Source organism: Enterococcus sp. BWB1-3 (assembly GCF_016745275.1).
In the GTDB taxonomy this organism is placed as follows: Bacteria; Bacillota; Bacilli; order Lactobacillales; family Enterococcaceae; genus Enterococcus_L.
This window is the reverse complement of the sequence record NZ_JADOEP010000023.1, coordinates 1-57,671: the sequence shown is the minus strand read 5'-3', so window position 1 is coordinate 57,671 and position 57,671 is coordinate 1. Positions and strand designations below refer to the sequence as shown.

Here is a 57,671-nt window from a genome sequence, read left to right as displayed (position 1 = left end):
GATTAACGAACTATTTTGAATTAAATTTAGTTCTAAATCAATTTGAGGTTTAAAATAGCTATTCATTATTTTAGGCATTAATTTAAATTCCTCCTATACTTGGTTAATATAAATAAAAATAGTTAAAATCGAGAAATTCACTATGGCATTGGGATTGTAGAATAACCACCTTGATTATTTAACATTTGTTTTACAGCATTTAAATCCGGTAGTGTATTACCCACACCATTGTTTGAGTTTCCTCCAATAACCGATACTACTCCTTTTCCATTTTTATCTATTATTACAACGTCGTAACCATATGTTTGTCTCTTTACGTATACGGTTCTACCATTTGGTTGATAAAATTTATTCGACCAATTATCAATTATCTTATCAACATCCGAAGCTGAGTATCCTCTTTTCACTGCTTGATCAGCTCCATGTTCTGTAAATTCTTTATCAGAGGGTGTTTTACTTCCTTCACTCGGTTCCACTTCATTAATATTGTTTCCATCTCCACCAACAATGTTTTGAATGACATTTTGTCCGGCTTCAATGGCATTTACTCCTGCACCAATAGAGATTGAACCTCCTGCAATAACCAGTGTAGCTCCTGCTGCCATTCCCGGTACAGTCACCGGTGATGATGAACCCCCTGATAGAACAGTTCCTGCTCCACTTCCTGTAAATAAGGCTCCTCCGCCTGTCACAAGTAAGGTGCCACCTACACCAGTCACCAATGAAGAAGTGAATTCTCCTACATTGTAAGCTAAACTATTGTTGCCTCCGCTTAAATCTGCATGGATAGCTTTCCCTGTAATTGCTTCTGCTATTGCTTTGCCAGGATTGGAATTAGCCAGTGCGTTGATGACTCCTGCTACTGCACCCTTACCGAAATCTGTAATCACTCCACCTGCTGATTTACCTATATTGGATGCTGTTTTACTCGCACCTTTCCACAATGTACTCGCACCTTCACACATTTTACGAATCCGTGCTTCTGCTTTCACACGTGTTTCTTGGGCAACTTGAATCGCATACTCTCGTGCCTGTCGGTGATGGGATATAATACTGAGCTTGACTATTTGGTTTCCCAAAATATTTCTCTAAGTTCTCTTTTGGTTGTTGTGTTCCTGTTTTTATCGGAGGGGCTTCAATACACTATATGTACTTCAAGAAACTCAACTAAAGGTATAATTATTACTCCTAGCTGAGCTTCTTGATTTTTCACACGACTATTTCTTTTCCTTTGCTAGAAAATCCCGAATTTCCATCAGTAATTTACCCAACATATTTTTACCCGTGCCATCCGTTCCACAACCCCAGTAATAATCGTTGCTTGTTTTTTCTACAAGCTCTTCTTCACCCGTATCCAAAAGCTGTTGGCGGATTTCGGCGTTTTGCTGAAACTTTGACAGTAAGGCTTTTTTCATGACCTCATCTTTTATTTCTTCCCAATCTTCACGTATAGGATATGCTCTGCTTCTACCTAGCTTGGCTACTTTCATGGGATTCTTTTCCTGTTGTATCTTCTTTCGGTACTCCTTATCCGCAAACTTTGCAGCTTGAAAATAATGCTCACTTGTAGGTCAGTGCTCTTCATCTAACTCAAACTCATAATGAGCAAAGTTTGACATATATCCATATTCTTCTGTTCGTTTATAAAAGTAAATCGTCATTATAAAGTTATCCTTTCTTACTCACTAAAATGCATTTTTCACGCCAAATATCTTATCTAAATCTTCTTCAAACTCAGCTACTTGAACAAAAAATCTACTTCACATCAACAAACTTTGCTTCATCCGATAATGATACATAAAAAATAATATACCCGATAGTTTTCTCGAAATAACTGGAGCATCACTTAATCGTATTTTCAAATCATTTAATATTCCTTTTAATTTTTCAAAATCTTTTTCACCAATTTTTTTCTCTGCTCTAGCTGGTAATAAGATATCCAAAATCATTTTATCGATTTCTTCAGCTAATCTATCCATTTCTTCTATACTCATCTCATACTCCTCCTTTCAAATTATAAACCTATTATTTTACAAAACCGTTTATTGCTTCTGGTGGAATCTGCTGATAAATAGATGTTTCTTGTTGCCATACTGAGTAATGATATGGCAACCCCTCTTGCCCACTTACTCTTGGAAAATTCTCGTAACCCTTCAATTGATTAGCTGGAACCTTGCTTAGATCAATTTCAACTACACCAAGTTGACTTCCAGATTGGTTAAATCCTTTAGCTACATCCAAATCACTTGTCGTTGAAATATAAGGATCATTCTGCCCACTCTTTGTACAGCCAGTTTTTCTAAACAGATATTAAAGTCTTCATTAATTTAAAGTGAATAAGCATAAATATCTACGTCAACAGCGATATTTAGCTCCCCTAAAATTAAACTTTGATTAGGTTCAATTACAACACTGGGAACTATTCCTTCCTCTATTCCTAACACTATTTCCATAGTAACTTCACAATCATATTTTTCTGCTACCTTAGAAAGACCTACTTTTTTTTCAGAAATGAATTTTATGGCTTTGTCCAATAAATCAGAACTATCATACGTATATTCCTTACCAATTTCTTTAGACCACAAGCTGAAACTTCTAACTTTTGAAACAGGCATTGTTTTCTTTTGATAGTATTCACCTTTTGTAAATTGATAAGTTGGAGTAACTCCCAAATATTCGGAAATCACTTTAGTGTCTAATATATCACCTACAATTTTTACTTCTATAACCACTGAAGATTTTTCCATGCACTATCTATCTCCTTTATTTAATATATTCTCCTGTAGGAATCCCTTCACCTTGTCCACCTTTCCTATATACCCACAATTGTCCAGTATCTTTTTCAATATAGATGTCATATTAAGCAAGATTTTTAGTTGTTCCTAAAGCGTCTGCTTTTACTTCATGGGCATCAAATCCATTTCTTTTCAAGTAATTGTCTTTAGCCATTTTTATATTGGTAGGCTCTTCGAAATCCCTACAACCATCGTGGCACCTTCTGCCATTCCTCGTACAGTCACTGGTGTAGCGGAGCCTCCTGAAAAAATAGTTCCCGCTCCACTTCTTGTAAATACAGTTCCTCCAGTTGCTGCTAGGGTAACGCTACCTATCTACCTCATTTTCATCAGTTAAATCGTACAACTTTCTATTTAGAAATCTTTTTTTAGTAGTAATTTAGACTATTTGTCGATTTCAATTTTCTACAATAAAAAGAAAATAGATTATTTTCATCTTCTATAACCTTATACTTTATCCTCTCCATCTGGTTTTCAGAGATATCTTTAATAAGGAATACCAATCTAAATAACCCGTCTAAACTATTTATTTTGATATTTTTCACATCATAGAAAGTTATTAATAATTTATCAGCTCCTTCGACATAAGGAAAGTTAAATAGAGACATATCAATGTTGTAGTTCAAACTTTCATCTTCCATATTACGATAAATATTTAATGAGTCTAAATAGCCATATTTTTTTGTTCTTGGTAAAAGTTAGTTATTAATTCATTTTCTTTCATGGTATATATTCTCCTTGTATGTGACTTCCTGATTCAAACAGAGATTTCCCAAGTCCCCATTCATACGTATGATAGTAGCTATTAGGTATATCTTGAGCAATGTTTCCTGCGTTATAATCAGTTCTTCCAACTAATCTTCCATATTCATCATAATGCGCTACCCAAGGTTGAACCCTTCCCAAATCATCAACGTATTGTCCTTGTAACACTCTTGTTCCAGCAGTTACCTGATTAGGTGCTTTAGTCGCTAAATAGTTTCCTACATCTTTCGCCACATCATCTCCTTTATCCGCAAAATATTGAAGATCCATCTTCAATGGTGGTTTTGTACCTGTAGTTGTTTTTCCACTATCGACAGCTGCTTTCACAACATCATCTGCTACAGAAGCACTTGGAGTGACTAGCTTCACTACCTCGTCTACCAATCCAGTTCCTACTGCTTATTTCACTACTGATCCTAAGTCTAGAACAGCACCAATCGTACCGAATACCCCTTCTACTACTCGTTCAGTCGTACTTAATTCCCGTCAACCAGTCTTCACCTGTTACTGCATTACTCACACTACCACCTACCAACGTTGTTCCTAGAGCAACGCCTATATGTAGATTGAGAAGCTGGATAGAACCAACTCCTCAATTTCTGTTACAATCGCATTACTTAAAAATATTTCAAATTTTTCGTCTCCAAAATAAATTTTCATTTCCAATCCACGGTAAACAATACTTCGTTGATTACCATCTAAACCCAATGTTTCAAAACTAACATCTGCCATATTAGTATCTGATAAATCAATATCAACTAACCACCAGGATGATCGAAAGCACGGTTTTCTCTCTCTTTTTTGTATTACTAACTGCAAATTCAAATTTCTTTACACCATTAACCTCACTTTCAGTGAAGATTTATATTCCACAATGAATAATTTTTTTATCCGCATGAACTGCTATTTCAATTATTTTTTTTAATTCTATAAGTTGGTTTAAAACATCTTTCTTTTTGAACTCATTTTTCTCATATATTTCCTCATTGGCCAGAAAATCTCCAGTTAATTCAAAAGTTTCTGGAGATAACTTAAAAAGATTATATAAATCTGTTATTAAGCTTACAAATCCATCTAAGTCATCCCCATCTATACTGGATACACCATACGGGTCCAAACCATCTCCAATGGTTCCATTAGCTCTTGTAAATCTTATCCATAATAAATAGTCTGATAACTGTAAAATCAGCTTTTCTGATAGTTTTACAAATTGAGAATTACTCGGTATATCTCTCCACTCAACTTCTTTATCTACCAAATAGAAACGATGTTGTGTTCCCATGAATCATACCTACCTTTCTAATCCAAATGATAAAATCTTTCCATCTGGCCCTACAATGACATACTTACCATTCTTAGTGAATCTTATTGCTCCAGGAGTTCCATTTGTTGGATATGACTTTTCGTTCAGTCGTACTTAGTTCCCGTCCCGTCAACCAGTCTTCGCCCGTTATTGCATTGCTCACACTACCAACTATGTTTACCGATAATATGTACTTTCAAGAACTTCGGATAATTATTGACAATCCGAAGTTCTTGAAAAATTCACCCATTAAATAACTGTTTTCAGCTATTCTCAACCCATTGTTTGAAAATAGTTAAAATTTCTACTAGTTTAGATGGATCTCCAGCCCCTTCAAATTTATTATTTTTAATCTGACATATTAACCAATTATCATCTCCATAGTCATATCGGATTTTATCAAATTCTTTATTGATTAGAGAAGTATCTACTAAATCAATTGACACTGACCATCCTGGATTGTCTATATTATCAATTTTAACACCATATAAGTGTTCCCAGTCACCATCGCATTGATCTTGATACCATTTTTGAAGCCATAGAAGTATATCCATTATCACCATTCCTTTTAAATAGTTTATGGGGTTTTTGGAATTTCATCCGGTCTAGGGACACGAACCCCTCCTGGTACTGTTTTATCATGTACATGTGGCATTAATTTCTCACCAGTAGTTTTATTTGTATGAGGCTTTCCAACACCATCATATCCCTTTACTTCATCAAAACCTGAAGGATTTTTAGGATTTGGTTTATATTCTTTATAATTTGTAATCTCACCCGTATCTGGATCGCATTTAAATACATCGTGTTCTCCTGTCGCATCAGGATCGGGCTTTATTTTATTAGCGTGTCTTGAATCTCCGCCACCATCTCCTCGCGCTGCCATAACAATTTGCGTACCAGTTTGGGCTCCTGTAGATGTAATAGCACCAGCTTGAGAATTGGCTCCATTAGCAATAACTGTCACTGCATCATCGAGTATCCCGCCTCCAGCCATGGCCAGATTGCCACCATTCATATTATTAGTAACGTTTTGTACCCCTTGTTTGATGCTATTAACTAATGTGCTTTTCCCAGCTTCTGCAGTCCCCTTCAAAGCGCTAGATGCACCAGGTATTAAAGTTAAAAGAGAACCGGCTCCCTCTACTACTTTTTCAGTGGTACTCAATTCTCTTCCTGTTAGCCAATCTTTTCCTGTTATAGCATTGGATGCACTCCCTACTCCCAGTGCTAAATTCATCCCTACACCAATAACGGAAGTTGCAGGAATGATAGTTAGAATACCCGCTGTAACAGATAAAGCAACTTTAATCTTACCTTCATTTTCTTTCACGAAATCCCCAACGGCTTTGGTTGCACCTTTCCACAACGTACTTGCACCTTCACACATTTTACGAATGCGTGCTTCTGCTTTCACACGTGTTTCTTGGGCAACTTGAATCGCATACTCACGTGCCTGTTGATAGGCGATTTGGGCTTGTTGGGCTTTCGTTGCGACCCACTGTGTGGCTTGTCCAGCATAGTGATTGACTTGATTGCTGACGTAGCGAACACTCTGTGAAATATAGGTTTTTGCCGTGCTGCAAGCTCATCGTGCGTATTGAACAAGATTGCTGATGAATTGCTGCACTTATTTCGTTGTTCCCCTGACCAACTTAGTACTTATCTGGATCAAAATTATTACTACCGCCATTATTTGCCATAACAATCTGCGTACCTGTTTAGGTTCCAGCAGATATAATAGCGCCAGTTTGAGAGGTTGCTCTGTTCGTAACAGTGGATACATCATCATTCAGCATACTTACAGATTATGTATACCAAGCAGTTCGGATTTAAATTCCTGTCCAAACTGCTCGGGTTCTTAATACTTTCACTAGTAACTCGATAATGAACTAGTCTACTGATTACAATTGTATAAGTTTATTTTCATTTAAAGCGTAAATTTATTATTTAGAGTTCAAATAAATAAATTGTAAAAAATTCTTATGATCCTCTATTTTTTTTCTAAGAGTCTCTCCATATACAAAAATTTGCTGTTTTTGAGGATCAGTTAAATAACCCCAACTAAAATCTTGTGCTATAAATAAATAGTAATCTCCATCTGGATAAAAACTTGGAAAATATACATTGTACCCTCCCCCCATGAAACTTTCATCTGAAATGAAAATTGGATTTTTCTTTTCTTTTGTATTTGTAGGATCATATTTGAAGCTATTATGTTGCCAATCTAAAACAAACATATAGGGTTTGTTACCCAATACTTGTGAAAAAATATTACGTAATGTTTCTGACCAATTGGGATCAGTTTCAGCTTTGTAAATTGCTTCTTTACAGCTATATACATCATGGGGTTCTCTAATTTTAAAAGTTTCTGTGTTTGAATTTGGTGAAAAAGAATAACTTTCATAAACTTTAGCCCATATTTTGTTCTCATCTTCCTCTGGTAAAACAATCCATTGTTCGTCTAATTTAGCCATTTTTGTCCCCCTATCTATTTTACTTTTTGAAAACTTTTGTAATGGTCATCTGTATAGTATGTTGATCCATCACTTCCTTTAATAAACCTTTCTGAATCTCTATTTTGACCAGGGATTTTATTATTAACATCAAATTCTTTATATTTAATTGGATTACCATTAGCATCTATTTCTGGTAGAATTTGACTTCCTTCGCTTCCGTCATTCTTATAAGACCTTCCTGCTTTAGTTCCCTGACTCTGTCCTGAGACATTTCCGTTCCAACCATTTTTATCATATTTATTATAGATATCTTGTGCATCATCAGGTAAGTCATCTAAGGATATTTCTGAAATATTATTACTTCCATTCCCACCAACAATATTCTGGATCACTTTTTGTCCGGCTTCAATGGCATTTACTCCTGCACCAATAGAGATTGAACCTCCTGCTACAACCATTGTAGCACCTGCTGCCATTCCTGGTACAGTCACTGGTGTAGCGGAACCTCCTGAAAAAACAGTTCCTGCTCCACTTCCAGTAAATACGGTTCCCCCAGTTGCCGCTAGGGTAACGCCACCTACTCCAATAACTAAAGAAGAGGTTAATTCACCTACATTATAAGCTAAACTGTTGTTGCCTCCGCTTAAATCTGCATGGATAGCTTCTGCCATTACTTTGCCGAAATCTATAATCACTCTACCTGCTGATGATACGGTTTTGCTTCTCCTCCTCCACACCTTATTCACTAAGAAAACTAGCTTTACAAATTATGTACTCCAAGAAGTTCTGATTTTTAGACACCTAACCGAACTTCTCAGAATTATGATTTTTTAACTTGTGATCTTTATTGGCGATTATTTCATATTTTTTCTAGTTTCTCTTGAAAATAACCACAATACAAAGCAACTTTATATCAAAAATGAAATATTAGGACATCCATTATTATAAATAATACATATCTCAAAAGCTTCTTCTCCTAAAATACAAGAAATTAATTTTAAAATTTTGTTTATATTTTTTTGGTCTGTACGATCTTCAGGTCTGAGATAGAGACCAAAACTTGAAGATGATACGTCTATTACTGATTTTGTCATCATATTATTTATCATATCTACAATGAAAACTCTCAACATTTCAATGATCGTAGTAGGTTGTATACATTTTTGATCAAAGATTTCATTAATCTGTTGCAAACACAAACATACTTTCTGTTTATGGTAATCATTCGAATTTTTTAAAATGGACTCTTTTATTTTTGAGATTTTCGAGATTTCTTCTTTTGAGAGAAATTTTTCTAAATACCTTTGGAGAATTCTTATTGAACCATAAAAAGAAATGTCCTTCTCACCATTAATAATAGAATATATATCCCAGATTTCTTCCTCAGTAGCAGGATATTCATCTTTTCTATCATCTTCTTTAATATGAAACTCTGAGATTTTTTTCAAGAATTTATGGATTACAAGTTTATCAATATAAAGATACTCACCTGTTAAAACTTTATAATACTCTTCTTTTGCCCATATCCCAAGCTGCTCCTTAGTTATATTATTTGAAAAATAACTATCTAATTTTTCTTTCAACAAATCAACACTAACTGTTATTTTAATCACCTTCTTCTATATTAATGTGGAAAGAACTCTTCTATCCCTGGTCTATGATAGTAGTAATTTTTTCCATCTGTCCAATAATTCCTTTGAAGTATTATTCCATCAGGGGATGCCTATTTTTCTACTACTTTTCTCCACTTGCTAGAATTATGTCCTTCACTTTCCAAAAAATTTTTAAAAGACTCACTTTTTATTTTAAACTCTTCTGGCGCTGCCACTTCAATCCAATCTTCAGGAACCTCTTTCAACCCCTTCTTGTAATAATCTTGGTTTGATTCAGAACCACCATCTCTACCAACAATATTCTGAATCACTTTTTGTCCGGCTTCGATGGCATTTGAGCCCGCACCTACAGCTATTGCACCACCTGCAACAACCAGTGTAGCACCTGCTGCCATTCCTGGTACAGTCACCGGTGATGATGAACCCCCTGATAGAACAGTTCCTGCTCCACTTCCAGTAAATACGGTTCCCCCAGTTGCCGCTAGGGTAACGCCACCTACTCCAATAACTAAAGAAGAGGTTAATTCACCTAGATTGTAAGCAAGGCTATTATTCCCACCGCTAAGATTGGCATGGATATCTTCCCCTGTAATTGCTTCTGCTATTGCTTTGCCAGGATTGGAATTAGCCAGTGAGTTGATGACTCCTGCTACTGCACCCTTACCGAAATCTGAAATAACTCCGCCAACTGTTTTGCCTACATTAGAAATCACTGTACTTGCACCTTTCCACAACGTACTTGCACCTTCACACATTTTACGAATCCGTGCTTCTGCTTTCACACGTGTTTCTTGGGCAACTTGAATTGCGTACTCCCGTGCTTGTTGGTAAGCAATTTGTGCTTGCTGGGCTTTGGTTGCGACCCACTGTGTGGCTTGTCCAGCATAGTGATTGACTTGATTGCTGACATAGCGAACACCCTGCAAGGCGTAGCTGACTGCCGCATTATAGGTTTGCTGAACCGTTCGAACCGCACTGCTGCCATAGCTGACTGCCTGACTTACAGCTCGCGAAACTGTATTGGCAACTCGTTGAACCATGTTAATGACGTTCTTACTGCATTAGCGGTTTTACCCATTCAGCACCAGCATCATCTCGATGCATGATGCATGATGCATGAATGAAGTGTAATCCTTATATTTGCCACATCCAAAATACTATATGTAATTAACCCATGATTACAAAAATGTATCATGAGTCAAAATATAAAAACAATAAAAAACATTAAATACCGAAATGAATAATATATACACCTTTTGTTATACCTTTATTTAATAACATTTTTAGTGTCTCATAATCATCTCCTATAAAATATTCCGCGGCTTCGCTCCTATTACCTTCTAAATATTCTGTCATCCTAAATAGCAATTGTTTTGCTATATCAGGACTAATAATTGTTATGCCATAATAATTAAATCCTTGATCTAAATTTTCCACAGTATCCCAATACATATTAACATCTTTAAAAACATCGTAGTATTCACCAATAAATTGATCTTGGATTTTGATTGTATTGTTTCTGAAGTTTCTAGGATCAAGATTTTCCGGAACCTTATCGCATAAAAGAAACCTGTGCACCAACCCCACTGTTGAGGGACTTCCATCTACATGTAATACTTGCTTTCCGATAGAAATACAGTCTTCTAAAAAAAACAAGAATTTTACAATCTCTTTCTCTTTTAAAGTGTTCTCAACTGAAATCAAACACTTCTTAATATATAAAATATCATTATTAGTTAACAAAGTAGCGCTATCACTAAGACCATGAACTTTTTTCTCTGAATAGTAGTCAGTAAATAGATGTTCATTTAGTCTATCTTTTAGACTCTCTATCAACAGATTAGATATTCTAATAAAGTCTGTTTCTTGTACGAACTGTATATTAAAATTCTCATCATAGGCATAAAATTTATGATTTAACATCTTGATTTCCTCCAAAAATATTTTGAAAATTAATATGATTTTCAAAATATATTCTTCTACTAACTTATTTACTTGATTGTTCCATACGAAATAATTTTATAATCAATAATTTTAGGCAAACCAAATACATCTATTCCCATGATATGTTCTAAATCAATATATTTTCCATTATAGTTATATCGAAAAACATTTGGAGTTTTTCCAAAAACTTCTTTTGTAGGTGATTTTCCTTTATTTTGCACAATGTCTTTGAAAGCATTTGCCTTCCTCGTATAATCATTAAAATCTTTTGCACCTACTTCATCTCCATGTTGATTGTAATGGTATTCAGCATCTGACTGCTTATTCTTTCCACCCCAATCTTCAAAATCTGAACCACCATCTCCACCAACAATGTTTTGAATGACATTTTGTCCGGCTTCGATGGCATTTGAGCTCGCACCTACAGCTATTGCACCACCTGCAACAACCAGTGTAGCTCCTGCTGCCATTCCCGGTACAGTCACCGGTGTAGCGGAACCTCCTGAAAAAACAGTTCCTGCTCCACTTCCAGTAAATACGGTTCCCCCAGTTGCCGCTAGGGTAACGCCACCTACTCCAATAACTAAAGAAGAGGTTAATTCACCTAGATTGTAAGCAAGGCTATTATTCCCACCGCTAAGATTGGCATGGATTTTTTCTCCGGTTACCGCTTCTGCTATTGCTTTGCCAGGATTGGAATTAGCCAGTGAGTTGATGACTCCTGCTACTGCACCCTTACCGAAATCTGTAATCACTCCACCTGCTGATTTGCCTATATTGGATGCTGTTTTACTCGCACCTTTCCACAACGTGCTTGCACCTTCACACATTTTACGAATGCGTGCTTCTGCTTTCACACGTGTTTCTTGGGCAACTTGAATCGCATACTCACGTGCCTGTTGATAGGCGATTTGGGCTTGTTAAATTTTTTCTAACTAAATACTTTACATGCTTATTAAAATAAGCTTTCTATCTAGACATTCTTTCATATATTGAGTTTATCAATATAAGTTGATATTTACATAACGAGTTTATTTCTCAAAAATCATATGGATCAGAACTTTTAAAATCTTCCATATTCCATTCTTCTTTCGGCTTTCGACTTGTCCGCTCAAAAAAACACTGAATCGTTTTTTCTAGAGCATCAGATATTGTCTTACCATTTCCTACAAAAACAGAAAAATCACCATCTCCATCTTTAATTTGTAAATTTGATACTCCAGTATACATGCCACTTTGACTTTCATAGACTTTAATTTTAAATGTTTGCCATGGGCTAATATAATATTCTGAAATTTCAAACTCACCTACACATTTTTCTATTTTTGCAATTCCTTCAATTTTTATCTGTTTCCATTCATCCATTATAGTTTTACCTCTCCAATCCAAATGAAAGAATTTTTCCATCTGGTCCTAATATTACATACTTGCCATTTTTAGTATACTTAACAGCTCCAGGTGTTCCCCCAGTTGGGTTTGATTTTTTAGCAGTTCTAGCGAATTCTTGCGCCTTTCTAACATACTGATTTATATCTTTTACTCCAACTTCCGCTCCATGCTCCCCATAATGATAATTCAAAGATTTTTCGGGTGAATCAAAAGTACCTTCATACTCTTTCTTTTCCTTTATTCTTTACCATTTTTTTGGAATTAAGCGATGAAATTCTTGTCCAAAATTATAGAATGTATTTTTTCGCATGATTAAATCATCTCATCCTAAATCTAGCATTGATCAAACAGTATAGTTTTCTTCAACAATAATCAATATTATATCAATGAATACACTTCATCTTCAATCAAGGCATTATCCATTTTTTCAGCTAACCTAACAATTTCTCGTGCTTTATTAATACCCTCAATATCAATAATGTACTCTATCCACTCCTTCTCAACATATACTTCTTTTATTTTTTTTACTACCCCTACTTCATAAAATCTATCAACAACAAAATATACCTTAATTCCAATTGCTATCTTATCAAGCGCCGTCTCTCCACGAAGAATACAGATATCTACAATTGTACTTTTTCCTACAGAAAAATCTTCTCCACTTAGACTCTTTAACTGAGAAATAAATCCTTCTCCATCTATCCCTACACTTATTACCTTTCCATCAGGTACAACTTCTCCATGAATAATATTTTTTGGAAAGGTTATTTCAGCTTCAATAATAACTATTTTCTACACCCCCACTTAAAATTTATGATTAATTTCTATAATCGACTTATTAAAATCATCTAACATACCTGGTTCAACTGTTACTGTTCCTGATTTAAATATTCCAGGATCTAATTGAATAGGATTTAAATTATCATACGTACTTTGAGGTATTTTTACTTCTACTATTGCTGAAATATCTTTATTCATTGTTTTATCAGAAAAATCTAAAACTTCATCATAATTATTTCCAAATTGTTTTGCTTCTAACGATTGACCATTAGGATTAGGTCTAAATTGTCCAGTCTCCATAATGTCATAGTATTCGTCTGCCCCTACACCTCTATATATAGCCTTAGTGGACTCTGCAACCACATCATCCCCTTTATCCGCAAAAAATTGCAGATCCATCTTCAATGGTGGTTTTGTACCTGTAGTTGTCTTTCCACTATCGACAGCTGCTTTCACAACATCATCTGCTACAGAAGCACTTGGAGTGACTAGCTTCACTACATCATCCACCAAGCCAGTTCCTACTGCCTGCTTCGCTACTGACCCTAGGCCTGAAGCAGCGCCAATCGTACCGAATACCCCTTCTACTACTCGTTCAGTCGTACTTAGTTCCCGTCCCGTCAACCAGTCTTCACCTGTTACTGCATTACTCACACTACCAACTGCTAACGTCGTTCCCAGAACCACGCCTAATGGAGCAGTTACCGGTATAACGGTTAAGATGATCATTCCTACACCTAGAACAGTCTTAATTGCTCCTTCATGCTCTTTCACGAAATCGCCAACGGCTTTGGTTGCACCTTTCCACAACGTGCTTGCACCTTCACACATTTTACGAATGCGTGCTTCTGCTTTCACACGTGTTTCTTGGGCAACTTGAATCGCATACTCACGTGCCTGTTGATAGGCGATTTGGGCTTGTTGGGCTTTCGTTGCAATCCATTGTGTGGCTTGTCCAGCATAGTGATTGACTTGATTGCTGACGTAGCGAACGCCCTGAGAGGCGTAGCTGACTGCCGCATTATAGGTTTGCTGAACCGTTCGAACCGCACTGCTGCCATAGCTGACTGCCTGACTTACAGCTCGCGAAACTGTATTGACAAGAGGATATATTGCGATCCGTTTATCTTCCACAAAGCTCCCCAAGGAACAAGCGAAAATACAAGCACCACAATAAATATAAACAAAATCAAAAACCAAGTTTCTAAAAAAAGACACCTCTATTTTATGCAGAGAGTAGCCTTTTTTTGCTTTTTTTTAGGTACACGTTCCACTGTTGAGTCATTCGCACAGCAAGTTGTTTCTCATGAACTTCCTCAATGGATAGATACACTTACCAAAGCTCGCTTGTTGAAGCTGTTTGATTGGACGCTGGTTTTTCCGATGAGTCCGAGCCAATTGATGCGCATCGGCTTGATCGGTTTTCCAACTACGCAAAGATCCTTCTTCCAGTTATTTCTTTGCTTCTAAAGGATTTAACAGACTATAGAGTAGGTGATTGTCCTGACAGAATTTTTCTAACGGACGAGAGTAGACTCCTGTCGCTTCAAAAACAATTTCAGGTGTATCAGGCAACGAACGAATTTCTTCCAATAACAGATGAAAGCCTTGTCAATTATGCGTAATTTTCCCTTCTGAAAGACAGCACTCGTTTTGATAAAGCACTTTGTAGCTCTCTCCTTTTGAGACATCAAAAGCTAAGATAAACGCCATTATTTTTCCTCTTTTCTTTTTTAATTGAAAGACCTTCACTGATTCCTTCCGATGCACTTTCCTTTACACGGACTCACAGTCCCAACATACTTAAACCTGATTCTAAAAGGACAGTGAAGGAGCTCAGTTTATGTTTTGGACTCGTATCGAGCTTCCTTTCACCCTCACTATACGCTATAAATAGAAAATAGTGGGTAAGATATTCGATGGAATATCTTACCCACTAATCTTAGTATGTTTCAGTCTGCATAGAAATCAATACTTTGTTGGGAATACCTGCTTGATGTCAGGACCAATGCTAGAAAAATCTCTTCATTTTAGAGTTTGCAACAGAACCGACTCAAAAACCTATGGGTAAATATCAATGCTTACTGTGATGTTGTTATTTGCAAGTAACTGACTTTGTCTAGGAGTTAATACTACTGCTGGTGCTATACCATCCTCTATTTTAAGAACAATTCCTAATACGTAATTACATTCCATATATTTTTTATGAATCTCTAGTAGCTCAGTCTCTTTACTACGAATTATCTCCAAAATTTTATCAATCTGCTTTTCGGCATCATAGGTCTCTTCACTTCTAAGCGAATAACACCATAGGCTGAAATTCCTGATTCTAGGTTTCGGCATATTATCATTTTGATAGATTTCTCCTTTAACAAAGCTTTTTTTAGGTAATATGTTTAATTTTTTTGTTATATAATCAACATCTAATACCTTATCATCAATAGAGAACTCTACAATTACACTTGAACAAGTCATATAAACCTCCTTGTGATTATTAATTAAGGTAACAGCTTTAGAGATTAACAACCTTTAAGGCTGTTACCAAATATTTTTAAATTGAATAGGTGATCACTTTATATATTCACCAGTTGCTATCCCTTCTCCTTTACCTCCTTTTCTATATATCCAAAGTTGTCCAGTATCTTTGTCAACATAGATATCGTAATGAGCTCCATTTTTGGGTCCAACAAAATCTTTTTTTAGATCATGAGCATCAATCCCTTGTTTCTTTAGATACTTATCATTTACCATTTTTATATTGGTAGGATCCTCAAAATCTGAACTACTATCTCCACCAACAATGTTTTGAATGACATTTTGTCCAGCTTCAATGGCATTTACTCCTGCACCAATAGAGATTGAACCACCTGCAACAACCAGTGTAGCTCCTGCTGCCATTCCCGGTACAGTCACCGGTGATGATGAACCCCCTGATAGAACAGTTCCTGCTCCACTTCCTGTAAATAAGGCTCCTCCGCCTGTCACAAGTAAGGTGCCACCTACACCAGTCACCAATGAAGAAGTGAATTCTCCTACATTGTAAGCTAAACTGTTGTTGCCTCCGCTTAAATCTGCATGGATAGCTTCCCCTGTAATTGCTTCTGCTATTGCTTTGCCAGGATTGGAATTAGCCAGTGAGTTGATGACTCCTGCTACTGCACCCTCACTGAAATCTGTAATCACTCCACCTGCTGATTTACCTATATTGGATGCTGTTTTACTCGCACCTTTCCACAACGTGCTTGCACCTTCACACATTTTACGAATGCGTGCTTCTGCTTTCACACGTGTTTCTTGGGCAACTTGAATCGCATACTCACGTGCTTGTTGGTAAGCAATTTGTGCTTGCTGGGCTTTGGTTGCGACCCACTGTGTGGCTTGTCCAGCATAGTGATTGACTTGATTGCTGACGTAGCGAACACCCTGCGAGGCGTAGCTGACTGCCGCATTATAGGTTTGCTGAACCGTTCGAACCGCACTGCTGCCATAGCTGACTGCCTGACTTACAGCTCGCGAAACCGTATTTACCACTCGCCGAACCGTATTGACAACGGTGTTAACGACTTTTTTCACCGTATTAACAACTGTCTTCACAACTTTTTTCACCGTATTTACAACTTTCTTCGCCACATTCTTCGCTGCATTAACGGCTTTACTGATCCAACCCCAACGTCCGGCATCGTCACGATACATGAACGGATTATTATTGGCGTACGTGTATTTGTTCTGAGTCACTGGTTTATCCTGCTGACCAAGTACGGTGTCTTGCTGAGTGAAGCGACCAGTCGTTGTATCATATTCTCTGGCACGCAGGTGCTGCTGCTTCCAGTTGTCATGGTACTGACTGCGATAGCCTGCTTGGTTGTCGATTCGTCGTTCACTGCGACCGAATTCCTGATACAGGTTGCTGGAATACAATCTGCCAGTTGCTTTCTCCGTCTGAGTGATGTTGCTTCCCAAACCGTCTTGATGATAATTATCCAGATCGTCTCCGATCGCGGTTCCTCGATCATCATAAAACAGTGTGGCTTCCTCAGTCGTTTTGATTCGTTGGTCGTAAGAAGTCGTTGTCATTTGTAAGGGACTGACATACTCCTGCGTATAGTCATTGATATACTGGATCATTTCGATCGTGTGATCCTTATCCAATGCTTTTTTCATTTTTTCTTCTTTGACTTCTCGACGCTTCGCTTCATGATCGATCCGCCAAGTTCGATCTTTCATTGGCAGGCAGAATAGTGAGAATTTTGCTGTTAACGCATCCTTCAACGTAACATCGCTGCTGCTTAAACGCAGCTGTGCTTCTCTATCCGTGCCCTTCATCCATTCCATCATATCTGTCTTCAACTTGCGGTCGTTTTCTGTTCCGGTCGTTTTAGACACACGATTACCTAAAGCATCGTAATAATAGAATAGCTGTTTGCCCCACGTACTGCTTTCTTGAATCAAACGTCCTTCTGCATCATAGACATAGCTGGTCACTTCCCCGGAAGTACTTTGTTTTTTACTCACATGACCGTTTGCATCATATTCGTAAACAGCACCTTTGTCACCGGTGATTTCTTCCAGCTGATTGTCCGCATTGTGCGTCCATTCCTGTGCGCCCTTAGACTTGCCATTGACTTCTTGTCTTACACCTACCCGATTCCCTACATTGTCGTAAATATAGTAGGTGACTCTGGTCGTCTTGCTTTCTTTCTCCGTCGCTTTGATCAGTTGATCTTCTTTGTCGTACTCATAGGCTTTCTCCAGCGAGAACTTCGGATACTTGAGTGTTTCATTGATAAGATTGCCGTTTTCATCATACGCATAAGTTTGCTTGGATTGTTCCTGACCATGGATATCAAGCGTGACTGCTTCACTGATTTCCCCGGTTGCCAGATAGCTATACATGGATTTCGTGCCGTTCGCATATTGGATTTCCAAAATTTGTCCAAGTCCGTCGTAGCGATATGTCGTTTCCCCTGCTGCATCCTTGACTTTGGTCAATTGGTTTTTCTTGTCGTATTCATACGCTGTTTTTGTACCATTTGGATAGTGGATCTCTGTACGACGGCCAAAAGCATCGTAAGCATAGCCCACTTCTTCTCCTGTGTTGGTCACAGCCTTCGTCAAGTCGCCAAATTCATTTCGCTCAAAGTTGAGCGTATGACCTGTCGGCAGTTGATCCTTGAATGCCTGCTCTTCTATTTCACTAAAATCAAAGGTGGTCGTAAGAGCCGCTTCTGTCAGCTGATCACTCTCGTCATAATTAAAGACAAAATCCTGATTGTTCATCTGTTTCCCAACCATACGGTTTAATTCATCATAGCTGTAAGCGATCGTTGCCCCGTCTGCTTTGGTATTTTCAGATAACTGTCCATCCAATCGATAGCTATAGGTTTCTTTTTTCCCATTTGCACTGATCAGACTTTCCAGCTCTCCTACCGGTGTGTATTCCAGCTTGGTCTGCCCATTGTTGGCATCGGTAATAGTTGTCAGATTGTCCTGAGCATCATACGCATAAGTGGTCGTTTTTTCCAAGCGGTTGGTCATTCCTGTTAAACGGTTGACTTTATCATAGGTAAAGACCTGACTCTGCTCTTTCGCATCAGTGATTTTCGTCTGATTGCCGTTGCCGTCATACGCAAATGTTTGCTTGTTCCCGCGCGCATCTGTAATGCCAGACACTTGATTTCTGCTGTCGATCGTTTGCTTCGTCACAGCTCCTGTTGCGTCGGTGGTTTGAATCAACTGATTGTTTTTATTATACGCAAAGCTGGTCACAAATTCGAGCGGATCTGTTTCTTTTAGTAGATTTCCGTTCTTATCATACGTATAAGTCGTATGCGCATCGTTTGGTGCGATCATTTCCTTCACGTTGCCTAAGCCATCATAAACAAAGGCTGTCTTGTTGCCGCGAATATCGATCATGTTTTGCACACGATCCAATAAATCATATTCGTACTGAATACTCGTTTTATTCGGATAGGTCATACGAGTCATACGGCCTGTTTTATCATAGGCATAGCTCGTTTCCTGTGTGCCGGCCTTTACTTCTTTCGTTAACTGGCCAAATCGATCATACGTATACGTGTTTAACGGCTGCTTATGAATCGCATCAGAAATCTCCGTTAATTGAGAGAACTTGTCATAAGCATACAGCTTTTCATAGCCCTTCGCATTGATTTCACTCGCCAAGGTCCCATCATCATTATACGTATAGCTGGTTTTTGCTCCGGCAGCATCTGTGATGTTCGTCAATTGATTGCGTAGGTCATACGTGTAGCTGGTTTTACGATTAAGCGGATCGATGGTTTCAACTAAATTATTGCCAGCATCGTACCCATATTTCGTCAAATTCCCTTTAAAATCACTCTCCGTTATTTTTCGTCCGGCACTGTCATACGTGAAGACTTGCTTGAAGCCTTTAGCATCGACTGTTTCCACCAAACGATCTAACGCATCATAGCCATGTGTCGTTTCATTGCCCTGAGCATCTACTTCCTTCGTAATGTTCCCATTAGCATCATAGCTCTGCTTGCTGACAGAACCTTGTGCATCTTTGGTTTCGATGACTCTGCCTAACGCATCGTAAACGAAGCTGGTTTGTCCATTGTTTTCATCGGTCAACTGGATCATTTGCCGATTTAAATTGTACTGATAGGATTTCGTATCTTTTCCATTATTGATTTCTTTGATCAGATTTCCAACGTTATCGTACTCATAGCCGACACTTCCGCCGTTATGTTTTTGGACTGCTATCAGCTGATTACGGCTGTCATAAGTGTTTGCTTCAATCGTTCCCTGAGGACTCGTCGTTTGGATCAGCTGACCAAGTGCATCATAAGCATAAGAGGTTTTATTTCCGGCGATATCTGTTTCAGCGATCAGCTCTCCATACGCATTGTAAGCATACGTCTCTTGTCTCTTCTGGCTATCTGTCACACACAATAACTGTCCCATCACATCATAAGAATACGTTTCTTCCTGCTTTGTACTGTCGGAGACTTTAATAAGATTGCCCATCTTATCATAAGAATACTTGGTCACAACACCCATCGGCGTGATTTCTTCCACTAGCTGATCGGCTTTATTATAGACATAGTTCGTGACTCTACCCAAAGAATCAGTCAGACTCGCTACATTGCCGCCTTCATCATAGGTAAAGGAAGTTTTATTTCCTAGAGCATCAGTCATCGTTTTGATTTCATTGGTTTTGGTATAGCTGTATGTCGTACGGTTGCCCATTGGATCTGTTTTTTCGATCAGGCTGCCATTCTTATCATACTTGTACTGTTCGATTGCTCCTGTTGCCCATACTTGGGTTTCAAGCAGGTTTAAGGCGTTGTAGGTATACAATGTTTCTGTCTTATCTGGTCCTACTTCCTTGACCTTATTGCCATTGCCATCATAAGCAAATTGATAGACCGCGCCGTTGGCTTCCGTAATTTTCAGCACATTGCCTTCGCCATCTGATTCGTATAACGTTTTTGTACCATCTGCTGCAGTACTTTCTTTTACAAAGCCTCCGGCATCGTAGGTGATGCCAGTCTTTTGACCCAGCGCGTTCGTTTCTTCCGTTCGATTGCTCCGACTATCAAAAGACTGTTTTGTCTCTCTATCGCCATCTTTGACTGAAATCGGCTGGTGCTGCTGATTATAGACATAGGTAGTAATTTTTCCACCCTTGTCCTTTTTCGTCAGCAGATTGCCGGACGCATCGTATGTGTACTCTTCCGTCGTCTGATCCGCAAAGATGATTTTAGTCGGTGAGCCATTGGCTGTTCGTTCATAGGTCGTCACATATCCAAGGCTGTCTTTTTCTGTTGCTACAAAGTTATTCACATCATACGTATAGGTCATCGTTTTCCCATTTGGCATGATTTCCTTTGTGACATTTCCGGCTTTATCATACTGGTATTTTGCTTTAGTGCCATCCGGAAACTCTATTTCCGTTCGTTGATTCAAAGCATTGTAGGACATCTTCTTCAAATTGCCGAGATAGTCGCTTTCAGTGATTACATTGCCGTTGCCGTCATAGCTGAAGGTTTTCACCCCTCCGACAGCATTGGTTTCACTGATGACTTGCCCGATCACATTGTATCTATAACTCGTCTTGTTGCCATTAAAATCAGTTTCGCTAGTTTGATTGCCCTCACTATCATAGGTGTAGGTCTTAAATTGTCCATTGAAGTTGCTTTCTTTTATCAGCTCACCACGTGCATTACGCTCATAGGATTTTGTTTTGCCATTCCCATCTGTTTCTGATAGTAAAAGCCCACGAGCATCGTAGGTATAGCTTCGGATCAGCCCGGAAGCATCCGTCTCGCTCGTCAAGTTTCCATTTTCATAGGTATAGCTTGTCACTTGTCCCAAAGCGTTGGTTGCTTTGATTTTCTCACCTGATGCGTTGTATTCAAAATGAGTCGTGTGTCCGTTTTGATCGGTCAGTGTAATTTCATTTCCTTTAGCGTCATAACTATGCTGAATGGTATTGCCTTGACGGTCCGTCTCAACAAGCGGTTGACTCCATTCGTTGTAAGTCGTTGTTTCTTTCGTTCCATCTGAATAGCCGGTACTGGTCAGATTGCCTTTTTCATCATAGCTGTACGTCGTTTTTTGACCGTCTCGATCGGTAAACGCCGTTAACTGGTACTTGTCGTTGTAAACATTCGTTACCGTCGTACCATCTGCATACTCGATTTTTGTTGGTTGATAATGGTCATTGTACGTAGTGATCGTTTTATTGCCATTGCCATCAACTGTCGTGGTTGTTCCTTTTCCATAAGAAAGTGTTACGACATTTCCTTCGGCATCGGTTTGTTTAATCACACGGTTTTCTTTATCATATTCATTGGCATAAATCGTTTTACCGTCATCGCCAGCATAGCTCAGCATACGGTGTTGATCATCATAGACATAGGTAAACTTCTTACCCGATGCATCAACGACCTTAATTAGGTCTCCCGCTTCGCTGTACGTATACTGGTTCTTAGTGCCATCTGGGAAAGTAACTTCTGATAAATGTGCATTGCTATCCCATTTGAATTGCAGCTTCTTCCCGTTAAATAGCTTGATTTCCTTTAAAAAGCCTGTTTCGCCATCATAGCTGTACTCTTTCTTCGTTCCATTGTTCGTCTGAATCGAGCGAATCTGCCCCGTCGCATCAAAAGTATACGTCCATTTTCTTTGTGTATCCTTCAAGACAAACGTCCGTTTTTCTACTTCATCTACGGTCTCCATTACCTTGCTCAATTCGTAAGGCAACGCACCTTCGACTACATAACTACCGTTATCTTTTCGAGTGAAAAAGACCTTGCCGCCGTCATCCAGCATCAGCATCATACTTTTATCTGCCAGTTGATTCAAACTGAGCAGCTGATTCAAGGTCCAATTTCGTCCGATTGGACTATCCTGTCCCTCGCCCATTGCATTATACGTTCTGGTAAACCGCTCTTCTACTTCATTGTCATACCACGTACCGTCCGTCATCTCATACAAAAGATTTCCGCTGCCGATATTGATCGGTTCAAAATTGAACTGGCAGTGCTTCCCACGTCCCATAGACAGAGAATCCAATCGGATCTTTTCAGCATCCGTCAAGGGTTTTGGCGTATACGCTTTTCCAGCATTCTTTTTTGGATTGCGGATAAACACAACATTTCCTTGTGTCAGCATCTCATCCTTCATGTTGTTGTCTCTCATGAAGCTAGCTCGATTTTTCTCTAATCCGTAAAAGGCCAGTAGTCGAGACAAGGTGTCCTGACTGGAGACCTTATACAATTGGAAGCTGTCATACGTTTTTTCTGCTTTATCATTTTTCCCGTTTTTATTGTACGTAACAGTCGCTTCTGCCTGATACAAATGATTTTCTTTCAATACAGTGGTCAATAGTTCCTTGGTTTGCCAGTTGCTGGACAACTCCAGATACCGTTGCGCATCCTTAAATAAAACCGGATAATTCGGGTATAGATAATCTCGACCGATCGATGGTTCTGTTCCGGTGTAAATCACTTTATTGCTATCATTTTTATCTTTTAAACGATAGGTGATTTCTGCTTCCGGACGTCCGATTCCATCAAGGCCAAGCGCCGTGAACTGTACCAGCCCGTCATCTAGAATTCTCTATTTAAGTGATTCGCAATCGTTGATTGGTTGACTGAAGTGGTAGGATTGCGAAATTTCGCCTTGGTATAATTGGACTTCAAGTCGCGTATCTTCATGATATTTCCAATTTTTATTCGGCTTGCAATTATCCCTCGGCGAGCGAGAGCGACTTTAATTTTGTGCGTACCATAATTCTTTCAGCTATTCTCAAATTCTTCGGTGCCGGCCTTTTGAAGCTCCGATTAACAAGGGTGTTTTTCGATTTGTAATAATAGGATTGCCAAGAAATATGGGAGAGTTTGCATATCGCTGATATGGAATATTTGTGCTTATTAGCATTAATTACTTGTCTTTTCATCCAAATATCAGCGCCGCTTGCTTTAAAATATCATTCTCTATTTCCAGCTGCTGATTTCGCTTTCGAAGAGCGACCAATTCTTTCTCAGAGTGCTCCTTTCACTTCTAAAAAAATATTATTTTATAAAGTGTTCTCTATTTTCAAAAAAATAAGAGGTACCAATTTCTTGGCATCTCTTGAAAACATTGATATATCGATGTTTTTAACGTTATCCTCTTATTTCAGTTGAACTGTTCTCTATCTCAACGCCTTACTGCCTATATCATGACGATAGAAGGTACCCGCAGTATCTACTGAACCGAGCAGTTCGTAGACCTTTTTTTGTGCTTCTTCCAGCGTGTCTCCCTCTGCTTCAACCAGATACACGCGTCCTCCTGAAGAAACCAATTGTTGAGCTTTTTCATCTACTCCAGCGTAATAAATTCGCTGACCATCAAGCAATGAAAACTCTGGCAATTGGACGCTTTTTTCATAATCACCCGGATATCCCTCTGCAGCGACAACAACACCCAAGCTAAAACCGCTCGTTTTCCAATGAATATCGGGTGTCCGCTCATTAAGGAGATCATCAATAATTTGAACAAGATCACTCTCCAGTCGTTGCAAAACAACCTGTGTTTCCGGATCGCCAAAGCGTGCATTAAATTCAATTACTTTTGGTCCATCCGCCGTTGCTATCAATCCGGCATATAAAATGCCTGTAAATGGACAACCATCACTGACCATTCCTTTGGCAGCAGGCTTTAAGACTTTTTCAATTGACTCGCTGATTAATTCTTCACTGATTTGCGGAACCGGGCTGTACGCCCCCATCCCACCAGTATTAGGTCCAAGATCATTTTCAAATACCCTCTTATGATCCTGTGCGACAGTCATTGGATAAACTTCTTCTCCTCTGACAAAAGCCAGCAATGAGTATTCTTCACCAGCAAGAAAATCTTCAACGACCACTTTTGCGCCGCTCTCTCCAAAGCGATTGTCCTCAAGCATATCATGTAAAGCATCTGCCGCTTCTTCTACTGTTTCAGCAACGACAACGCCCTTGCCTGCAGCCAGTCCATCTGCCTTAATCACAATTGGCGCGCCTTTTTCTTCAACATAGGCTTTCGCCTGGTCAAAATCAAAAAAAGTCTGGTGTCCTGCTGTTGGAATATCATACTTATTCATCAGGTCTTTTGCAAAGTCTTTGGAGCCTTCGATCATTGCTGCTGCTTTATCAGGACCAAAAATCTTCTGTCCTGCTGCTTTAAAGTCATCTACAATCCCGTTCAATAAAGGAACTTCCGGACCGACAAACGTCCAGTCAATCTTTTTCTTCTCAGCAAAGTCAATCAGTCCTGAATGATCGTCTTCCTTCAGATCCACCAACTGAATCCCATCCTTTTTCATCCCGGGATTTCCTTTAGCGCAGAAAACACTGTCCACCAGCGAACTTTGCATAAATTTTTGTGCGATGACATGCTCTCTGCCACCGCTGCCGATCACTAATATTTTTAAGCCCATGATATCCTCCCTTGTTAATCAGTGTCTGAAATGTCTGACATCTGTAAAGACCATTGCAATGCCGTATTTATCCGCCATATCAATTGATTCCTGATCTCTGATACTGCCGCCCGGCTGTACAATTGCTTTAATTCCATGCTTTGCTGCATATTCCACACTGTCTCCCATTGGGAAATATGCATCACTTGCCAATACTGCATCAGATACTTTTTCACCTGCCTGCTCGATAGCAATTTGGACAGACCCTACACGATTCATCTGTCCTGCACCAATCCCCACAGTCTGATGATCATTCGCCAAAACAATCGCATTGCTCTTGACATGCTTCACAGCTTTCCAGGCAAATGCCATTGCCGTCATCTCTTGAGCTGTCGGCTGACGTTTTGTCACAACTTTCCATTCCTCAGGATCTTCTTTTACAACATCCTGATTTTGAATGAGCAAGCCACCTAAAACAGTTACTTTTTCATCATCATGGGCCTCGTCTTTATGCGTAAAGTCCAAAGTCATGAGGCGTAAATTCTTTTTCTTTGATAAAATCGCAAAGGCTTCATCTGAGAAGCCGGGAGCAATAATAATCTCTAAAAATAATTCATGCATTTTTTCCGCTGTGGCTTGATCAACTTCCCGATTTAACACAATAATACCACCGAAAATTGATACTGGATCTGCAGCATAGGCATTATTATAGGCAGAAAAGATATCTTCACCTATCCCTATCCCACATGGATTCATATGCTTAACAGCAACAACAGCAGGCTGATCAAATTCTCTGGCTATACGAATTGCTGCGTCGCCATCCTTAATATTATTGTAAGAAAGCTCTTTTCCATGCAGCTGTTTCGCGCTGGCAATTGAAAATGGAACAGGCAGTGCATCCTGATAAAAGGCTGCCTGCTGATGACTATTTTCTCCATACCGCAGAGGCTGCTTCAATTCATACGTAAATGTCAGTGTTTCCGGTTCAGATTCTCCCACTAAATCTGTTAGATACGTACCAATAAGCGCATCATATGCCGCAGTATGACGAAAAACTTTCGCTGCAAGCTTTTGCCGTGTTTCAAAGGTTGTTTCCCTTTGGCTTTGCAGCTCTTCCAAGACAGTACTGTAATCCTTCGGGTCTACTACAACAGTGACAAACTGATGATTCTTTGCTGCACTTCTCAGCATACTTGGACCGCCGATATCAATATTTTCAATTGCCTCAGCAACAGAAACATCCGGCTTCAAGATTGTTTCTTTGAATGGGTACAGGTTTACGCAAACAATCTCAATCGGCTGAATGTTATGCTCAGTCATGGCTGCCATATGATCGGGCAGATCACGACGACCAAGCAGTCCTCCGTGGATTTTAGGATGAAGTGTTTTTACTCTTCCGTCCATCATTTCCGGAAAATCCGTAACTTCTTCTATGCCAATCGTTGAAATGCCTTCTTGCTCCAGCATCACTTTCGTTCCACCTGTTGAAATGATTTCTATCCCCAATTCTGTCAGCTTCCTGGCAAAATCTGCTACACCTGTCTTATCTGAAACACTGATTAATGCTCGCTTTGCTGTCATGCAGTCTATCGCTCCTTCTTTTCTTTAATTATCTTTTGAATGACAATTGGATAAAGTCGATGCTCTACCTTATGAATCTTTTCTTCAAGACCTTCCAATGTATCGTCTGAATGAATTGCAACTTTTTCCTGCACTATGACAGGTCCGGTATCGATCCCTTTATCTATAAAATGAATGGTTACTCCTGTTTCTTCCGCCTTAGCTTCAAAAGCATCTCTAATTCCATGGAGTCCCGGAAACAAGGGCAATAATGAAGGATGAATATTAATTATCTTTTCCGGATATGCTTCCAGCAATACAGGCCCAATCAATCTCATGTACCCTGCAAGAACAATTAACTCAACTTCTTTTTCTTCTAATAAATGCAGCAGCTCTGCTTCATAAATCCCTTTGGATGAAAAATCTTTAGGAGAAAAAGAAGCACTTGGTATGCCCAATTTTTCAGCTCTTTCAAGCACCTTTGCATCCTTTTGGTCGGAAAACAGCAAAACAATTTCTCCATCAATTTTTCCTGCTTGAACAGACTCAGCGATGGCTTGAAAGTTGCTTCCGCTTCCTGAAGCAAAAACAGCAATTCTCATCGGCTCACCTCAGTAAAAAGAATAGTCTTTTCCGGCTCTTTTCTTTCTACTACTTTACCAATAGTATAACTTTCCTCTCCAAGATCAGCGAGAATTTTTTGAACACTATTCAGATTTTTCGGAGAAACAGCTAAAACCATACCGATTCCCATATTAAAAATCTCATACATTTCCATAGGCGGAATCTTCCCATATTTTTCCATTAGAGTAAAAATCGGTAAAACCGGCCAGCTTCCTAATTCAACGGACGCCGCAGTATTCTTTGGCAGCATTCTTGGAATGTTTTCCACAAAACCACCGCCAGTGACATGTGCTATCCCGTTAAGCAGCTGTTCTTTTATAAGAGGCAGAAGTGTTTTCACATATATTTTTGTCGGCATCAGTAGTTCTTCTACCAGCTCTTTTCCCTCTAATTCAGGAAGGTGATCCGTCAGTTTAAAATCATTCATTTCAAAAAATATTTTTCGAACTAGCGAATAGCCGTTTGAGTGGATGCCGCTGGATGGCAGTCCCAACAACACATCTCCTTCTTTGATTCGGTCACCAGTGATTAACTGGCTTTTCTCAGCAACTCCCACCGTAAAGCCGGCAAGATCATAATCATTTTCATTGTACATGCCAGGCATTTCAGCTGTTTCACCGCCGATGAGAGCAGCACCGGATTGAACACACCCTTCTGCGACACCTGCGACAACTTTTTCCAAACGCTCCGGTACATTTTTACCTGTTGCTATATAATCAAGAAAATAAAGAGGCTCTGCACCCTGAGCTACAATATCGTTCACACACATTGCTACACAATCAATCCCGATCGTATCATGTTTATCAGCCTGAATGGCCAGCATCAGCTTGGTTCCCACACCATCTGTTCCCGAAATTAAAACTGGTTCCCTCACTTCCACACTGCTCAAATCAAAGCACCCGCCAAAGCCTCCTAAAGCTCCCATAACACCGAGACGCTCTGTTCGCTTAACATGTTTCTTAATTCTTTCGACTACTTCGTATCCGGCCTCTACATCTACTCCGGCTTTCGCATACGCATTTGCCATGCTGAACCTCCTTATTTATTATCGGTTGAACCATTAATCAACGCTCATTTTCTGTTTCCAGTGAAGCAAGATATGTTTCTTCATAATCATAGAGCGGTGTTGGGTAATCTCCATTAAAATATGCCATGCATAATCCTGTATAAGGAGCATCATAGTTTAAACCAATTGCGTTAATCAGCCCTTCTTCGCTTAGAAAGCTCAGTGAATCTGCAGTAATCAGTTCCTGAATTTCTTCAATCGAATGATTTGCTGCAATCAGCTCTTTCCTTGTTTGAATATCAATCCCGTAAAAACAGGGATATTTCAGTGGGGGTGAAGCAATTCGAACGTGAACTTCTTTTGCTCCGGCTTCCTTCAGAAGCTGGACTATCCGACGACTGGTTGTTCCTCTTACAATAGAATCATCGACCATGATGACACGCTTGCCTTCAACTACACCTCGAACAGCAGACAGCTTCATCCGAACACCTTGTTCTCTCAGTTCCTGAGTCGGCTGAATAAATGTTCGAGCAATATACTGATTTTTTACCAGACCCATTTCATAAGGAATCCCGCTGGCTTCTGCGTACCCGCTTGCAGCTGACAAAGAGGAGTTTGGTACACCAACCACCATATCCGCTTCAACAGGTGCTTCTTCAGCTAGAATTTTCCCCATATTTTTTCGGGCAGTATGAACATTCACTCCAGCAATATTTGAATCCGGACGTGCAAAGTAAATAAATTCCATTGAACAAATTGCATGTTGCGTATCTTCTGTGTATTTTTCAATACGATAGCCCTGATCATCAATAATAATTACCTCACCCGGCTCCACATCACGAATAAAAGCCGCACCGCTGACTTCCAGTGCACAGGTTTCACTGGCAACTACATAAGCACCGTTTTTCATCTTTCCCAGCGCTAAAGGTCGAAAGGCATTGGGATCTAAAGCCGCAATCATCGCTGTCTCTGTCATCAAAAGATAGGCAAATCCCCCCTTTACCTGACGCAGACTTTCTTTCAGCTGTTCAATAAATGTTGTCTGCTTACTTCTTCTAATCAAATGCATCAGAATTTCTGTGTCAGAATTGGAGTGAAAAATTGCTCCGTCCTTTTCAAGACTTTTCCGCAGACTTTTTGCATTAGTCAAATTCCCATTATGAGCAAGTCCTACTGAGCCATCATAAAATTTAAACAGAAACGGCTGAATATTATCTACACTGCCGTTTCCCGCAGTTGCATAGCGAACATGGCCAACTGCTGCAGCCCCTTTTAGTTCTTCGATAATCCGATCCTCTTTAAAAACCTCTGAGAGCAGCCCCAGATCTCTATGTCCATTCAATTTCCCGTTATCATTGGAAACGATGCCTGCGCCTTCTTGTCCCCTATGCTGAAGACTGTGAAGACCGAAATAGGTTAACCGGGAGGCATCTGGGTGCCCCCAGACTCCAAAGATGCCGCATTCTTCATTTAGGCTTTTTACTTCATAAGACATGGAATGGCATCCTCCCATAATTCTTTGGCTGTTGCAGTATCTACCTGCAGATTTCCATCAGCTGCCTGAATCACCATCGTATTATCGTTGGTAACAGTTCCAATCATTTCAGCTTTACTGCCCATCAATTCTTCAAAGCCTTCTTGTTTTTCAGGCGAAACAGATAGAACAAAGCGAGACTGAGTTTCTGAGAACAGCCAAGACTGAGGCATAGTTATGGTACTTTCCATACCAAATCCATTTTTGAAACAGGACTCAGCCAAAGCTACTGCAAGACCTCCTTCAGAACAATCATGTGCACTGGCTACCAGTCCCTGTTGAATTGCATTCAGTACTAAATCCTGGTTTTCTTTTTCTACAGATAAATCAAAATCCATCAGTTTCCCTTCAATACGCCCAAGCTGCATTTTTTGAAGCTCAGTCCCATTAAAGTCTGCTTTCGTTTCACCTACAATGTAGATTAAATCTCCTGCCTTTTTAAATTCCTGCGTAGTCACATGAGCAATATCTTTCACTAAACCAACCATACCAATCATTGGGGTTGGATAAATGGCTTTTCCATTCGTTTCATTGTAAAGAGATACATTTCCGGAAATAACCGGTGTATCCAACAGCTCACAGGCTTTCGCAATACCATCAGCTGATGTCCACAGCTCCCAAAATCCTTCAGGTTTATCCGGTGAGCCATAATTTAAGCAGTCTGTGATTGCCAGCGGCTGACCGCCGGAGCAAACAATGTTTCTTGCTGCTTCAGCGACTGCAATTTGTCCTCCAACTTCCGGATTCAGGTAAAGATAACGGGCATTGCAGTCTGTTGTCATTGCCAGCGCCTTATTCGTTCCTCTTACACGTAAAACAGCTGCATCACTTCCCGGCAAAACAACTGTATTTGTTCTTACCTGTGAATCGTAGGTTTGATAAATCATTTTTTTAGAAGCAATAGTGGGTTGCTGCAATAATTTCAGAAGTAATTCGCTGCTGTCTGTCACAGACGGTTCAAAGTCTGCTAAATTCGCAAATTCTTGAATACGAGCCGGCTCTTTCTTTTCTTTCTGATAAACAGGTGCATCTTCAGCCAATGCATCTACCGGCAGATTGGCCACTTCCACTTCATGATGATACAAACGATATAAGCCATCATCTGTTACCTCACCAATTGTTACTGCATCCAGATCATACTTTTTGAAAAGCTCAATCACTTCTTCTTCATGTCCCCGCTTAATACAGATCAGCATCCGTTCCTGAGATTCCGAAAGCATCATTTCATAAGGTGTCATTCCAGTTTCACGCTGAGGAACATCATCTAAATAGAGTTTTAACCCTGATCCGGCTTTTGAAGCCATTTCTGAGCTGGAAGACACCAAACCTGCTGCCCCCATATCCTGAATCCCAACTAAAATATCTGAATGCTCCAAAATCAGTTCCAGACAGGCTTCCAAAAGCAGCTTTTCCATAAACGGATCACCAACCTGCACGGCTGATCGCTGCTGTTCTTCCCCCTCCACGAACTCTTCCGAAGCAAAGGTTGCTCCATGAATACCATCACGCCCGGTTTTAGCTCCTACATACATGATGGAATTGCCGACACCTTTTGCCTGACCTTTTTGAATATCTTTATGGTTAATCAGACCCACACACATCGCATTTACCAGAGGATTTCCTTCATAACAAGGATCAAAAGCGACCTCACCGCCAACAGTAGGAATTCCAATACAATTTCCATATCCGCTGATACCGGCGACTACTTCCTCAAGAAGATACTTTGTTCTCTGGTTATCCAGTTCACCAAAACGAAGAGAGTCTAAAATAGCAATAGGACGAGCTCCCATGCTGAAGATATCTCGAATAATCCCGCCAACACCTGTTGCTGCACCTTCATAAGGCTCAACTGCCGAAGGATGATTGTGACTTTCGGCTTTAAAAACGACTGCCTGACCATCTCCAATATCAACAATTCCCGCACCTTCTCCAGGTCCCTGAATCACCTGCGGGCCTGAAATAGGAAATTTTCTTAAAACAGGCTTTGAATTCTTATAAGAACAATGCTCACTCCACATAACTGAAAAGAGACCCGTTTCAGTATAGTTTGGCATTCTGCCTAAAATATCTTCTTCAATCATGCGATATTCTTCGTCAGTCAGCCCCCACTCCGCATAAATTCTTTTCTCTTTAATTTCCTGAGCAGTCGGTTCGTTAATTGTCATCATGCTTGATTCGTCACCTTTCCATAATTAGTAACAATGGACTGGAAGAAACGCAATCCATCTTCTGATCCAAGCAGACTTTCCACTGCCCGTTCAGGGTGAGGCATCATTCCCAGAACATTTCCTTTCTCATTGATAATTCCTGCAATGTTTTCCAGGCTTCCGTTTGGATTTTCATCTGCGTAAGTAAAGACAATCTGATTATTGTCCTTCAATTTTTGAAGTGTTTCATCATCACAATAATAGTTTCCTTCACCATGGGCTACTGGAATTTGAATCACTTCACCCTTCTCATAAGCTGTTGTAAACATGGTTTGAGCATTTTCCACTTTTAACCCCACTGTTTTACAGACAAAATGAAGAGACTGATTCCGAATCAATGCACCAGGCAGCAGTCCGGCTTCAGTCAGAATTTGAAAACCATTACATGTACCAAAAACCGGCTTTCCTTCTTCTGCAAAACGAATAACTTCGTCAATAATTTTTGAAAAACGGGCTATTGCTCCACAGCGAAGGTAGTCGCCATATGAGAAGCCTCCTGGAAGCAGCACTCCGTCAAAGCCTTCAAGACTGGCTGCATCATGGCGAACATACTCTGCTTCAGCTCCTAGAATATCTTTAACCGCCCACAGCATATCCATATCACAGTTTGACCCTGGAAAAACAATGACTGCAAATTTCATGTTACGCTTCCTCCGTAATTTCGTAGCGATACGTTTCCATATTGACATTGGCCAATAAACGGTCACATATTGTTTCAATTGCTTCTTCGATTGGTTTTTCTGTTTTAGCAACTTTTATCTCAAAGTACTTTCCAATACGAACTTCTTCAATCTCCTCATAGCCTAAACGATGAATAGCACCCTTAACCGCTTCTCCCTGAGGGTCCAATACAGAATCCTTATAAGTTACATAAACTTTAACAAAATACATTCGATAAACTCCTTTATACTTATTTATTTTTTAATCGTGAAAATACTTCCTTGTATACTGGTACAATTTCGCCCAATTCTTTTCTGTAGACATCTTTATCGAGATGATCATTTGTGGTCTTGTCCCATAAACGGCAAGTGTCCGGAGAAATTTCATCTGCCAATAGAATTGTACCGTCCTCTTTTCGTCCAAACTCAATTTTGAAATCAATCAACCGTATATTTATTTGATCAAAAAGCTCAATTAATACCTGATTCACCTTTAGCGCAGCTTCTTTGAGAGCAATCAGTTCTTCATCAGTTGCGAGTTCCAGATACTTTATGTGGTCCTCATTAATAAAAGGATCATCCAGCTCATCCTTTTTATAGTAAAATTCGATAATTGGAAAGGTCAGCCGTGTTCCTTCTTCAATAGCCAGTTTTTTTGAAAAGCTTCCTGCTGCAACATTACGAACAACCACTTCAAGAGGAATAATAGCTACTGCCTCCACCAATTGTTCGGTCTTGGAAAGCTGTTTAATAAAATGACTGGGAATATCCTTTTTAGCCAGCTCTTTAAATATCAGCGAAGTAATCTGATTATTCAGTTCGGCTTTCCCTAAAATCTCATCTTTTCTTACACCATTCAGTGCCGTCGCCTGGTCAAGATACTCGATCCATATTTGACCTGTCTGATTTGTAGTAAATAATTTTTTTGCCTTCCCTGTGTAAATTAACTCTGTCTTTTCCAACAATGATGTACTTCCTTTCCAAATATTATTACTATGACATTCAAAATTGTTCGTCCGTTACTTTGTCTATATTTTAACAAGTTCCCAAAACACAGTCAATGAAATATGAACAATAATCACAATTGAATATAAAATTGTTCGTGTTTAAGCGAATTGATCAGTTGAATGAAGAATAATCAATTATTAAGAACAAATAGTAAGCATTTACAATTCGTTTGTTCAATGGTATTCTTAAGTCAATAATGACAGTAGAAAAAATAGATAACGTTTCTTTGATTGTAGGGAGGACTTCATTATGCAAGAGGATTATACAACGATTGCTCAAGATTTCTTGGCATCACTTACGAAGAAAGAAAAGATACGGCTTTACAATGATCTGCTGGCCTTAAAAACTGTGCATCATATGAATCAGGATCATACGTATTATACATTTAAGAATATTAAAAGAGGTGTAAAAAAATATTCTGAAAGAAGAAAAAGATGTTTCAATTATGTGAATGACCAACAAGTAGAATTAATGATCAATCAAATACATGAACAGCACTTTTTCAAAAATGGCTACCGTATTGAAGTATATTTGGCTAAACATGAATGCAGTTATGCATTTATTGAATGCCTGTTGCAAACATTACAGGAAAATCCGGAAAAATCATTTCACATGGAGGAAGTATTAGCATAAATGAAAAACGTCACCGCAGAATAGAAAATCTGCGGTGACGTTTTTTCTGGAAACAGAACCTCCTGAATTCGGCTTGGATTTCAGGAGGTTCTGTTTCTATTATTGGCTATAAACCTACACGTTCAAAAATAGTATCTACATTTTTAAGATGATAATTATAGTCAAAGGCATCATCTAGTTCTTCCTTGCTTAAGACTGAAGTAATTTTTTCGTCCTCATCTAAAAGTGGACGGAAGTCTGTTTGATGATCCCAGGCATAAGCTGTTTTAGGCTGCACTAAATCGTATGCTTCTTCTCTCGTCATTCCATGATCAATCAGCTTCAACAGAACACGCTGACTATATATCAAACCAAAAGTCGCATTCATATTCCTCTTCATATTCTCTGGAAATACAGTTAAGTTCTTAACAATATTGCCAAAGCGATTCAACATATAATCCAGCAAAGTCGTTGCATCCGGCATAATAATCCGTTCTGCTGAAGAATGTGAAATATCTCTTTCGTGCCAAAGCGTAACATTTTCATATGCTGTTACCATATGTCCGCGAATCACACGAGCCAACCCGCTCATATTTTCCGAACCGATCGGATTACGCTTATGCGGCATTGCAGAAGAACCTTTCTGACCCTTTGCAAAAAATTCTTCTACTTCCCTTGTTTCCGACTTTTGAAGACCGCGAATTTCTGTCGCAAATTTCTCAATACTGGTGGCAATCAGAGCAATAGAAGAAAAGTATTCAGCATGCAAATCCCGCGGAAGTATTTGTGTAGAGATTTCCTGTGGTCGAATCCCCAATTTTCCGCAAACATATTCTTCTACAAAGGGAGGGATATTCGCAAACGTGCCGACAGCACCACTGATTTTGCCTGCTTCCACTCCTTTTGCGGCGTGCTCGAAACGTTCGATATTCCTCTTCATTTCAGAATACCACAATGCCAGTTTTAAGCCAAAGGTAGTCGGTTCTGCATGAACGCCATGTGTACGTCCCATCATAACAGTGTACTTGTGCTCTTTTGCTTTGTCAGCAATAATTTGAGCAAAATTTTTAAGATCTTCTCTTAAAATATCATTCGCCTGTTTCAGCAAATATCCATAGGCTGTATCTACAACATCTGTACTGGTTAAACCATAATGGACCCATTTCCGTTCTTCTCCTAGCGTTTCAGAAACTGCTCTGGTGAACGCAACCACATCATGTCTGGTAGATTCTTCTATTTCAAGAATTCTTTTTACCTCAAAGGAGGCATTTTCCCGAATCTTTTTCACATCGTCCTTTGGAATCTCTCCAAGCTCTGCCCATGCTTCATCAGCTAATATTTCCACTTCAAGCCAAGCCTGATAACGATTTTCATCTGTCCAAATTTTCTTCATTTGCGGTCTTGAATAACGATCGATCATTGTATTATCCTTTCTTAATCCCAAATACTGGTTTGATAAATATCTTCTAATGTATCAAATAAATTTTCTGTCAGAATCGTAATATGTCCCATTTTTCTTCCAGGTTTTGCCTTTGCCTTTCCGTAATAATGAAAATGCCAGTTAGGCTTTTCTGAAATAAATTCCATGGTTTCATAAATTTCATCACCCATAATATTCACCATTACTGCATCAGACAGCAATTTGATCTCAGGAATTGACCAGCCGCAGATCCCTCGAATATGTGCATCAAACTGACTAAAAGAACAAGCTTCGAGTGTATAATGTCCAGAATTATGAGGTCTTGGTGCCAGCTCATTTACATAGATTCCACCATTATTCGTTAAGAACATTTCCACTGCCAGTGTTCCTGCCAAATTTATTTCTTCAGCGATTAATCGGGCAATTCGTTGTGCTTCTTCTTTCACGTCTTCATCCACCCTTGCCGGTGCAATCGTTTCATGAAGAATATTATTTCTATGGATATTTTCTACTACAGGAAATGTCTGAATATCTCCGGTGCCATTTCCGGCAACTAAAACAGATATCTCCTTTTCAAACGGAATCCAGGCCTCCAAAACACAGGTTCCTTCTTTTAACAAATTCATTGACGGTGCCAGATCTGAAGGACTGTACAACACATACTGCCCTTTTCCATCATAACCGCCTCGAGTATTTTTCAGCACACACGGATACCCAATGCCGTCAATGGCATCTTGAATATCAGTTGGGCTGACAATTGTTGCGTAAGGAGCAATCACAATATTATTGGATTCCAGAAAGCTTTTTTCCAACAGCCTGTCCTGAGTAATTGCCAGCAGATCTGTTCCCTGAGGAATCTCTACTTTATCCTGAATATGAACCAGACTGTCCACATCTACATTCTCAAATTCATAGGTTATTACTTCTGAATGATTGGCCATTTCTTCCAATGCTTCTAAATCATCATACTCCGCCAATAAGTGCCAATCCGCCACTTGTGCTGCCGGGCAATCAGCCGTAGGGTCCAATACGGCAATACGAAACCCCATTTCCTTCGCACTTAAGGCCATCATTTTACCTAATTGTCCTCCACCGACTATTCCAATCATAGCCCCCGGTAATACAGGCTTATTCAAGATCATCACTACTTTCCATCACGATTTGTTCAAGAGATTTACGTCGCTCTTCTAATTTTTTCGCTATCTCTAAATCATACATGGAAAGCATCTGAACTGCAAGTAGTCCAGCATTGGATGCACCCGCTTTTCCTATTGCTGTTGTAGCAACAGGGACTCCCCCAGGCATTTGAACGATTGACAGTAACGAATCCAAGCCGTTCAGTGCTTTGGATTGCACAGGAACACCAATAACCGGAAGTGTGGTTTTTGCTGCAACCATTCCCGGCAGGTGGGCAGCACCGCCGGCCCCCGCGATAATGATTTTAATTCCACGTTCTCTGGCTGATTCAGCAAAACGGAACATATAGTCAGGCGTTCGATGAGCAGAAACAACTTTTTTTTCATAAGGAATCTGAAATTCTTCTAAAATATCACAGGTCAGCTTCATTGTTTCCCAGTCAGAAATACTCCCCATAATCACAGATACTACAGTTGGCATATTAAATTCCTTTCTATGGCTTTTTCTCCTCTTCATTTTAGCAACAGGACGAAATCATGTCAAAGAAATATCGAATATTATCATCCTTTTTTCATCAAATGTTCGCCTTTACAACTTCATATTATTCAGACTTCATTCTGTATCTATCACTGCTAAACGAATTTGCTGTTTATCCAACTCCATTTTTATGCGTCCTCCTCAAGAAATTCTACACGCTGATTTTCCAGAGAAGCAATCCGTGCCAGAGAAACAATATTTAAGCCCATTTCTTCTAACAGCGCACGCCCGCTTTGGAAAGATTTTTCAATAATAATACCAATACCTGATACCTCGGCTCCTGCCTGCTGACACAATTCGACCAGTCCCTTTGCCGCCTGACCGTTGGCAAGGAAATCATCAATGATCAGAACCTTATCTTCCCCAATTAAAAATTTTTTTGAAATGGAAATCTGGCTGGTTACCTGCTTTGTAAAGGAATAGACAGAGGACGTCAACAGCTCTTCGGACATCGTCAGGCTCTTCGCTTTTCTGGCAAAAATCATTGGAACCTTTAATGCCTGAGCTGCATAGACCGCAGGAACAATCCCCAAAGCTTCGATTGTCACTACTTTGGTTATTCCTTTATCTGCAAAAACTTCAGCAAACCTTTTCCCCACTCGTTCCATCAACTCGGCATCCACCTGATGGGTAATAAAACTGTCTACTTTCAAAACGCCATTACTTAGAACATGCCCGTCTTTTTTTATTCTTTCCACTAATTCTTTCATTTCTATCGTCCCTCCTAAACTAAAAAAAGTTTGCAAAGCAAAAAAGGGGGCGTTATTGAACTCACTTCTTCGCTTATAGTCCGGAATTTATGGTACTGGGCAGAAACGGCCCCCTGTTATGACCCTATACATACTAAGAAATATAATAGATTCAATTATCCACAATTTTATTTAAAATACAAGATAACCATACTTAGAATTTTCTTATAAAAGAGAATAAAAAAAATAGTTTTTATTTAGGGCCTGTCTAAAAAACCCTGAAGCAAGCCCTTTCAAAAGCAGATATAGGCGAATTCCGTTTAAAGAAAGAATGGTCCCATATTCTTCGTCTTATCGTTCGCATACAGCATGTCTCATAGGCCCTTTGGACATGCGACGAGCATTCAAAAATTTTCAGACCGATCTTAAAAAGAAAAAATCAAGACAGGAGTCTTCTACTCCCATCCTGATTCAATCATTTTACAGCATATCTTTTTTTTCCTGTTCACGGTACTTCAGCATCTTCTTACTGAACAATTCACCGTTTGACGGCGGCGTATAAGTGATAGCATTCGCCCCAGCCTTAATCGTTTCTCCGATCACTTCTTCTGTAGGCCCTCCAGTGGCAATAATCCCCAGCTCTGGATACTTTTCACGAAAATATTTTACAGTGGCTGGCGTCTCTTTACCGGCACTGATATTTATTAGAGAAACGCCCGCCTTCAGTTTATCATCCAGAGGGGTGTATTTTGACGTCACAGTACTAATCACAGGAATATCAACCACATCACATACACTTTGGATTGTCTCAATCGGCGTTGGTCCATTAAGCACCACACCAAGTGAGCCCTGCGCCTCTGCAAACATACTCATGTATACAGAGCGTGTCCCCTGTGTCAGCCCGCCGCCTACTCCTGAAAAAACAGGAATATCAGCAGCTTCAATGATACTTTTGGTAATTGCAGGATGTGGTGTAAATGGATAGACTGCGATAACAGCATCAGCATTTGTATTTCTGATAATTGATATATCTGTTGTAAAAATAATCGAACGAATCTTTTTCCCGAAAATTAGAATACCGCTCGCCTCATTGATTACTTCTGGAACTTTAATAATGTCCTGTTTCAAAAGTGTCATGACCTCTGGTACCCACTTTTTTTCCATCTCAGCACTTCCTTTCACTGCTTCAGCTACTGATCGTATTGGTAAAGCTCATAACTCTCAATTACATGGATTACTTTATCTGCATAATCCGGATCTGTCGCATAACCGGCTGACTGCAATGCCTGTGCAGCCTCTTTATAATTGTTTGCTAAAAGAACATTTTCATAGAGTCTTGGATTCCAGGTGACACCATTTACAAACAAACGTGTGTGATCGTCCATTGACTCCTCCCATGTATCATAAACCCTGAAGTCCCCCTGGATTGTCACCCACAACTCATTTATGTACTCTTTGGTTTCAAGATTGACCTTCTCTTCATCACCATACGCCTTGATGCCGAAAAGATTGTTGTATTCAGCTGCGAGTGTGCTCTGCCCCCAGTTCGATTCAAGGATTCCCTGCCCAATAATAATACTTGGCAGTACACCATAGGATGCCTGCAGCTCTTGAGCATGGGGCCTGATTCGATCAATAAATTCTTCCTTTGATACAGATGCGTTGTCCTGTGTATTGATAGTCTTTTCAATGTCATCTCCAAAATACATACGAAAAGAAAAAACAAATATTCCTGTAACAATCAACAACCCCAACAAAATAACAGGAAATTGTCTTTTTTTACCCCTTTTAACTTTCATAAAATCCCTACTTTTTTATTTACTGTTTTCCTGTACACAGATCACTCTGTCTTGGCAAATAGCTCTCATTACTTTACAAGTCAGTAATTATAACAGTTTTTCTCTGCAGAATCAATCCAGTCTAATCCATTACGTAGGTTTCCATTAAATTTTCATCCATCCAATCCAGCAATTCAACTTTTGATCCCTCAAGCTGCGGCTGTAGTTTAGACGGCAATCGGAATGTGATAATATCATCAAATCCCCATTCTCCATAAGCAATTGAAACTTTTAAATTGATGAAGCCTTCATCATCCTGGATGGAATTGTTAAACGGAAGCAGCTCCGCCCGTCCAACATCACTTTTCATCCATTTTCTGGCTATCATTGTTTTCAACCGTTTATATTCAGAGACAGCAATATTCCGCTTTTCAGGAAATAAGACCGTTTGCCGCATAATTTTTTGAGTGAGCATCCACTCATAATCAGTAAAAAGACTCTTTACTTTTTGCATATCCTCATTGTTCAGATTTCCTCTGCCGTTCTTCCAGTTCTCCCACTGATCCTTATCTATATTTAGATGTTCCAAATAAAAATGTTCTTCTGAAAAGAACTGTTCAATAATTGCACTGACAATAATATCTACATATACTTGATGCATCTTCATCCCTCCTTCTCTCATTTTACTTAAAATGGCTTAAAAAAGCACTTATTAATTATTAAAAAGAAAGCTTTTTTCTTTTTTAACGTTAAATCTTTTCGTAGACATTCTTTTATTTAGTATAATAAAAGAAATCAAATAATTTAGGAGGAAACTATCTTGACAAACTATAACTGGGGGATCATTGGTCTTGGCGAGATTGCCCATCAGTTCGCTGCAGGCTTCCAACAGGAACAAAGTGTTTTAAAAGCAGTTGCTTCACGTTCTGCTGACAAAGCCAAACACTTCGCAGAAGCGTATCAAATACCTGATTATTATGGCTCCTATGAGGAACTGCTGGCAGATGAAACCATTGATGTTATTTATATATCGGTTCCAAACAAACAGCACATTGCACATATTCTATCTGCTCTCAAGGCAGGAAAGCATGTACTATGTGAAAAGGCAATTACGATGAACAGCGAAGAATTGCTGGAAGCAGTAAAGCTTGCTGAGAAAAAACATTTGATTCTCGCAGAAGCAATGACGATTTTCAACATGCCTCTTTACACTGAATTAAAGCGGCTGATTGATACAGGAAAATTCGGAAAACTAAAAATGATTCAGGCTCCTTTTGGAAGTTACAAAGAGCCAGATCCTAAGAACCGCTTCTTTAATCCAGACTTGGCTGGAGGCGCTCTGCTGGACATCGGAACCTACGCTGTTTCTTTTGCACGCTGGTTCATGACAGAGCAGCCTTTTGTGGCAGCCTCTGTCATGCAGCCGTTTTCTACCGGAGTTGACGAACAATCTGTGACCATTCTGCAAAATAAGAAACAGGAAATGGCTGCAGTAACGTTAAGTTTTCAATCAAAAGCTCCTAAAGTGGGGATTGTTTCATTTGAAAATGCCTATATCACTATTGAAGACTATCCAAGAGCTGATCTTGCAAAAATACATTTTAATGACGGAACAGTAGAAACGATTGTGTCAGGAGATACCAGTCAGGCACTTAATTATGAAATAAGCAACATGATTGCTGCTATTAGCGGGGATCAACCAAACCGCTCATTATTCATGACAATCGATACCATTGATTTATTGGATCAGATACAGCAAAAATGGGCACAACAATAATTAGAATCTGTCTGGAAACTCTATCGGCGAATATTTTCGAAAAAATGGATAGAGCTAATTTTGCTTAAAGAAGGAATATTACTATGTCCCCACATTCGTTATATTGTCTACACGTACAGCTATCCCTTTGTACTGGGAATAAATTCCGATAAATTTATTTCAATCAGAGCATTGCATACCATCCTGCTAATGCTCCTAGATGAGCGAGCCTCTATTCAAGGAATATTTATCGAGGCTGTGCATATAGCATGTCTTGTATGTCCCTAAGACATGCGACGAGCATTCGAAGAAGCGTAGGAACAACTTTTAATTTCAATTCTCAATAGGTTTCAGACACACCCTAATCATAAAAAGACACAGGAGAAGAATGCTGGAGCGCTCCAGCATTCTTCTCCCGTGTCTTTTTGAGCCTTACTTTAGATGAGTGTCTCAATCTAACAACCGATTCAAATCAGTTACAAGTTATTGTTACAGAAGTTTTTTTCTCTCAGCCCTCAGGTGTACCATGTCCTCCTGAGGCTTTCTGAGAATTGTCTTCTTGATTCGACTGTCATTTGATTTTGCTAAACCGCCAGTTGCTTCCTGTTCCTGATCTAAAAATGCACCAAGACTGTCTGCGGCCTGTCTTGCTTTTTCCAGCAAAAAATCTTTTTCATTTATTTCCATTGTATTCTCCCCTTGAATCTCCATAAAGCCTTTTTTTTCTGGTAATTGATGTTTCAAAAAATACTTTCAACTAACAAAACTATTCTAACATTTCCATCTTTATAAATAAAGGTTGTCATAAAAGAGGCTGACCGCTTACTCTTTTTAATAAAAAAAAGGCAGAATCATCCATACTACTCCGCCTTATGTCTGTGTATTTTCTTTTCAAACTTTTCTCATCGTTTAGCTTTTCCGAAAAGCTCAGCCTTCTTCCCGGTTATTACCATTGATTTTATTTAAGTTATCCTTTGCAAATTCTTCCTTCACTTCAATAAATGAATAAAACAACTGCAAAAACTGGAAAAGCTCCGCTCTATTCTCAAATTCTTTCCTGGACACCGGAAGAGGTTTTTCTCTGTAAATTTCGTAAACTGCACGTATTCTGTCTAATATTTCCCTACCATCATTTGCTTCTGAAAATGTTTGAGAGGTATAGGCTAGAAGCTCCTGAATATTTTTAACCTGCTCCGGTTCGACAATCACACGTTCCAACAGTCTTAACATATCCTTTAAAATGGTACTTTGAATTCTTCTCATAGTAAAGTAGTCCAGATAGTAACTGTCTTTGGACAGCAGTTGATTTTCCGCATGATTTTTTGCCCAGTCCTGTCCTTCATTTATCAGGCTTTTCAAATCATCACAGCGAACAAACAAACTTCGCTCCTTCTGATTTTCATTTAAGTACATTGCCATATCATGTAATATTTTTCTAAAAACTGCTTCTATTACTTCCTGATCCTCCTTTAAGCGTTTTTCCACATCCGGCATGTAAAGGTTCATCAGCAATGCCATTCCCACTCCAATAATCATCAATAGAAATTCATTGGCTATCAATTCCCAAGTTATGTATCCAGCAATCAGATAATGTGTGACGAGTACTGAACTGACTACAATCCCGTCAGACAAATTCAAAGAAACTGCCGCCGGAATGAACAATAACAGATAGATGCCAAATGCCCAAGGCGTGAATCCCAAAATATGGAAACATAAAAAAGCAATACCTGTAGCAAGTGCCAAAGAAAGCAGCCGATAAATTCCTGTTAAAAACGAGGATCTCTTTGTTGCTGTCACACTTAAAACGGAGATGATTCCAGCTGAAGCAGGATTCAGCAAACCCAATCCGGAGGCTAAAACAATTGAAACAGCTGCGCTGAAAGCTGTTTTAACGGTTCGTAATCCTATTTTCATTTATACATCTCCTCGTAAAAATTTATTGATTCTAAAATTCATCACTAGTAATTTTACCTCTATTTCGGTTATCATGGAATAATAAATATTTTTTTAGGAGAGAAAATTATGGTAATCGGTCCATTCCGTTTGGGCATGCGGACAATGAAAAGTGCTCTGGCAGTTATGATATGTATTTTATTATTCAAGATTTTTGATCGGGGAGGTCCCATGATTGCAGCACTTTCAGCCGTTTTTTCCCTGCGTCAGGATCTAACTTCCAGCCTAGCTTTTGGCAAATCACGGGTAATCGGAAATTCGATTGGCGGTATGCTTGCTCTATTATACTTCTTTGTCTTGAAATATTTCTCCAATGATTTTATGGTTGAACTCTTTTTCCTGCCTTTTCTGGTTATCATTGTTATTGTTTTATCAGACGGCATCGGCAACAACCCCGGAATTATCTCTGCAATCGCGACATTGCTGATGATTGCATTAAGTGTGCCGCAGGGTGAATCTGTCTATTATGCATTTGAACGGGTTCTTGACACATTTATTGGAACATTTGTGGCAATCTCGATAAATTTTCTTATACGTTCCAAGCCAATTGAAAAACAACGCCAAATCGACGAAGATTTGTTGGAACTGGAAAAAAAAGAGAAAGAACTGGAGAAGCTGCGAAAGAAAATAAACAAAAGAATTGACGAGAAGAAAGAGACTGAATAGGTATTCTATTTTCTATATAGATGTATTTTTTCTATCAAATACATCTGTTTAAAATATTTATTATTTACTCTTTTCATTTGAAATTTCCAATTCAAACTATTGGAAATAGTGTGGAATATGATAACAACAAAAAAACAACCTCCCACATAACAACAATCTTTACTATTGATTTACGGATAAAGATGAGTATTCACACTTATTTGCACTGATTTCATCTGATGATAAAAAAAGGAAAATTGCAATACTGATTATATCCTGACATATCTATGATACTTCAAAAAAACTCTTCTGCAAACCAAAATGACGTCTGAAATTACACTCTTTACTCCAAAAGTTATTAAAAAACTTTAAATTTATATAGCGATTTTCAAAAATTGAATTAGTTCTCAAAAATGCTAATATGTATCCTTTTATGTGTCAGGAAGCAACAGCTGTGTCCTAAGATTTTTTCTGGTTCTGAATATTTTTACAACAGCTGGAATTAGATTTTATGTACTATTATATAGTTTATTTTCTATTTCAATCATTTTTCTCGAAATGAAAAAACAACCTTCTTCATCTTTTTCATTTATTTTTAAACTAATATAACTTTTATATAAATAAATTTTATCTCTGAAAATTTATTCTTCTTATGAAAAATAAGAGCTGATACTTTTGATTCTACCATTTTTTGCATCTAATTACTCTTCTTCACCGACATTCTCTCTAGCGTATCGATCAACCTAAGACTAAGTTAGGCTTCTAATCCAAAAAATGCGGAGCCAACACAGGAGCAGCTCAGCAAAGAACATTGACTTCATCCCTAACTGGATTCAAATTAGCTGTAAAAATTCTAGAAACAGCTAATGCTCTGACCTTAACTCTGTTTTTAATTACGACACATACTTAAATCTTTAGTACAGCAGTTCAACTTTTTTACATTTAGTTATCCAAACTGCAAAAAAACTGGACAGGTACTTTTCAGTATAATGAGGTTGGGACAAATGTTTAACTCCGAGAAATAAGAAGGAATTCACGAAAATTGCTCCATAAATTTTAGAGAATTTTCAGCTTATTTCCCAAGGAGTTGCTTCTGCTCCCACCGTTTATCTGGATTTTAAGAGACTGGAATATAACTTTTTGAGTTATGTCCCAGTCTCATTAATTGATCGATTAATCTTCTTATTATCCTATTCTTTTGAATCGGCTGAGTCACCGTTTTCGTAGTAATTTACACTACTGCTGGTTCCTCTTTTTGTAAAGTTTTCGATGAGTTCCTTTACATCCAAACCAGTTGTTTCTTTCAGGGTTTCCTGAGTTCCTGCAAGCAGGTTGGTTGCGTAGTTGGTAATACGGTTTGCTCCGGAATTTTCTCCGCCGGAACCAGTATCTACAACAGAAATTCTATCAATATTACCCAAAGGCTGTGCTGCTTCTTTCATTAATTCAGGCAGCATTTCCAGAACCATGCTTAGTACTGCAGCTTCACCATATTGTTTGAAAGCATCGGCGATTTTTTGTTTTGCTTCTGCTTCGGCCTTTCCTCGAGCCAGAATAGCTTCCGCCTGAGCCTGACCGGCTAAGCGTGTTTGGTTTGCTTCCGCTTCAGCCAAGCTTTCCACTCTAAAGCGTTCTGCTTCCGCTTCTGCGACTTCACGCGCTTTTTGTGCAAGTGCTTCTTGCTCTTTCGCGTAACGGTCAGCATCAGCTTTTTTCTTCACTTCAGAATCATATTGTTTCTCACGACGCGTAATTTCTTTTTCTTCCAACTCAATTTGCTTTTGGCGTTCAATGACTTTGATTTCCATTTCCTGAGCAATAACTTCCTGCTGTGCTCGGGCACTTTCCAGATTATAGGCCTGATCGGCTTTCGCTTTGGCAATATCCTGTTCTTCTTTATAGATTGCAAGCTTCAATTCTTTTTCCTTCGATGCTTCAGCAATTTCTGTTTGTCTTTGCAGTTCTGCCTGTTGTGAATCTTTTTCAGCTTCTGCTTTTTTAATTCTTGTCTCCTTCAGTGCTTCTGCTTCGGCAATATTCGCATCTCGTTTTACCTGAGCAATTCTAGGCTTACCCAATGAATCCAAGTAACCATTTTTATCGCGTACCTCTTTAATCGTGAACGAGACAATAATCAGCCCCATTTTTGCCAAGTCAACACTGGCTACTTCCTGAACACTCTGGCTGAATTTATCTCTGTTTTGATAAATTTCTTCCACTGTCATCGAACCCAGAATAGAACGCAAATGACCTTCCAGTACTTCTCTCGCTTCATTTTCCAGTTCTTCCCGAGTTTTTCCTAAAAATTGCTCTGCAGCTGTAGCTATTTCTTCTACAGATGAACCGATTTTGATAATCGATGTTCCATCACACATTACCGGAACCCCTTGCTCAGTATAAACTTCAGGAGTAGAAACATCCAGTTTACTTGATAACAGACTGATCCGGTTTGAACGTTGGAAAACTGGAAGAACAAAGGCTCCTCCACCGCGCACAATTTTAATTTTATTTCCACGATCGTCTTTATGCACATTTTTTGAGCCTAGATAGCTTCCGCTGATGATTAACGCTTCATCCGGTTTTGCTGTCTGGTACTTGGAAACAAAAATAATCAACATCATTAATAAAACAAATACAGCCAATGCAATTGGGGCAAAAATAAATAAATCCATACTATCAAACTCCTTTTTCTTTTTGGCATTAAGGCAGCCCACGCCTTGAAGATGGACTGTCTTCTTAAGAGACATACATTCCCAATCCTAAAACAACTTTGCAGCTTATAACTATTTCTTCAAGAGATTACAGCTGCTTCATTACTTCCCTTTTAATTTCTCATATCCCCTTATAACTTAAGTGTATTTTCATAGGGTACAACATAACAAACTCGATCACGCACCTCAATAATCAATACTTCCTGACCTCTTTCCACTTCCTTTTCCTGAGGAGTATAGAAAGCTGCAGGTCTGCTGAGCGACCCAGTCACACTTTTGAATTGGATTTCTCCCATGCCGTTAACCGGAATCGGAGTAATCACTGTTGCGGTACTTCCTTCCATGTCTCTTTCTGAGATAGATATCGTAGATTCTGCATTTCTCATAGGGCTGAACAAATAGAAATTCAATACGAAGACAATGATGGTTGAAATGGCTCCGCCAGCCAGTAAAATGAGCCAATGATTCCAGTCCGTTATGTATTCTCCCAGATAGCCAAAGAGTGACGTAAAGGCAATCCATGGTATAAGCAGCATTGGATCAATGGGACCGTCAAAATCAAAAATATCACCTATCAGCAAAAGAAGTACTGCAATCCCTGCACAGATAATCAGGATATACAAGTAGATCGTCTGAATCGGTATTCCCTGTATCACCTTCTCACTTCCTTTCTTGTTTGACGCTATTTATAGTTTACCAATATTTACACATAAATAACAGGGAATATCGGAAAAACAATAATCAGAAGCAAAATAATAGTTTATTTTATTAGAAAAAGGTATATAGCTTGACTAACCTTCAAATCTCATTTTATAACACAGATTTTCTTACTATCTTTCTAGATTCAAAAAACAGAATCAGCTTTCGAACCTGGAAAAGTACAACGAAGCTTTGGTGCCGAAAGAGAAAAACATAACTTAATTTATTGTATTAATTTTATTTGGAAATTTGCAGCATGACTTCGTATTGAATTAGTCAAGTAACTGTAACTACGACCGCTTCCGTATTCGTTGCCTTCCAATTTTAAAAAAAGCTCGCAGAAGTTAATTTATAACTCAAGGGTTCTTTTAAAATCTTCTTGGATTCAATAATAACAATGGATAAGCTTAGATTTTAAAATTCGAAAGTTGAGTAATACAGTTAAAATATTGATTTTTTTAACAGCCTCTCGATAAAGAGAAAGACACTATACTGTCCAATAAAACAATATCTTTCTAAATAAACGCTTTAGTCTTATCTTTTAGAAATCTATTCATTTAATTTCAGCGCATCAATCATATCGACCTTTTCCAACTTTCTATGCATTAGAATCATTACAAAAAAAGTAAAGAATAAGGTAATTAATGCAGAATACACATAGCTAATCCAATGTATGGTTGGAGAAAACATCAGCATATCCACTTCCACTGTCTCCAACACATATCTATGAACAATCTTGCCCAGAGCCGTACCAAATAAAATCCCAATGATCGTTAGAATAATATTCTCACGGTAAACATACATCGTCACTTCATTGTCGTAGAAGCCGAGTACTTTGATTGTTGACAATTCCCTAATTCGCTCAGATACATTGATATTCGTCAGATTGTATAAAACGATAAATGCCAGCAAGCCTGATACCACAATCAGAACCCAGACAACTACGTTAAGACTGCTGATCGTGTCACTCAAACTATCACTGGAGCTGGAAAGAAATGAGATATTGAGAATACCCGGATTTTCCATCAGTATTTCAGCTGTATCTGTTTCAACCTTCGTTGTCGGTTTCTTATCAAACAGAAGAAAATCTGTTCTGTAAACCGGGGCTTCCCCAATAACTTTCTTATAATAATCCGGTGTCATATAAACAAAGTGTCCTGTATAATTCTCTGCAATTCCTTTAATTTTAAAAGTATATTCCTGATTATCAGAATCTTTTAAAACAAGTTCATCATTTACTTTATACCCGAACAACTTAGACAACTTCTCATTAATAATTACACCATCGTCTGCCAATTTGTATTCTTCACTAGTCCGGCGATTGATAAACGTAATAAATGAAGAGATTTCATCCGGCTTTTCCGGAACATAAACTGAAACATTCTGCACCGCTTTTGCTTCATCTGTCGTTTCAAATATTTCCGCATGGAGAGACATGACGCTTTTCAGCCCATCTATCCGATCCAGCTCCGCCTGATATTCCTTATATTCATCATCCGTTTCATTATCAGAAGCCGTAACCACTGCCTGATAATGCCAGATTTTATTAAACTGGATCACTACAATCTCTGAAATGGAATCTCTCAGTCCAAATCCAGTGATAATCAGCGACATACAGCCGGCAATCCCTAAAACCGTCATCAGCATTCTCTGCTTATAGCGAAATAAATTTCTAGCCGTGACTTTTCCAATGAAACTCATCCGTTTCCAGACCGGTGTCAGACGTTCCAATAATATTCTTTTTCCGGCTTTCGGCGATTTAGGGCGAAGCAAAACAGCTGGTGTACTAAATAAATCAATCCGAAGCACAACCAGTGAAGCCCCCACTGTACATAAAACAGCAACCACTACAGCAATCAGACTATAGTCAAGGTACCATGGTGTAATAAAGTTCGGAATATTGTATAACTGACCATAGGCATTAAAAATAATTACCGGGAACAGATAGTAACCGACGGCTAAACCAAGAACTGTGCCGCAAAGACTTGCAGTAATACCATAGAGAAGAAATTTAAACGCAATCTCTGAATTTTTATAACCGATTGCTTTCAAGCTTCCAATTTCTGTTCGCTTCTCTTCCACCATTCTTGTCATAGTTGTCAGGCTTACAAGAGCTGCAATCAAAAAGAAAAAGATCGGGAAAACAACGGCCAGCGAAGAAATTCGATTAGCATTTTCTTTATATTCTTTGTACCCGGGATTGTCGTCTCTGGTGAAATAATAATAGGTCGGTTCTTTTAAATCCGCCAGTTCCTGCTTCTTTTCATTCAGTTCCTTTTTGGCAGCTGCCAGTTCAGGTTCTTTTTCTTTCTTCTGTTTTTCAAATTCTGCCTGTCCTTCATTATAGGCAGCTTCAGCTTCAGTAAGCTGTTGTCTGGAAGCATTCAGCTGTGCCTGTCCTTCTGCACGAGATTGCTCCAGCTGTGCCCAACCTGCAGCCAGCTGTGACTTGCTGTCTGCCAGTTGAGCCGCCCCCTGCTGTAATTGACTTTCGGCAGAAATAATCTGCTGTTGACCAGCATTATACTCAGCAATCTGTTGTTGAATTTGGGTAGCTTGAGCATCGATTGTTTGAATTCCTTCATTTAGCTGATTCTGCTGGTTTTGAATTTCAAGCAATACTGGATTAACTGTATTTACATAAACAGCAAGATTTTCTTTTACAGGCTGATTGATCAATTGTTGAACTGCTGCCATAATCTCTGCTGATGCCTGGTTCTGCTGTAAAATCCCAATCCATTCAGCTGACTGCTGTGCAACTGCGCTCGCAAAATAGTCGTCTTCAATCATCTGCAAAGCAGTAATAGAGGCCGTCAGACCCTGGTAGTCTTCAAATTTCTGCTGCAGAAGGTTCCAGTTTGATACCAGTTCAGCCCGACTTGACTGAAGTTGATTTAAAGCATTCTGCCCCTCTATTACTTGCCCGGCTGCGGCCTCCAGCTCTGCCTTCTTTTGTTCCAACAGAGCTCTTTGACTAACCAGCTCTGCTTCAGAAGCATCGATCGTTGCCTGATTTTCTGCCAGTTCATTTTCACCTGCTGATATCTGCGAAGTAAAAGCTGCCTTAGCTTCTTCCAAAGCAGACCATCCTTCATCCAAGTCGGTCTTGCTTTCCTTCAATTTTTGTTCTGCTTCTTTTAAAGTATTTTCACCATCAAGAATCTGCTTCTCTGCAGCTGCCAGCTCCTCTGCAGCTTCTGAACAAATTTCTTCCACCCTTCCTTCTGGGCGTGCGGCAGTTTGCTTTTCCAGTTCAGCAATTCCGTTGTCTCTCGCTGCTTCATACGAAGAACTGTATGTTCCTTTACCCTCTAAACCTTTAAAAGAAAACAGAATTTCAGTATATGCCGAAAGATCCAGATCATTTTCTGATACGACTGCAAAGTAATCCAATGTACCTTTGCCAACCGTAGTATTTCCTCTTGATATATCCTCGATATATTCAGGTGACTGAACAAAGCCAACAATTTTAAACTCATGGACCTTCAATTGATTGTCCGGATCATCTGAGTCCGAAAGCTCTATTGTATCATTTAATTTGTAACTATTCGTTAAAGCAGCCAAACTGTCTAATGCAATTTCTCCGCTTTTTTCAGGCATTCTGCCATCAGTAACTACATAATCTACCAACTGATCCTTTGCAGACAAATCTTTCCCAATAAATTTTATCGCAACATTCTCACTTGAAATCATCACATCTGCTGTATATCGAGGTAAAACCTCAGAAACATCCTCAGATTTTTTTACTGCTTCAAGATCTTTTTCTGTTAGTCCCAACGTAGAAACGATTCGGCCATCTGCAAGTTTTTGTTTGGAAAAATAGCGGTCAGCCGTATCAATCATGTCAGGACCTGTCGCCTTCAAGCCGACAAAGAGCATTACTCCTAAAAAGATAATCCCCGTAATTGACAGGAAACGTGTCTTTGTTTGTCTGATTTCACGTAAACTTGTTTTTAACAGTGCCGTTTTTTTCATTCCATACAACCTACCATTCTATATCGGCAACCGGAACAGGATGCTCATTTGTAGTCATACTCCGCACTTTTGCATCATTGATTCGAATAACCCGATCAGCCATCGGAGCCAAAGCCGAGTTATGCGTGATAATAATTACTGTTGTACCAGTGTTTCTGGCTGTATCCTGAAGAATGCTCAAAATTTGTTTCCCGGTTTCGTAGTCCAATGCCCCAGTTGGTTCATCACAAAGTAAAAGCTTTGGTTTTTTTGCAATCGCTCTGGCAATTGTTACACGCTGCTGCTCTCCTCCAGAAAGCTGTGCCGGAAAATTATCCAAACGGTCACCCAAACCAACAGATTTTAATACTTCGACAGGCTCCAATGCATCTGAAACAATTTGTGAAGCCAGCTCCACATTTTCTTTTGCTGTTAAATTGGGAACCAGATTATAGAATTGAAAAACAAAACCGACATCATTTCTGCGATAGGTGGTCAGTTCCTTGCTGTTGAATTTGGCGATATCTGTCGTATCTATAATAATTTGTCCTTCATCACAAGAATCCATACCGCCTAAAATATTTAAAACTGTCGATTTCCCGGCTCCACTGGGACCCAAAATAACTGCTACTTCACCCTTTTCTACAGAAAAGGTAATCCCGTCATTGGCCGTGATCACTGTATTTCCCATGTGATATCTTTTGTATTCATTTATTACATCAATATAACTCATCTGCATCTATCCTCTCATTAAAAATTTTATCACAGTTAGCAGTTAATTGCCCCGATATTCTTCCATTAGAAAATCTTTAAATGCCTTTTCCTTTGTCCGTTTTTTTCGTATAATATTTGAATGAGTGTAAAATGAAGGAGTAAACGTATGGCAAAGAAAAATGATTCTCTTAAACATCACCCCATGCTGCTATTGGCAGGCGTGCTGATTATTTTAGTATTAAGTGTTTTAGGTATACAGGTACCCGATCAGATTCAGGAGCTTTTTGGAATGGAGCCTGCACCTGTAGAACAAAGCATTCCTAGCCCTCCTTCAAATGGGGAGTCAACAAACCCGGGACCGGAAGAACTGGGAACTGCAACATTCACTGACAGTGAACTAAAAGACAGTAAAAAGGGATGGATCACCTATCACGAGCTGGATTCTCTGGGCAGAGCAACAGGAGCTGAGGCCTTACTTAAACCAGAAATGGTCAATACTGGTACTTCTGCAAAGCAGGAGATTCGTCCTCCCGGCTTTATTTCCGGAAAAGAACCCTATAATCATTCTCGCGGGCATCTTATCGGCAGACAAATGGGCGGCACCGGAGATGATGCAAGAAATCTGACAACCCTTTATCAAACACCTGTAAATACTCCCTACATGACAAAATATGAGAATCAGGTGCGAAAAGCTATGGATGACGGGGAAACAATCCGTTACCGAGTTACCCCCATTTACGAAGGTTCTGACTTGTTATGTAAAGAAATTGAATTGGAAGCAAAAGGTCTATCCAGAAATACAACTGTTAATTTTCTAGTGCGTATTAAAAACGAAAAGTAGGTGAATAAAATGGATTTTCACAAACTGAAAGAAGAACTTACTGAAAAAGACCCTCACAGCTTCTTAGCTTTGGCCTCAGCTGAACAGGAACAGTCCGACGATGATCCTTTTTTCGTCTTTCAAATGAATATTGAAGAAATCTTTGAAACCAGCATAAATTTTCTGAGCTCTGAAGAGACACTGTCCATGGAAGAAGTGAATGACTGGAAAGAAGCTGACTTTCTCGTTGTATGTCAAACAATTGATGGAGATTTCATCGGTGGGAACAAGGAGGAGACCTTTGTTATTCCTCAATCACTTTATAAGACCGACATTGAGATTTATCCTTATTTTTTAAGTGATTTCTTTATTGCCTATGAGGATGGAACTATCGAATCGCCTACATTACCACCTGTATGAACAATAAAAACTCTTGGGCTTGATATAAGCCCGAGAGTTTTTTATGTTTTATTTTTCTGTACGGTATCGTTCTACTCCATCAAGATAGGTTGCTTCCAGCTCCATTGACGGGTTTAGAACAATAAAATCTGCATCCCTACCGCTTGCGATCATTCCGCATTTATCTTCAATTTTACAGCTGACTGCCGGTACCAGACTTGCCATCATAATTGCCTGTTCAGGGGTCGCAATTTCCCAATCCACTACATTTTTGATTGCTTCTTTTAACTTAAGAATACTCCCTGCAAGATTACCGGATTCAAGACGAGCTGTTCCATCTTTGACAACTACCGGAAATTCGCCCAGATTATAATCACCATCGGGCATACCGCCGGCCATCATACAATCTGTAATTAACGCAACATGGTCATGTCCGGCTTTTTCCATCAGTATATCCGCCGCATTGGGATGAACATGATGACCATCACAGATTAACTCTGAAAAAACATGCTTTAATGACATCAGCGCACCCACCATCCCGGGTTCACGATGATTCAATGCTCTCATTCCGTTGTAAGCATGAACAAATACACTTGCTCCGGCTTCTACTGCTTCAGCAGCCTGCTCCAGTGTTGCATCGCTGTGTCCCAAGGAAACAACTACGCCTTCGTCAGTCACCGTTTTGACAAATTCTTTAACACCTTTACGTTCAGGGGCCAATGCAATTTTCTTGATCAAACCGCCGGAAGCTTCCTGCCAGTCATGGAAAGCAGCCAAATCAGGATCTCCAAAATAACTAGGATTTTGCGCCCCTTTATGTTCCTCAGTAAAAAATGGTCCTTCAAAGTAAATTCCCTGAATCTTAGCTCCAGGAACTTCCTGATAAACCTTTCCGATTGTTTCAGCAACAGCCTTCAATCTTTCTTTGCTGGACGTCAATGTTGTCGGCAGAAAAGAAGTCACTCCACAGGAAAGAAGTCCTTCCGACATAACTTTTATCCCTTCTGCATCATTATCCATTACATCATGATTCATAAATCCATGAATATGCGTGTCTACCAGTCCCGGGGCAATCCACTTTCCTTCTTCTTTAATAACCTGAACTTCACCATCAGGCAGTTCTTTGTAAAAATCTCCAAATATTCCATCGGTTATTTCCAGATAACCCGGCCCTTTTACATCACTTTTCAAAAAGAACTTTTCTGCGAAGACAAATGTTTTCATAACCATCCTTCTTTCTTTAATTATCTCACTGTTTAAGTTACTCTTTCTCAGCCTATAAGTCAAGAATGGTGTAGACCATTCCTTCTATAATTTCATCGTTGCTATTTGGCCTATCTGTTCAGTTAATTTGCTGTAGACTTCTGCATCCTTATCATTACCGGTCATTGTCAACAATTTGCTTTTCAGGTCAAATAATTCTTCTAAGTAGTAATAGCTGTTCTTTTTTCGTGCCCAAACAATACCCTGATCAATAAGAACCTGCGCTTCATTCGGTCTGTTTTCCTGAAGAAGAAATGAGGCATAGTTAAAAAAGATCTTTGTAAGTTCCGCATTGATTCTTTCATTTGGCAATTCATGAAAATAATAAATACTTAGCTTCAAATATTTCTCAGCTGCATCATTTTTCCCCATCAAGCCATAGACACTGCCCAAACAGCTGATTAACTGAATTTCAAGATCGGAAAGATTACTCTTATTTGTCTGATAGGTATACGACAGCCCTTTTCTTAAGGAAAAAACAGCCCGTTCATAATTATGGTATAAATAAAATTCACAACTTCCCAAATAATAATAGTAGCGCTGCCAGTCCGTATCCAGATAAATACGTTCTTCCAAACCAGTTTCTTTTATGGATTGAATCAGCTTATCATATTCCTTGTGGCGGAAATAGTTGCCAAATTTTTCAAACATCTGTGTCACTACCTGAACTTCTTTCGATTGAAACTGCATGATTTGATCCATCGTCACACCGAGTCGCTGACAGATTTGCTGCATCACGACCACATTCGGAAGCTCTTCATTATTTTCAATCCGACTTAAAACGCTTTGCGAACAAATATCTTCCGACAGCATCTTTTGAGTCAGCTTTCTTTTTTTCCGTATCTCTTTGATAACACTTCCAAAAGAATTCATACTCTCACTCCTAATAAAACATTTTATAAAAAATGATTATCAAAAACATTTAATTAATTAAAAATATGCGAATTCGCATTTTGAATTTATTGTACTTTATTGCATAATAAACTGCAAGAAACTTCATTCACTTCACCAACTGTCAACATCACTTTATTTTTTAAGACTAAGGAGTGTTATTTATCGCACAAGAACAAAAAGTCAGCTTTACTTGGGAAAAAGACAATCATGTTGGCTATGTAGAAAAAGAGTATGAGAATTCATATTTAGTTGTGGTTAATGATCCCAGCTCTGATATGAAAGAAAAATATACAAATCGAATGGTCATCAGCAAAAAAGAATGTACAATGATTGACTAAAAATGACTACTAAGTAAGCTAAAATTGCAAAAAGAGAAGAAATGACGACTGCTTAAATACTTTTTAAGCGGTCTTTATTTTATACGATTTCCATTACCACATTCAATCTGTGCGAAACATTATGACTAAGCAATAAAATAAATAATTTTCAAACAGATAGTTCCTGTAACATTCAAATAAATATTCTATTGTTCTCTATGCAGTAATCACTCTGTATACTCGAACAGTTTATCTTCAATTCTTAATAAAATGAAAAAACTGGAAACCTTTAGGAGGCCCCAGTCTTTGACTGCTATTTTTGTCTATACGTACTCAAAAACTCTGTCATCTTTTCGGTTGTATATTTCAGATCCTCCATTTTAGGGAGATAAACAATTCGAAAATGATCCGGCTGATTCCAGTTAAACCCACCGCCATGAACCAATAAAATATGATGTTCATGAAGAAAGTCCAGAACAAATTTTTCATCATCATAAATATTAAACTTGGCAACATCTATTTTAGGGAAAATATAGAAGGCTGCTTTCGGCTTAACAACTGATAACCCGGGAATATCCTTGATTGCATTATAAATAAATTCACGCTGTTCGTAAATTCGTCCGCCTGGAAGCAGAAGCTCATCTACACTCTGATAACCGCCCAATGCTGTTTGGATAATTTGCTGAGACAGTACATTAGAGCACAATCGCATAGAAGAAAGCATATTTAATCCTTCAATATATCCTTGCACTCTTGTTTTATCTCCGCTTAGAACCATCCAGCCACATCTAAAGCCAGCCACACGGTGAGATTTTGACAATCCATTTAACGTCACAACAAATAAATCAGGCGCCAATGTTGCAATCGGAACATGAGTTAAACCGTCCATTACCAGACGATCATAAATTTCATCTGAATAAATAATCAAATCGTTCTGTCTGGCGATCTCCACGATTTCCAATAACAATTCTTTGGGATATAAAGCACCTGTCGGATTGTTAGGATTAATAATTACAATCGCTTTTGTGTTGGATGTAATCTTTGACTTGATATCATCAATATCAGGATACCATTCTGCTTGCTCATCACAAATGTAATGAACGGGGTTTCCTCCTGCCAGGGAAACAGATGCTGTCCATAAAGGATAATCCGGCATTGGCACCAATACTTCATCTCCGTTATCAAGTAAGCCCTGCATACACATGGTAATCAGCTCGCTGACTCCATTCCCGGTATAAATATCATTAATCGTCACATTAGGAAATTTCTTTAACTGACAATATTGTTCAATGGCTTTTCTCGCTGAAAAAATTCCCTTCGAATCAGAATATCCTTCAGAGTTGCGTACATTCATAATCATATCTCGAACCACTTCATTTGGGGCATCAAACCCAAATGGGGCGGGATTCCCAGTATTTAATTTCAAGATATTGATGCCTTCCTCCTGCATTCTGTCTGCTTCTTCTAAAACAGGACCACGAACATCATAACTTACATTTTCAAGTTTTTTTGACTTTTCAAAATTTCTCATACTGAATCCCTCATTTTTAAAATTTATACTGTCTAAGTTACGCCAGTATAGAAAAAAATGCAATAAAAAATTGACTGAATCTTTAAACTTTTTTGAACAGTCTTCCATCCTGTCAAAAATAGTATCTGAAAATTTAATTATTTTCGCAAATTTTATAATCAAGTTAGCCACCTAAAAAATAAAAAAACATCCTAGTGAAAAATCGTGTATTATTGAGGTTCCAACACCAATCAATAAGGAGACTTTTCACTATGACTTATACACATT

At 38.9% G+C, this 57,671-nt stretch carries 54 protein-coding genes, 2 pseudogenes and 1 riboswitch (1 of these 57 running past the window's edge); of the genes and pseudogenes, 7 read left to right on the top strand and 49 right to left on the bottom strand.

Translation table 11 applies throughout. The features are described from left to right. From IW492_RS14200 to IW492_RS18545, 21 genes and pseudogenes are all read right to left on the bottom strand, one after another. A protein-coding gene (locus IW492_RS14200) for a hypothetical protein (protein ID WP_202068375.1) crosses the window boundary here: on the bottom strand, nt 1-78 show its 5' end (the start). Its footprint begins 441 nt before the window's first position; 78 of the gene's 519 nt are visible here — the first part of the coding sequence; the start codon lies at nt 76-78; its stop codon lies beyond the left edge, outside the window. Nucleotides 79-140: 62 nt separating this feature from the next. Continuing rightward, nucleotides 141-1,079, bottom strand: a complete 939-nt coding sequence (locus tag IW492_RS14195; protein WP_202068373.1) for a hypothetical protein — start codon at nt 1,077-1,079, stop codon at nt 141-143. A 138-nt stretch (nt 1,080-1,217) separates the two neighbouring features. Beyond that, nucleotides 1,218-1,559, bottom strand: a pseudogene (locus IW492_RS14190) (NADAR family protein); the annotation flags it as partial. A 201-nt stretch (nt 1,560-1,760) separates the two neighbouring features. Next, nucleotides 1,761-1,994 (bottom strand): hypothetical protein, encoded by a 234-nt coding sequence (locus IW492_RS14185; protein ID WP_202068371.1) that lies wholly within the window; start codon nt 1,992-1,994, stop codon nt 1,761-1,763. A 31-nt stretch (nt 1,995-2,025) separates the two neighbouring features. Beyond that, nucleotides 2,026-2,241 carry a hypothetical protein gene (locus IW492_RS14180; RefSeq protein WP_202068368.1) on the bottom strand — a complete coding sequence of 72 codons (216 nt, stop codon included), beginning with the start codon at nt 2,239-2,241 and terminating at the stop codon, nt 2,026-2,028. Between the two features lie 86 nt (nt 2,242-2,327). Continuing rightward, on the bottom strand, nt 2,328-2,747 hold the full coding sequence (locus IW492_RS14175; protein WP_202068366.1) for a DUF4279 domain-containing protein: 420 nt from the start codon (nt 2,745-2,747) through the stop codon (nt 2,328-2,330). Between the two features lie 16 nt (nt 2,748-2,763). Further along, nucleotides 2,764-2,847 (bottom strand): polymorphic toxin type 33 domain-containing protein, encoded by an 84-nt coding sequence (locus IW492_RS18735; RefSeq protein ID WP_442896355.1) that lies wholly within the window; start codon nt 2,845-2,847, stop codon nt 2,764-2,766. Between the two features lie 668 nt (nt 2,848-3,515). Continuing rightward, nucleotides 3,516-3,944 (bottom strand): hypothetical protein, encoded by a 429-nt coding sequence (locus IW492_RS14165; RefSeq protein ID WP_202068364.1) that lies wholly within the window; start codon nt 3,942-3,944, stop codon nt 3,516-3,518. A 171-nt stretch (nt 3,945-4,115) separates the two neighbouring features. Next, on the bottom strand, nt 4,116-4,292 hold the full coding sequence (locus IW492_RS14160) for a hypothetical protein (RefSeq protein ID WP_202068363.1): 177 nt from the start codon (nt 4,290-4,292) through the stop codon (nt 4,116-4,118). A gap of 130 nt (nt 4,293-4,422) precedes the next feature. Continuing rightward, complete coding sequence (locus IW492_RS14155) at nt 4,423-4,842, bottom strand: hypothetical protein (RefSeq protein WP_202068362.1); 420 nt, start codon at nt 4,840-4,842, stop codon at nt 4,423-4,425. Nucleotides 4,843-5,126: 284 nt separating this feature from the next. Then, nucleotides 5,127-5,417, bottom strand: coding sequence for an immunity 53 family protein (locus IW492_RS14150; RefSeq protein ID WP_202068361.1), 291 nt, complete (start codon nt 5,415-5,417; stop codon nt 5,127-5,129). Between the two features lie 23 nt (nt 5,418-5,440). Then, on the bottom strand, nt 5,441-6,280 hold the full coding sequence (locus IW492_RS14145; RefSeq protein WP_202068359.1) for a pre-toxin TG domain-containing protein: 840 nt from the start codon (nt 6,278-6,280) through the stop codon (nt 5,441-5,443). 529 nt (nt 6,281-6,809) lie between these two features. Next, a complete protein-coding gene (locus tag IW492_RS14140; RefSeq protein ID WP_202068357.1) occupies nt 6,810-7,340 on the bottom strand; it encodes a DUF2716 domain-containing protein in 531 nt (176 codons plus the stop codon). Nucleotides 7,341-7,354: 14 nt separating this feature from the next. Continuing rightward, nucleotides 7,355-7,993 carry a ribonuclease domain-containing protein gene (locus tag IW492_RS14135; protein ID WP_236671929.1) on the bottom strand — a complete coding sequence of 213 codons (639 nt, stop codon included), beginning with the start codon at nt 7,991-7,993 and terminating at the stop codon, nt 7,355-7,357. Between the two features lie 237 nt (nt 7,994-8,230). Further along, entirely contained in the window at nt 8,231-8,935 is a 705-nt protein-coding gene (locus IW492_RS14130) for a hypothetical protein (protein WP_202068353.1), read from the bottom strand. Between the two features lie 110 nt (nt 8,936-9,045). Further along, nucleotides 9,046-9,975: a hypothetical protein gene (locus tag IW492_RS18140; protein ID WP_236671928.1), complete on the bottom strand. Its 930-nt coding sequence runs from the start codon at nt 9,973-9,975 to the stop codon at nt 9,046-9,048. A 184-nt stretch (nt 9,976-10,159) separates the two neighbouring features. Further along, nucleotides 10,160-10,858, bottom strand: a complete 699-nt coding sequence (locus tag IW492_RS14120) for a hypothetical protein (RefSeq protein WP_202068352.1) — start codon at nt 10,856-10,858, stop codon at nt 10,160-10,162. 68 nt (nt 10,859-10,926) lie between these two features. Beyond that, nucleotides 10,927-11,736: a hypothetical protein gene (locus IW492_RS14115; RefSeq protein WP_202068351.1), complete on the bottom strand. Its 810-nt coding sequence runs from the start codon at nt 11,734-11,736 to the stop codon at nt 10,927-10,929. Between the two features lie 181 nt (nt 11,737-11,917). After that, a complete protein-coding gene (locus IW492_RS14110; protein WP_202068350.1) occupies nt 11,918-12,244 on the bottom strand; it encodes a hypothetical protein in 327 nt (108 codons plus the stop codon). A gap of 7 nt (nt 12,245-12,251) precedes the next feature. Beyond that, complete coding sequence (locus IW492_RS14105; protein WP_202068348.1) at nt 12,252-12,458, bottom strand: hypothetical protein; 207 nt, start codon at nt 12,456-12,458, stop codon at nt 12,252-12,254. Between the two features lie 614 nt (nt 12,459-13,072). Further along, complete coding sequence (locus tag IW492_RS18545) at nt 13,073-14,182, bottom strand: pre-toxin TG domain-containing protein (protein ID WP_202068346.1); 1,110 nt, start codon at nt 14,180-14,182, stop codon at nt 13,073-13,075. 230 nt (nt 14,183-14,412) lie between these two features. Between IW492_RS18545 and IW492_RS14095 the strand changes: the two genes are divergently transcribed. Next, nucleotides 14,413-14,673 (top strand): hypothetical protein, encoded by a 261-nt coding sequence (locus IW492_RS14095; protein ID WP_202068344.1) that lies wholly within the window; start codon nt 14,413-14,415, stop codon nt 14,671-14,673. A gap of 436 nt (nt 14,674-15,109) precedes the next feature. Here IW492_RS14095 and IW492_RS14090 read toward each other — a convergent pair whose 3' ends face one another. The 12 genes and pseudogenes from IW492_RS14090 to purC form a co-directional block, all read right to left on the bottom strand. After that, nucleotides 15,110-15,523: a DUF4279 domain-containing protein gene (locus tag IW492_RS14090; RefSeq protein WP_202068342.1), complete on the bottom strand. Its 414-nt coding sequence runs from the start codon at nt 15,521-15,523 to the stop codon at nt 15,110-15,112. 93 nt (nt 15,524-15,616) lie between these two features. Next, entirely contained in the window at nt 15,617-23,044 is a 7,428-nt protein-coding gene (locus IW492_RS14085) for a polymorphic toxin type 33 domain-containing protein (protein ID WP_202068340.1), read from the bottom strand. A 293-nt stretch (nt 23,045-23,337) separates the two neighbouring features. Then, nucleotides 23,338-23,575: pseudogene (locus IW492_RS18730) on the bottom strand (IS3 family transposase); the annotation flags it as partial. Nucleotides 23,576-23,732: 157 nt separating this feature from the next. After that, complete coding sequence (gene purD / locus IW492_RS14080; RefSeq protein WP_202068339.1) at nt 23,733-24,998, bottom strand: phosphoribosylamine--glycine ligase; 1,266 nt, start codon at nt 24,996-24,998, stop codon at nt 23,733-23,735. Between the two features lie 18 nt (nt 24,999-25,016). After that, a complete protein-coding gene (purH, locus tag IW492_RS14075; protein WP_202068338.1) occupies nt 25,017-26,558 on the bottom strand; it encodes a bifunctional phosphoribosylaminoimidazolecarboxamide formyltransferase/IMP cyclohydrolase in 1,542 nt (513 codons plus the stop codon). 5 nt (nt 26,559-26,563) lie between these two features. Beyond that, nucleotides 26,564-27,139 carry a phosphoribosylglycinamide formyltransferase gene (gene purN / locus IW492_RS14070; RefSeq protein WP_202068337.1) on the bottom strand — a complete coding sequence of 192 codons (576 nt, stop codon included), beginning with the start codon at nt 27,137-27,139 and terminating at the stop codon, nt 26,564-26,566. Then, nucleotides 27,136-28,188, bottom strand: a complete 1,053-nt coding sequence (gene purM, locus IW492_RS14065) for a phosphoribosylformylglycinamidine cyclo-ligase (protein WP_202068336.1) — start codon at nt 28,186-28,188, stop codon at nt 27,136-27,138. Before purM ends, purN begins: the two co-directional genes overlap by 4 nt. Before the next feature lie 37 nt (nt 28,189-28,225). Next, nucleotides 28,226-29,662: an amidophosphoribosyltransferase gene (purF, locus tag IW492_RS14060; RefSeq protein ID WP_202068334.1), complete on the bottom strand. Its 1,437-nt coding sequence runs from the start codon at nt 29,660-29,662 to the stop codon at nt 28,226-28,228. Continuing rightward, nucleotides 29,647-31,869, bottom strand: a complete 2,223-nt coding sequence (purL, locus tag IW492_RS14055; protein ID WP_202068332.1) for a phosphoribosylformylglycinamidine synthase subunit PurL — start codon at nt 31,867-31,869, stop codon at nt 29,647-29,649. Before purL ends, purF begins: the two co-directional genes overlap by 16 nt. Further along, entirely contained in the window at nt 31,866-32,549 is a 684-nt protein-coding gene (gene purQ, locus IW492_RS14050; RefSeq protein ID WP_202068330.1) for a phosphoribosylformylglycinamidine synthase subunit PurQ, read from the bottom strand. The genes purL and purQ overlap by 4 nt, the downstream gene beginning before the upstream one ends. A 1-nt stretch (nt 32,550) precedes the next feature. After that, nucleotides 32,551-32,799 carry a phosphoribosylformylglycinamidine synthase subunit PurS gene (purS, locus tag IW492_RS14045; RefSeq protein ID WP_202068328.1) on the bottom strand — a complete coding sequence of 83 codons (249 nt, stop codon included), beginning with the start codon at nt 32,797-32,799 and terminating at the stop codon, nt 32,551-32,553. 19 nt (nt 32,800-32,818) lie between these two features. Further along, entirely contained in the window at nt 32,819-33,529 is a 711-nt protein-coding gene (gene purC, locus IW492_RS14040) for a phosphoribosylaminoimidazolesuccinocarboxamide synthase (RefSeq protein ID WP_202068387.1), read from the bottom strand. A gap of 295 nt (nt 33,530-33,824) precedes the next feature. On the opposite strand from purC, the gene IW492_RS14035 reads away from it, so the two are divergent. Next, entirely contained in the window at nt 33,825-34,208 is a 384-nt protein-coding gene (locus IW492_RS14035) for a hypothetical protein (protein ID WP_202068326.1), read from the top strand. Nucleotides 34,209-34,314: 106 nt separating this feature from the next. Here IW492_RS14035 and purB read toward each other — a convergent pair whose 3' ends face one another. From purB to IW492_RS14000, 7 genes are all read right to left on the bottom strand, one after another. Further along, nucleotides 34,315-35,607: an adenylosuccinate lyase gene (gene purB, locus IW492_RS14030; protein WP_202068324.1), complete on the bottom strand. Its 1,293-nt coding sequence runs from the start codon at nt 35,605-35,607 to the stop codon at nt 34,315-34,317. Between the two features lie 14 nt (nt 35,608-35,621). Then, a complete protein-coding gene (gene purK / locus IW492_RS14025; RefSeq protein ID WP_202068322.1) occupies nt 35,622-36,752 on the bottom strand; it encodes a 5-(carboxyamino)imidazole ribonucleotide synthase in 1,131 nt (376 codons plus the stop codon). Further along, nucleotides 36,736-37,224, bottom strand: coding sequence for a 5-(carboxyamino)imidazole ribonucleotide mutase (gene purE, locus IW492_RS14020; RefSeq protein WP_202068320.1), 489 nt, complete (start codon nt 37,222-37,224; stop codon nt 36,736-36,738). The genes purK and purE overlap by 17 nt, the downstream gene beginning before the upstream one ends. A 185-nt stretch (nt 37,225-37,409) precedes the next feature. After that, nucleotides 37,410-37,991 (bottom strand): xanthine phosphoribosyltransferase, encoded by a 582-nt coding sequence (locus IW492_RS14015; protein WP_202068318.1) that lies wholly within the window; start codon nt 37,989-37,991, stop codon nt 37,410-37,412. Between the two features lie 56 nt (nt 37,992-38,047). Continuing rightward, nucleotides 38,048-38,143: riboswitch (purine riboswitch) on the bottom strand. Between the two features lie 307 nt (nt 38,144-38,450). Further along, complete coding sequence (locus IW492_RS14010) at nt 38,451-39,134, bottom strand: hydrolase (protein WP_202068316.1); 684 nt, start codon at nt 39,132-39,134, stop codon at nt 38,451-38,453. Between the two features lie 26 nt (nt 39,135-39,160). Next, on the bottom strand, nt 39,161-39,769 hold the full coding sequence (locus IW492_RS14005; RefSeq protein ID WP_202068314.1) for a glycoside hydrolase family 73 protein: 609 nt from the start codon (nt 39,767-39,769) through the stop codon (nt 39,161-39,163). A 121-nt stretch (nt 39,770-39,890) separates the two neighbouring features. After that, nucleotides 39,891-40,409: a hypothetical protein gene (locus IW492_RS14000; protein ID WP_202068312.1), complete on the bottom strand. Its 519-nt coding sequence runs from the start codon at nt 40,407-40,409 to the stop codon at nt 39,891-39,893. A gap of 159 nt (nt 40,410-40,568) precedes the next feature. On the opposite strand from IW492_RS14000, the gene IW492_RS13995 reads away from it, so the two are divergent. Further along, entirely contained in the window at nt 40,569-41,525 is a 957-nt protein-coding gene (locus IW492_RS13995; protein WP_202068310.1) for a Gfo/Idh/MocA family protein, read from the top strand. Between the two features lie 468 nt (nt 41,526-41,993). On the opposite strand, the gene IW492_RS13990 is transcribed toward IW492_RS13995, so the two are convergent. Both IW492_RS13990 and IW492_RS13985 read right to left on the bottom strand, forming a co-directional pair. Next, a complete protein-coding gene (locus tag IW492_RS13990) occupies nt 41,994-42,191 on the bottom strand; it encodes a hypothetical protein (RefSeq protein WP_202068308.1) in 198 nt (65 codons plus the stop codon). A 240-nt stretch (nt 42,192-42,431) separates the two neighbouring features. After that, entirely contained in the window at nt 42,432-43,418 is a 987-nt protein-coding gene (locus tag IW492_RS13985) for an aromatic acid exporter family protein (RefSeq protein ID WP_202068306.1), read from the bottom strand. A gap of 108 nt (nt 43,419-43,526) precedes the next feature. On the opposite strand from IW492_RS13985, the gene IW492_RS13980 reads away from it, so the two are divergent. Continuing rightward, the gene (locus IW492_RS13980; RefSeq protein WP_202068304.1) at nt 43,527-44,123 is read left to right on the top strand and encodes an FUSC family protein; all 597 of its coding nucleotides are present in this window, start codon (nt 43,527-43,529) and stop codon (nt 44,121-44,123) included. 1,169 nt (nt 44,124-45,292) lie between these two features. On the opposite strand, the gene IW492_RS13975 is transcribed toward IW492_RS13980, so the two are convergent. The 4 genes from IW492_RS13975 to IW492_RS13960 all read right to left on the bottom strand — a co-directional run bounded on the left by IW492_RS13975 (nt 45,293) and on the right by IW492_RS13960 (nt 52,199). Further along, complete coding sequence (locus IW492_RS13975) at nt 45,293-46,774, bottom strand: flotillin family protein (protein WP_202068302.1); 1,482 nt, start codon at nt 46,772-46,774, stop codon at nt 45,293-45,295. A gap of 170 nt (nt 46,775-46,944) precedes the next feature. After that, the gene (locus tag IW492_RS13970) at nt 46,945-47,469 is read right to left on the bottom strand and encodes a hypothetical protein (protein WP_202068301.1); all 525 of its coding nucleotides are present in this window, start codon (nt 47,467-47,469) and stop codon (nt 46,945-46,947) included. 592 nt (nt 47,470-48,061) lie between these two features. After that, nucleotides 48,062-51,487 (bottom strand): ABC transporter permease, encoded by a 3,426-nt coding sequence (locus IW492_RS13965; protein ID WP_202068300.1) that lies wholly within the window; start codon nt 51,485-51,487, stop codon nt 48,062-48,064. A gap of 10 nt (nt 51,488-51,497) precedes the next feature. Then, the gene (locus IW492_RS13960) at nt 51,498-52,199 is read right to left on the bottom strand and encodes an ABC transporter ATP-binding protein (RefSeq protein WP_202068299.1); all 702 of its coding nucleotides are present in this window, start codon (nt 52,197-52,199) and stop codon (nt 51,498-51,500) included. A 147-nt stretch (nt 52,200-52,346) separates the two neighbouring features. Between IW492_RS13960 and IW492_RS13955 the strand changes: the two genes are divergently transcribed. Together IW492_RS13955 and IW492_RS13950 are read left to right on the top strand one after the other, a co-directional pair. Continuing rightward, complete coding sequence (locus IW492_RS13955) at nt 52,347-53,021, top strand: DNA/RNA non-specific endonuclease (protein WP_202068298.1); 675 nt, start codon at nt 52,347-52,349, stop codon at nt 53,019-53,021. A gap of 9 nt (nt 53,022-53,030) precedes the next feature. After that, nucleotides 53,031-53,420, top strand: a complete 390-nt coding sequence (locus IW492_RS13950) for a hypothetical protein (protein ID WP_202068297.1) — start codon at nt 53,031-53,033, stop codon at nt 53,418-53,420. A gap of 48 nt (nt 53,421-53,468) precedes the next feature. Here IW492_RS13950 and nagA read toward each other — a convergent pair whose 3' ends face one another. Further along, nucleotides 53,469-54,623 carry an N-acetylglucosamine-6-phosphate deacetylase gene (gene nagA, locus IW492_RS13945; RefSeq protein ID WP_202068296.1) on the bottom strand — a complete coding sequence of 385 codons (1,155 nt, stop codon included), beginning with the start codon at nt 54,621-54,623 and terminating at the stop codon, nt 53,469-53,471. Nucleotides 54,624-54,707: 84 nt separating this feature from the next. Then, nucleotides 54,708-55,535, bottom strand: a complete 828-nt coding sequence (locus IW492_RS13940; protein WP_202068294.1) for a helix-turn-helix domain-containing protein — start codon at nt 55,533-55,535, stop codon at nt 54,708-54,710. A gap of 173 nt (nt 55,536-55,708) precedes the next feature. On the opposite strand from IW492_RS13940, the gene IW492_RS13935 reads away from it, so the two are divergent. Next, nucleotides 55,709-55,894 (top strand): hypothetical protein, encoded by a 186-nt coding sequence (locus tag IW492_RS13935; protein ID WP_202068389.1) that lies wholly within the window; start codon nt 55,709-55,711, stop codon nt 55,892-55,894. A 292-nt stretch (nt 55,895-56,186) separates the two neighbouring features. On the opposite strand, the gene IW492_RS13930 is transcribed toward IW492_RS13935, so the two are convergent. Continuing rightward, the gene (locus IW492_RS13930) at nt 56,187-57,404 is read right to left on the bottom strand and encodes a pyridoxal phosphate-dependent aminotransferase (protein ID WP_202068292.1); all 1,218 of its coding nucleotides are present in this window, start codon (nt 57,402-57,404) and stop codon (nt 56,187-56,189) included. Nucleotides 57,405-57,671: the final 267 nt, after the last annotated feature.

Excerpts from the sequence above, each read along its gene's own strand:
- IW492_RS14110 (WP_202068350.1), bottom strand. The coding sequence starts at position 12,244 with ATGGATGAATGGAAACAGATAAAAATTGAAGGAATTGCAAAAATAGAA.
- IW492_RS14090 (WP_202068342.1), bottom strand. The coding sequence starts at position 15,523 with ATGACTTGTTCAAGTGTAATTGTAGAGTTCTCTATTGATGATAAGGTA.
- purM (WP_202068336.1), bottom strand. The coding sequence starts at position 28,188 with ATGGCAAATGCGTATGCGAAAGCCGGAGTAGATGTAGAGGCCGGATAC.
- IW492_RS14010 (WP_202068316.1), bottom strand. The coding sequence starts at position 39,134 with ATGGAAAAAAAGTGGGTACCAGAGGTCATGACACTTTTGAAACAGGAC.
- IW492_RS13985 (WP_202068306.1), bottom strand. The coding sequence starts at position 43,418 with ATGAAAATAGGATTACGAACCGTTAAAACAGCTTTCAGCGCAGCTGTT.
- IW492_RS13975 (WP_202068302.1), bottom strand. The coding sequence starts at position 46,774 with ATGGATTTATTTATTTTTGCCCCAATTGCATTGGCTGTATTTGTTTTA.
- IW492_RS13955 (WP_202068298.1), top strand. The coding sequence starts at position 52,347 with ATGGCAAAGAAAAATGATTCTCTTAAACATCACCCCATGCTGCTATTG.
- IW492_RS14135 (WP_236671929.1), bottom strand. The coding sequence starts at position 7,993 with ATGGCAGAAGCTATCCATGCAGATTTAAGCGGAGGCAACAACAGTTTA.
- IW492_RS13930 (WP_202068292.1), bottom strand. The coding sequence starts at position 57,404 with ATGAGAAATTTTGAAAAGTCAAAAAAACTTGAAAATGTAAGTTATGAT.
- purQ (WP_202068330.1), bottom strand. The coding sequence starts at position 32,549 with ATGAAATTTGCAGTCATTGTTTTTCCAGGGTCAAACTGTGATATGGAT.
- IW492_RS14185 (WP_202068371.1), bottom strand. The coding sequence starts at position 1,994 with ATGAGTATAGAAGAAATGGATAGATTAGCTGAAGAAATCGATAAAATG.
- nagA (WP_202068296.1), bottom strand. The coding sequence starts at position 54,623 with ATGAAAACATTTGTCTTCGCAGAAAAGTTCTTTTTGAAAAGTGATGTA.
- purH (WP_202068338.1), bottom strand. The coding sequence starts at position 26,558 with ATGACAGCAAAGCGAGCATTAATCAGTGTTTCAGATAAGACAGGTGTA.
- IW492_RS13950 (WP_202068297.1), top strand. The coding sequence starts at position 53,031 with ATGGATTTTCACAAACTGAAAGAAGAACTTACTGAAAAAGACCCTCAC.
- IW492_RS14035 (WP_202068326.1), top strand. The coding sequence starts at position 33,825 with ATGCAAGAGGATTATACAACGATTGCTCAAGATTTCTTGGCATCACTT.
- IW492_RS14150 (WP_202068361.1), bottom strand. The coding sequence starts at position 5,417 with ATGGATATACTTCTATGGCTTCAAAAATGGTATCAAGATCAATGCGAT.
- purD (WP_202068339.1), bottom strand. The coding sequence starts at position 24,998 with ATGGGCTTAAAAATATTAGTGATCGGCAGCGGTGGCAGAGAGCATGTC.
- IW492_RS14015 (WP_202068318.1), bottom strand. The coding sequence starts at position 37,991 with ATGAAAGAATTAGTGGAAAGAATAAAAAAAGACGGGCATGTTCTAAGT.
- IW492_RS13960 (WP_202068299.1), bottom strand. The coding sequence starts at position 52,199 with ATGAGTTATATTGATGTAATAAATGAATACAAAAGATATCACATGGGA.
- purE (WP_202068320.1), bottom strand. The coding sequence starts at position 37,224 with ATGCCAACTGTAGTATCTGTGATTATGGGGAGTATTTCTGACTGGGAA.
- purS (WP_202068328.1), bottom strand. The coding sequence starts at position 32,799 with ATGTATTTTGTTAAAGTTTATGTAACTTATAAGGATTCTGTATTGGAC.
- purF (WP_202068334.1), bottom strand. The coding sequence starts at position 29,662 with ATGTCTTATGAAGTAAAAAGCCTAAATGAAGAATGCGGCATCTTTGGA.
- IW492_RS14160 (WP_202068363.1), bottom strand. The coding sequence starts at position 4,292 with ATGGCAGATGTTAGTTTTGAAACATTGGGTTTAGATGGTAATCAACGA.
- IW492_RS13965 (WP_202068300.1), bottom strand. The coding sequence starts at position 51,487 with ATGAAAAAAACGGCACTGTTAAAAACAAGTTTACGTGAAATCAGACAA.
- IW492_RS14005 (WP_202068314.1), bottom strand. The coding sequence starts at position 39,769 with ATGAAAGTTAAAAGGGGTAAAAAAAGACAATTTCCTGTTATTTTGTTG.
- IW492_RS14155 (WP_202068362.1), bottom strand. The coding sequence starts at position 4,842 with ATGGGAACACAACATCGTTTCTATTTGGTAGATAAAGAAGTTGAGTGG.
- IW492_RS13990 (WP_202068308.1), bottom strand. The coding sequence starts at position 42,191 with ATGGAAATAAATGAAAAAGATTTTTTGCTGGAAAAAGCAAGACAGGCC.
- IW492_RS14140 (WP_202068357.1), bottom strand. The coding sequence starts at position 7,340 with ATGGCTAAATTAGACGAACAATGGATTGTTTTACCAGAGGAAGATGAG.
- purN (WP_202068337.1), bottom strand. The coding sequence starts at position 27,139 with ATGAGAATTGCTGTTTTTGCTTCAGGAAGCGGAAGCAACTTTCAAGCC.
- IW492_RS14175 (WP_202068366.1), bottom strand. The coding sequence starts at position 2,747 with ATGGAAAAATCTTCAGTGGTTATAGAAGTAAAAATTGTAGGTGATATA.
- IW492_RS14000 (WP_202068312.1), bottom strand. The coding sequence starts at position 40,409 with ATGCATCAAGTATATGTAGATATTATTGTCAGTGCAATTATTGAACAG.
- purL (WP_202068332.1), bottom strand. The coding sequence starts at position 31,869 with ATGATGACAATTAACGAACCGACTGCTCAGGAAATTAAAGAGAAAAGA.
- IW492_RS13980 (WP_202068304.1), top strand. The coding sequence starts at position 43,527 with ATGGTAATCGGTCCATTCCGTTTGGGCATGCGGACAATGAAAAGTGCT.
- IW492_RS14120 (WP_202068352.1), bottom strand. The coding sequence starts at position 10,858 with ATGTTAAATCATAAATTTTATGCCTATGATGAGAATTTTAATATACAG.
- IW492_RS18140 (WP_236671928.1), bottom strand. The coding sequence starts at position 9,975 with ATGGTTCAACGAGTTGCCAATACAGTTTCGCGAGCTGTAAGTCAGGCA.
- purB (WP_202068324.1), bottom strand. The coding sequence starts at position 35,607 with ATGATCGATCGTTATTCAAGACCGCAAATGAAGAAAATTTGGACAGAT.
- IW492_RS13940 (WP_202068294.1), bottom strand. The coding sequence starts at position 55,535 with ATGAATTCTTTTGGAAGTGTTATCAAAGAGATACGGAAAAAAAGAAAG.